Genomic DNA, 48,201 nt, shown 5'->3' with positions numbered 1-48,201 from the left:
ACTCTTCTTCCTCAGGACTGCTATCCATTTTTCAATGACCCCTCGCCCAACGCGTCTTCTAATTTACCACGTTTGTAACTCTTAGTCAAGTTACATTTTAATTAACTACACACCACTTGCTGTAACACACATTTAAAATTAGTCTCTCTATTAACGCAAATTCATTATAACACATATTTTTAAAAAATTGCCTTGACAAACAAAAATTATTTGTTAAAATCTCATCAAAAGGGGGAAGAAAATTGCAAGAAATTATCTTTAAGAATCACACTTCAATGTATAGTAAATCTTTCTTAAATGTAAATATGATGATAATGTGCGGCATGTGGAAAAACTGGCCGCCATTATCTTTTGCTCTATAGCTTTTAATTAGTAGGAATTAACTAATAGCAAAAAGGCGGTCAGTAAAAACTGGCCGCCTTTTTTATTTTAAATAAGGGGGTGTTATTTTGAAAGTTATTAAACTTGGTGGTTCCATATTTAAAGATAAAGATTCTTTTTTTAAAGTACTACCATTACTTGATCAAGACAACCTAGTAATAGTTGTCTCAGCACCATATGGGGTCACAGATTTACTTTTAAATAACCAAATTAACAAAGAACTCCTTGAAAATATTTATCAAAGGCTTTCCAGTTTAACTGGCTTTGAATCAGAAGAGTTAAAAGAAAGAGTGTATGAAATTTTGAATGAAACAGACTATGAAAAAATAATCTCTCACGGTGAAAGATGTAATTCCCTAGCACTTAAATTATTTTTAGAAAAGAAAGGTTTCAACGTCGAAGAAAAACTTCCAGAAGAAATAGAACTAAATCTAACAAAAAATGGTAAAAAATTAGAACTCAAAAGGAGTATAAAATCATATTTTAAAGAGAAAAAGATTTACATTGTCCCAGGTTTTTATGCTATACACAATGGAAAAATAAAAACTCTTGGACGAGGTGGAAGTGACTATACAGCAACAACTTTGGCAAATATATTAGACGCCGAAAATGTAACTCTATATAAAGATGTAAGTCAACTATTCACTTGTGATCCTAAACTTGTTAAAAATCCTTTCCCAATTACAAAAATTTCATATGAAATAGCAGAGCTTCTTGCATATTTTGGAGCAAAGATCATCCAATATAAGGCAATTGCTCCTGCAAAATCTAAAAATATCCCAATAATAATAAAGGGAATAGACAAAAGTGGGTCCACTATCATAGGAAATGAAACTAATGTTGGAGTTTTATCAATCAGTTTTTTAGAAGATCTCTTATTTGTAAATGGAAAGTTGAAAAAAATACCCAAAAATGCTAAGTACATGGACATATTTCAAAACAACGCAAACGTAATAATAGAAAAAGATAAGTTTGAAAGTATAAAAGATAACTTCTCATCAATAAGTATAAAAGAAAACTTGTCACTTATACTAGTAGGAGGAGATTTAGACATTGGAAAAAAACTTCTTATCTTAAATAGTCTCTATTTTCACAATTTTAACTTTTGGTTACTCAAAGACGGGAAAAATTTTTTAATTCTTCTGGTAGAAAATAAAAACCTTAAAAACATTCTAAATGTTATACACAATATCCTATTTGCAAGGGAGGGGGTTATATGAGAACTTTTGAAGAAATCAACGAAAAAATAAAAAAAGGAAAAGTGGTGGTTTTAACAGCAGAAGAAGCTGTAAACCTTTCTAAAGAAAAGGGGGTAAAGTACGTATACGAAAACGTTGACGTAGTAACCACTGGAACCTTTTCACCAATGTGTTCATCTGGTGTTTTCTTCAATTTTGGCCACACAACACCACCTATGAGAATGGAAGAAATAAAGTTAGATGGAGTCACTGTTCATGGAGGTCTTGCCGCTGTTGATGGATTTTTGGGAGCAACTCAGGAAGATGGAATTGGTGGTTCCTACGTTATTGAAAAACTTATTTCTGGTCAGGATGTATTTTTATCTGCCAACGCAAAAGGAACAGACTGTTATCCTAGGAAAAAAATTGAAGGTTACATAAATAAAGAGCTCATAAATGAATTCTATTTTTTTAATCCACGAAATGTATATCAAAATTATTCAGCTGCAACAAATGGTTCTAATAAAACTATTTATACATATATGGGAAAATTACTTCCAAATTATTCAAATGTTACTTATGCTACTTCAGGAGAATTAAGTCCACTTTTAAAAGATCCAAAGTTAAAAACTATAGGAATAGGCACTAGAATATTCTTTGGAGGAACTCAGGGATACATTGTCTGGCAAGGAACACAGTATAATCCAAGTACAGAAGACATCCCCAAAAACCCCTCTAGAACTCTAGCAGTTATTGGAAATGCAAAAGAAATGTCAAGAGAATATATTAGAGCAGCAAAGTTTAAAGGATATGGAGTTACTATATTTATAGGAATCGGTATTCCAATTCCTATACTGGACGAAGAGATGGCTTACTATGTAACTCGCTCAAACTCAGACCTTGTAACCACAGTAAGAGACTACTCAAAACATGATAAACCTATAATAAGAGAGGTAACTTATCAAGAATTAAAAAGTAATAAAATCAAGTTAAATGGTAAATACGTAAAAACTGCTCCTATTACCAGTATGAATGTATCAAGAAAAATAGCAAATGAATTAAAAAGACAAATTACAAATAGAGAATTTTTCCTTACAAAACCAGTTGCTTATCTTCCATCAAAATCTGATTACAAAAAATTAAACACAAAAAGTAATAAGCAAGAAAAACTCATAAAAAACGAATGTGTAAATTGCGGTTTGTGTACAGGATACTGTAATGCTTTATACATAGAAAATGACACAGTAAAGTTTGAAAGAACAAAATGTACAAATTGCGGAGTTTGTAGTGATGTTTGCCCCGTTGGAATAAAGCTTCCATGGGGGCTGATAAATTGAAAAGATTTTACAGAAGTTTCATGGGAAATAATCTTTTTTCGTTTGCCATAAAATACAAAGAAAGTGACCTCTGGATTGCATTAGACAAAGATGATACGGGACTTTCAGTTCTAGCTTACAACTATCTTGTTTCTTTGAGAAAAGAACTGGAAGGATACGCAACAAAAACTTTTCTTTCATCTTTAAAGCCAATTGCATTTGATGAGAATGCTCCAAAAGTAGCAAAAGATATGCTTAAAGCTTCAAAAAAGGCAAATGTTGGACCAATGGCGGCTGTTGCAGGTGCTTTCGCAAAACATATTGGACAATATATTAAAAAAATAGTAAACCCAAAAAAACTTTTAGTAGAAAATGGTGGAGATTTATATATTTATTCACATGAACCAACAACTATAATGATACTTTCAACTAATAATAATTTATACCTAGAATTACCCCCTGGAGAGTTTGGAGTTGCAACATCTTCGAGAAAAATTGGACATTCAAAAAATTTTGGCAAAACAGATACAACTACAGTTGTATGCAGTGATCCTGCCCTTGCCGATGCATATGCTACTGCAATATCTAATAAAATTAAAAATGTGCATGATGCAAAAAATTTACTTTCAAGAAATTTTGAAGAGATACAAGATATAATTGTTACAATAGATAATAATATAATCATAAAGGCTATACATAATATAAGGGGTTGAAAAAATGAAGATATCTCAAATTAAGGACTTTTTTATCTCAATTGAAGTAATACCACCACTTAGAGGGCATAGTGCAGATAATCTATACAAAGCAATAGACAAAATAATGCCGTACAATCCAGCATTTATAAGTGTAACCAAACATCCTCCAGAGCTTGAATACTATGAAATAGATGGACAAATTCTTAAACTTCCAAAAGTTAAAAGACCAGGAACAATGGGAATTGTTGCAGCATTAAAGATGAGATACAATGTAGATGTAGTTCCGCATCTTACCTGTATTGGAAACAGCAAATTTGAGCTTGAAGAATTATTAATCGATCTAGATTTTCTTGGAATCGATAATGTATTTGTTATTCGTGGAGATAAAAAGAAAAACGTAATAAAAAAAGAATGGCAGTATGATCATGCATATCAGCTTGTTCAACAAATTTCTGAGATGAACAATGGAAAATACTTGTATCAAACAGCCAAAAAAACAAACTTTTGCATTGGTGTAGCAGGCTATCCAGAAAAACACTATGAATCTCCAAATCTAAAAACCGATATAAAGTACTTAAAGAAGAAGATAGAAGCAGGAGCACAGTTTGTAATAACTCAGATGTTCTTTGACGTAGAAAAGTATTTCAACTTTGTCGAACTTTTAAGGAATGAAGGAATAACCGTAAAAGTTATACCTGGACTTAAGCCCATTCTAAGCTACAAAAGTGCATTAAAAATTCCTGGAACTTTTTATGTAGATATTCCTGAAGAATTGATGGAAAAATTAGATAGTGCAAGAACTCCAAAAGAAGAATTCTGGGTTGGAGTAAAATACACAATAAAATTAATTGAAAAACTAAAAAAAAATGTTCCAGGAATACACTTTTTTACAATGAGTAATACCGATGCAATTGTAGAAATATTAAAGCACGTATAGGAGGAATTAATGTGATTTATATCCCCGAAAAATTTGAATATATGCCTAAAAAGAAAATAGTCCTTGCAAGAGCATCTACAAGATATGAAAAACTGGATGAAGAATTAATCAAAAAGATAAATGATCTTTATCTTGAAGGTCTTTTTTTATCATCTCCAACTATCTGGTACAAAACATTTAACATAGAGAAGCTGCCAAAGAGTATAATTCCAGGAAAATTTAAAGGTGTTAAAAAAATGACACTTTTTGTCTCCACACTTGGAGAAGAAATAGATAAAAAAATAGAACATTACACAGAAAATGGAGAAGTATTTTCTGGAATGATTCTCGATGCGTGGGGTTCAGAAGCACTTGAAACCTTAAATGATAATTTTGATAAAAAGTTAAGGCAAAAATACAAAGATGGGACAATGAGATTTTCTCCAGGATATGAGGATGTAGACATTAGAGAAAATAGAACTATCATTAATTTATTAAAAGTAACCAAAATAAAGGTCTTAGAAAGTGGTATTATGATCCCAAGAAAAACGACAACATGTATGATAGGATGGTGGTAAAAGTTGAACAGAAAAGAATTTCTACAAATGCTTAATGAAAAAATTTACTTTCTCGATGGTGCATACGGTACAGAGTTTTTTAAAAAGGGATTTAAAGGTGTTATTGAAACTCTAAACATTACAGATAAAGAAATGGTCTTTGACCTTCAAAAAGCATATGTTGATGCAGGTGTGGATTTTCTACTTACTAACACATTCAGTGCAAATAGACTGAAACTAAAATCGTTAAAAGTTAGTTATGACATAAAAGATATAAACTATAACGCAGTTAAAATTGCAAAAAAAGCAGTCGGACAAAGAAATGTGTATGTTCTAGGAGATATTTCATCCACTGGATTTTTAATAGAACCATTGGGTGAACTCTCATTTAACGAAGCATATGACGTTTTCAAAGAACAAGGTGAAATATTATTAAACGCCGGAGTTGATGGCTTTATAATAGAAACAATGTCTGATTTAAAAGAGTTAAAAGCCGCAATTCTTGCACTCAGGGATCTTTCACAAGATATACCAATAATTGCTCAAATGACTTTTGAGGAAAATTCAAAAGCTGTTACAGGAACAAGTGTTGAAATTTTTGCAAGCTTACTAAACGACTTAGATATAGATGTTATTGGAATAAACTGTACATTAGAACCCGAAAAATTATTATCAGTTTTTAGAGAACTAGCTCAATACTCTAAAAAACCAATCAGTGTAGAACCAAACGCAGGAAAACCAAAACTTCAAAGGGATGGAAGTATTGTATACAAAACCTCTCCAGAAAAGTTTGCAATTTACATGGAAGATTTTGTAGAGATAGGTGCAAATATTGTTGGAGGGTGCTGTGGAACTTCTCCAGAGCACATAAGATTAATGGTTGAATTTTTAAAGAATAGAAAACCCAAAAAAAGAAAAATTATAGCGGAAGAATTTGTCTCAAGCAGAACTAAATTGCAAAAGATTTCCCCCTTCTTAATTATTGGTGAGAAAATCAATGCAGCAGGTAAAAAGAAATTTCAGGAAAAAATAAAGAACAAAGATTTTAGTAAAATTGTTGAACTTGCGTCTATGCAAGAGCAGGAAGGTGCTCATGTTTTAGATGTAAATCTTGGAATAGAAAAACTGCTTGACAAATCACATTTTAGCCTTGCTGTAAATACCCTTGACAAAATTGGAAGTCTACCTCTTTCCCTTGATATACAAGAGTTTGAATTTATGGAAGAAGCTTTAAAGGAATACGTTGGAAGACCAATAATAAATTCTTCTACAGCTAAAAAGGAAAAACTAGACAATGCAATATACCTACTTAAAAGATACGGTGGAATGCTTGTTCTTCTTACAATGAAAGATAAAATACCAGAAACAGCAAAAGAAAGATTTGAAATTGCAAAAGAAGCTGTAGAATACCTTGAAAAAAATGGGATAAAACGCAATCGCATCTTAGTCGACCCACTTGTTCTTCCAGTTGGCGCAAAAAAAGATCCAAATGTCACAGTTAAAACAATAGAATTGTTATCAAAAGAAGGTTTAATGACATCCATTGGGCTTTCAAATTTAAGTTTTGGAATGCCAAATAGAGAAGCTTTAAATGCTTCTTTTCTAACACTATGTATAGACAAAGGGCTCAATGCCGCTATATTAAATACAAGTGAAAAGTGTACAATGAACACTATTTTTGGAACACTCGTACTAAAGGGAAAAGAACTTGCAAAACAAGAAATTCTAAAAGAAGATCCTCTTGTTGAAATGATCCTTAAAAAGAAAGAAAAAGAATTAAAACAAGAAATCGAAAGATTACTTGAAGAATATTCTCCTCTTCAAATAAGTCAAAATATCCTTTCAAAAGCTATGGAACACATTGGAGAGCTATATTCAAAAGGTGTTATATACCTTCCACACCTTATACTTGCAGCTGAAACAGTAACTCCTGTCTTTGAATACTTAAACTCACTCCTTGAAAAGAGTGACAAGCAAAAAATAGGCACAATAATTGTTGCAACAGTTGAAGGCGACGTTCACGATATTGGTAAAAAAATCGTTGCAACATTGTTTAAAAGTTCGGGGTTCAACGTAATTGATCTTGGAAAAGATGTTCCAGCCTCAAAAATTCTTGAAGAGGTTAAAAAACACCAACCAGAAATACTAGGACTTTCTGCTATGATGACAACAACTATAGGAAGAATAAAAGAAGTAAAGGACTTACTCGAAAAGGAAGGTATAAAAATTCCAATAATCGCTGGCGGAGCATCATTAAATAAGGAAATTGCAGAGAATTTTGGAGTATACTATGCAAAAAATGCAAGTGAAGGTCTTAAACTTTCCAAAAAAATCTTAAAGAGGTGATAAAAATGATTTTTGAAATTGCAAAAAAGAGAAAAACTACAAGAATATTTTTGAAAGAAAAAGTAAATATCGAAGATATAAAATATGCAATAAACGTAGCAAAAGAAGCCCCATCAGGTATGAACACTCAACCTTGGCATTTCGTGATAGTCGATGATGAAAAACTAAAAGAAAAAATTAGAAAATCTGTGGAAGAAAAAGAAAAAATATTCTATGAAAAATCTAAAGGAAAACTAAAAGATTTTCTAAATGAATATAATATAACTTGGCAAAAAAGATTTCTAACGGAAGCTCCTTATTTAATTCTAGTTTACTCAGACAAAAGATTTCCATTTTCAAAAGAGTCTACTTGGATATCTGTCGGATATCTACTTCTAGCACTTGAAGAAAAAGGACTTTCAAGTCTTACCTATACACCGCCAAACCCACAGGATTTTAACTTTTCAACTTATAAACTGGAAGTTATTATACCAGTAGGATATGGAAATGATCCAAAACCAAAACTAAAAAGAAAAGACTTAAACGAAATAATCTCGTACAACAAAATTTAATATTATAAATCCCCCCGAAGAGTTTCAATGGGGGGATTTATTTTATATATAGTCTTTATTTTTCTTGTATGATATAATTTGCTTGTCGGGGGGTGAGCAAATGAAATTTGCAAAATATATACTATTAGTTATTATTTCTATCATTGCAATTGTCACTATTCAGCTCTTTGTCAGTGGATATATACAATGGTACCTGAATGGAAAGTATGAAATTACTTCTGCTACTATAGAGCAAATAATGGATAAAGACGGTATAGTTCATGTGCATGAAATAATTAATTACAAGATGAGAAAACCATTTAGAGGAGTATACAGATATGTTGAACAAAGTAGAGCTGTAAAAATAGAAAACGTAAAATTGTGGATTGAAAATGTCGATGGTGAAAGAGTTGAGTTTTTAAGGAAAAATAACAGAGAATTTGAAGCAAGAGTGTGGGTATCAAATACCCCAATATCACCGCAAGAGATTGAAAACATTGAACTTCACGTCACATATGATGCAAAGTACGTGCTTGAAAATGGAAGTGATATTTCACAAGTCTTTAGACAATTTTGGGGGGCAAAATGGGATGCTCCAGTCAACAACATAACCGCAAAATTTGTCTTCCCAGAAGATTTAACTGTAGAAAAAATATACACCCACCCAAAAATAAATTATTCAAGAAATGGTAATACATTCACCTTAAACATTAAAAAACTTCCACCTTATACATTTGCAGAAGCAAGATTTATATTTCCTCCAAAAAAGTTAAAGTACTCATACGAAAATTCCAGCCTTTATTTAAGTGAAATAGAAGAAATTGAAAAAACTTATTCTACAAAAGTTCTTCTAAGTAGAATATTACCACCTGTATTTATAATTATCTCAATAGTTCTTCTAACCCTTATATTCAACTTTTTTGGAAGAGAAAGACAAATTCCATACAATGGAATATATGAAAGAGAAATTCCATATAATGATTCTCCAGATATTGTTAACGCAATTGTTGTAAATCAATTAAGCAAAATTGATTCCGATGGAATTAGTGCAGTAATTATGGACCTTTATAAAAAGAAATATGTAGAACTCGATAAAGAAGGTAAATACATAAAGATCCTCGACAAAGATGGAAATGATTTAAGTGAAACCGAAAAATTTTTCTATCGGCTATTAAGAAAGTATTCTTACGATAATGTCTTTTCCTTTTCTCAGCTAAAAAAAACTTTATCAAAGGATAAAAAACTTGCAAAAGATTTTCTTGACGAATTTAACGCGTACAAGTCTCTTGTTGTAGATATTGCAAAATCAAGAAAGTATTTATCAGTTGTTGGTACTTATCTTTCCTATTTAGTTGGAATATTTTCTATAATTTCTTCAATTTTAATATTCTTTTCTTTTTCAAAAATAAACTTTGCATACCAGAGTGTCTTTTCAACTATACTTTTTGCCATCGGTGCAGGAGTCTTTATTTTACCAAAGGATGTATTTGGTAGTTGGTCAAAAGAAGGAAGAGAATACTACCTCAAATGGAAAAACTTTGAAAAATTTTTAACAGATTATTCTCTACTTTCACAGTATCCACCAGAATCTATAGTTCTATGGGAAGATTACCTTGTATATGCAACAGCCCTTTCTATAGCCGATAAGGTTGAAAAACACTTGAAAAAATTGATACCTAAAGACATCGACGTAAACGAAACAGTGTATTATTATCCATACAGAAGATTTGGAAGACAATTTTATGTTGTTTCTACAGTTGCACACTCCACAGTTTATGGAAATTCCTCAGGAAAAGGAGGATTTTCAGGCGGAGCTGGTGGTATTGGCGGTGGCTCCGGTGGTGGAGGCGGAGGCGCTTTTTAAAACAATAAGGAGGTGAGGTTTTTGATTTGGATTATTCTAGGTATTATATTATTAATTCTTTTCTGGGTTATTGGCACATACAACTCTCTAGTAAAACTTAAAAAGATGATAGAAAACGCTTGGAGTCAAATTGATGTTCAACTCAAAAGAAGGCATGATTTAATTCCAAATCTTGTTAATAGTGTAAAAGGGTATATGAAATTTGAACAGGAAACACTTGAAAAAGTTTTGCAAGCAAGGGCTTCTGCTATTTCAAGCAAAGATATTAGTAAAAAAATAGAAGCAGAAAATCAACTTACTGGCGCACTCTCAAAACTTCTAGCAGTGGTAGAAAATTATCCTGATCTAAAGGCCAACGAAAATGTTAGCTCTTTAATGGAAGAACTAAGAAAAACAGAAGACAAAATATCATACGCAAGGCAATTTTACAACGATATAGTGATGAAATACAATACAAAGATCTCAGTTTTTCCTTCAAACATAATTGCTTCCATGTTTAAATTTAAGGAAGCCCCATTCTTTAAAGTTGAAGAAACTGAAAAAGAAGTCCCAAACGTTGACTTATCTTTTTAACATATAATTTATATCATTTTTATCTTTTTTAGTCTCTTTAATGGTAAAATTTTTGAAAAAGTTTGGGGGGTGTTTTTTTTGAATACTGTTGTTGTCCTTGATTATGGATCCCAGTATACTCAGCTTATTGTAAGGCGTGTTAGAGAAAAAGGTTATTATGCTGAACTACTTCCTTGGGACGCTTCAAAAGAAGAAGTTCAAAACTTAAATCCTGTGGCAATAATTCTCTCCGGTGGTCCTGCAAGTGTTTTTGAAAAAGATGCACCGTTTGTTCCTGACTATATCCTAGAATTGAACATTCCTATCCTTGGAATATGTTACGGCCTTCAATCACTAGTCCACAAATTTGGGGGGATAGTAGAAAAATCTCCAAAAAGAGAGTTTGGGCATGCTGTATTAAAAGTAAAAGATGATCCTCTATTTGAAGGCTTACCTAAAGAATTTGACGTATGGATGAGTCATTCAGACAGAGTCGAAAAATTACCAGAAGGATTTTTTGTTATTGGAGAAAGCGAAAATTCACCTTATGCTGCAATACGAAACAAAGATGGAACCATATACGGTGTTCAATTTCATCCAGAAGTTACTCATACAAGTTTTGGAGACAAAATATTGGAAAATTTTGTCTCTAAAGTTGCAAGTATGGAAAAAAATTGGAAAATGTCAGACTTTATTGAGGAAAAGATAAATGAAATTCGCAAAGTAGTTGGCAATGATAAAGTAATTTTGGGACTTTCTGGCGGAGTTGATTCATCAGTTGTTGCACTGCTTCTTGACAAAGCAATTGGAAAAAACTCAATTCCAATATTTGTTGATACTGGTCTTCTAAGACTAAACGAAAGACAAGAAGTAGAAGAAAATTTTAGAAAATTGGGAATAGATATAGTCGTTGTTGATGCAAAAGAAAGGTTTTTAAATAACCTAAAAGGTGTTGAAGATCCCGAAGAAAAAAGAAAAATAATAGGTCATACCTTTATAGACGTGTTTTATGAAACTTCGATGAAACTTCTTGAAAAGTATGGAAACATAAAGTATCTTGCCCAGGGCACACTCTATCCGGACATTATTGAAAGTAAAGTTAGCGAACGAAAAGCCGCCGCGAAGATAAAAACACACCACAATGTAGGTGGACTTCCTGAAAAGTTACCTTTTAAAATTATAGAACCTTTTAGATATCTCTTTAAGGATGAGGTAAGAAAAATTGGAAAGATCCTTGGGCTTCCTGATGAAATGATAAATAGACATCCATTTCCTGGACCAGGACTTGCAGTAAGAATTATAGGAGAGGTAACAAATGAAGCTATAAAAATACTGCAACATGCAGATCATATCTTCATTGAAGAGCTAAAGAAAAATGATCTATATGACAAAGTATGGCAAGCATTTGCTGTATTTTTGCCTATTAGATCCGTTGGAGTTATGGGAGACTATAGAACATATGATAACGTCATTGCTTTAAGAGCTGTTAATAGCTATGATGGTATGACCGCAGATTGGTCAAAACTTCCACATGAATTTTTAAATAAAGTTGCAAAAAGAATAGTAAATGAGGTAGATGGTGTAAACAGGGTAGTATATGACATAACTTCTAAACCGCCTGCAACAATTGAATGGGAATAAATAAAGGCGACCTTAAAAGGTCGCCTTTATTTTACCTCAAAATGTTTAACCTCAATCCCACTTTTTTCTAAACGCTTTAAAAAGCTTGTAACTTGCTCAATCATAGAAATATTATGATTTTTTTCAAGTAATACCAAAAACGTATTATTATCTTTCTTTGATAGCACATCACCTTTTCTCAAAAATCTAGAAATATCAACACTGTTTTCAAGAGTAATATATATTGGGATGTAAATTGGATCTCTTAACTCAAAGTTTTTTTCTAATAAAAATTTTGCAAAATCATATGGAACAAATAAATTTTCTTTATTATCAAAAACTTTAGCATTCTTTATTAATTCAAGCATCTTTTCATGAGAACTTACATAGGTTAAATAAAGTAAATATTTGGATTTTTTTAAATAATCGCTTGTAAGAGAAATTAAATAATATATCACATCAAAAAATAATACTTCATACGTGTTTCTAAAATTTTCCACCCATACATTATACACTCCCTCAAGAAAGCTACCTTTGTAAATACTAATAGCTTTTTCTCCATATTCATAGTCTTTATTTTCTAGAAAATTTAAAGCATTTTTTTCAAAAGCTTTAGCATCACATTCTATCTTTTCTCCAAAAAACTTTATTTTTGAATCCTTACAAAATATTCTCCCCAACTTTTTTATTTTTTTATTTATTTTTGTAAGATAAACCGACAACCTCTTATTTGAGACATATTTGTCATCAAAATACCATATGTCTTCCAAAAGCCTTTCTCTTGACAAATATCCTTCATGACTTTTTATTGCAATATAACTAATTATTTCCTTTTCTTTATCAGAAAATTTAATACCCTCTAAACCTAAAATGGCAAATTCCCCAAGTGTTTTTATATACAATTTAAATCACCTCGCACATATATATTATATTATCATATCGTTAATAAATAATTAAATATTCTAATTTTATTGAAATTTTGATAACATTTATTTTTTAATTATAATCAAAAATCAACAAAAAAGAGCTAAAGGTGATGTTTTATAAAAAATTATTTTTATTAATAATTTTATTGCCAGTTAGTAAATTTTTTAAATTTCATCTTTTAGAATTTTCACGAGAGGTTATGGAACTAAACTATGTACATGTAAAATTGGTCTTTGAAAATCGAATGAATTTACAAAGAAAGGGGGGCAAAAGTGCTAAGAAAATTATTTTTTATACTTTCATTTTTACCATTTGTAATTGTTTTTTCGATAAATGGACCTCCTATCCACATAAGCAACCAAGCAATTTCTTTGTCAAAAGAAATAAAAGTAGATGTCTATCAATGGATTGATATTAGTCTTGAGTCAACTCCTATCACAATTACTGACAAAGACTATTCATCTTCATACATAACTGATAATGCTGAAGAAAATGGTTCTCCTTTTTTTGAAATGAGTTTTTTTTCAAATGCAAATGTAAACATTACCCTTGAGTTTTTGGATGAATATTTTAGAGAGTCATTTGGAAATATTATTGATGAATTTAATATCTCATTCATAATGAAAAATTGTGATGCTAATGATGAAAATAGCAACATACAAGTAAACAACTTTTCAAACAACGATTCAGGATTTTTCCGTATTTTTGTTACAGGAGATTATATTAAAGAAAACAATTATACTGTTATTTTTCCAAGTGCAAGCTCAGGCAAAGTTATTATGAAATTACTGAATTTAGATGCAGCTTGGACGGGAAAAACAAAAGCTGGAGTATATAAACTACCAATAAGGTTTACGTTTAATCCAACAGTTACTTTTTAAAAGAAAAAAGCTATAAAAACTTAGAGGAGGGGGATTTATTATGAGAAAACTTATGGTAATTTTATTGGTGGCATTGGCAAGTATGTTTATTTTTGCAGAAGCAGAATCTATTCACATAACTAATCATGAAGCCGTAATCAATAAAACTATAACTGTTAATGTTTATCAATGGATTGATCTTACCTATAAATGGTTATTAACAGATTATAACATTGAAGATTACCAAAATTATCCTGCCACAATTGACGTTCTTAAATTCACTGTTACCTCAAATAATGACGTAGAAATAACAGCTGATGTTAACATTCCAGAAGATTTACAAGCTATAGATGCCAATGTTTTATTTGATGGTGCAGAACCTGAAGGAAATACAATTCCAGCAAATGACTCAACTGAACACACTTTAAGTGTCCAAATTAATAGTGTTCCTCAAAATTTACCTGCAGGCACATATGAAATACAAATTGAATTAACTTTTTCTCCAACAGTTACATTCTAAAATGATTAAATAACTAATAGCTTTTTCTCAAAGCCAGGCCACAAGCCTGGCTTTATTTAAACTCATAGAAAGGGGCGAATTCATTTGAAACAGCTAAAATATTTAACTTTCATCTTTCTTTTGTTATTATTTTCAATAGCTTTGTCTCAGAACGCCCCAAAATCGGTTCATACAAACTCATTAAATGGACTAAAAATAGAGGAAAATATTAAAATTAGGGTTTTTCAATGGATTGATATAACTATAGAGTCCACACCCATAGTTATATCTCAAAAAAACTTTTCTAAATTCTATTGTAATTTTAAATTCTTAGAAATGAATTTTCATTCAAATGCAGATGTTAAAGTAGAAGTACAATTTTTATCAAACAGTTTTAACAACGAATTAGGTGAACTTTTAAATAACTTCATAATATTTTTCTCAAGAAACAATTCTTGCAAATCGTATTATTATATTACACTTGAAGACTTTGGAGTTTCAAATATAAATCCTTGTAAAATAATGCGGCTTCCAAAAGCAAAATCCGGAAAATTTGCTTTATCATTAAAATTTGTTAAGTCTGATTTTTTAGGTCAAACAAAGGCAGGAATTTATAAATTACCAATAAAGTTTACTTTTTCACCTACCGTTAAATGGTAAAGTCGGGACTTTATCCCGACTTTTTTTATTTTGTTTATTTGCAAAAAATGGTATACTTTAGTAGGGAGGATTGATAGCATTAGAATAATTAACAATCCAAGAATAAAAGATATAAGTATAGAATATTTTGGAAAAGATACTTCTGGCTTTGAATGTTTTTATTCCATAATACCAAGTGAATTTGAAATTATTTCAATAAAAAGACATAAATTTCAACATATATGTTATTTAAAAAAGAATAATCAAATCTTGAAACTTCAAGTGTTTTTTAACAAAAAACGTGAAGCTACAACAATAAAAATTTTATCCGCAACTAGCAAAGAAGTTGCAAATGAGTTTGTCGAAAATATCTTTTGTATAAAGGTTTATATAGACGGCAGCTATTCTTCAGAAACCAAAAAAATTGGATTTTCAATAATAATACTTTCACAAAAAATTGAAAAATTCTACAAAAGTATAGAAAATGAGAAACTTGCAAAACACAGAAACGTAAGTGGAGAAATCCTTGCTGTTTTATACGCTCTAGAAATTGCAAAGCAAAAAGGATTTAAATGCATAACCTTATATTACGACTATGAAGGTCTTGAAAAATGGATAACTGGCGAATGGAGGACAAAAACACCTCTTACAAAAGTTTACAAAGAAAAATTTTACAATTATGCAAAAGATATAAAGATAAAATTTAAAAAAGTAAAATCCCACACAGGTGTAAAATACAACGAACTTGCAGATGAACTTGCAAAGCATGCCGCAGAAACAAATAAATCTAATATAGATTTTGAGGTAGTTATATGAAAAAAAGTCTTGGTTATTAACGGCAGTGGAAGAAAGGGAAGAACCTTTGAACTTTTAAAAAATATTGCAGAAAAGCTTCCACATGATGTAGAGTATATACACTTAAAAGAGTATGATATTAAAGACTGTCTTGGATGTAAAGTGTGTATAAAAAAATTTTTGCGTTATTAAAGACCAGGCAGAAAAGCTAATGGAAAAACTCAAATCTGCTGAGAGTATTGTTTTTGGAACACCCGTATACATTGAAAATGTTTCTGGAATTTAAAAAGTTTCTTGATAGGACATGCAGATGGTATCACAGACCTCCGCTTTTAGAAAAACCTGCACTTTTAGTTGCAACTATCACGTAGGAAAAAAGTACTCCAATACCTTGAAAACGTTGTAACAACATGTGGAATGAGACCAAATGAAAAAATTGGAAAACGTATCTTTGAAAAAAAGAGAAGGAAGCAAAAAGCAAATAAAAAAAATGTATAAATGCTATGGAAAAGTCCCTGAAAAGATACATTGGATTAACTAAATTAATAAGATCCAGGTACAAAAAGCAATGGCAACAAACCTACTTGATATAGATAAAAATTACTGGATCGAAAAGGGATTAATTAAAAAAATTACCACTACAAATTCTTTACAGATCCTTTTTCATATTTATTTTCAATTTCATTTGGAAAATTCATTTCAAATAAAATTTCTAAAAATGCAAAAAAGGTCAAAGAACAAAAATCAGTAAAGTCAACCAATAATAGAGGAATTCCACGTGGGAATTCCTCTATTCAAGTTCTAATACAATATTTCTTTCTTTTTGAACTGTCCCTTTTACTCTAAAATCAACTGGATGCTTAAATATAGGACCATCGTATACAAAGGTATGAAATTCTCCATTTTCTCCACACGCATCTACCCCGATTTTTTCAAATTCATCTGCAAGATCAAAGGTTAAATCTTTTCCAAGGTACTTTTCAATACCTAAATCTTTTTTTACCGCAACAATCTTAGCCTTAAAACCAAGAGAAAGAAATTCACTTACCACATCTTTTCTTTTCTTTAACCATAGTGGTTCAAAAACTTCTACATCTTTTTTTGAACATACATTTTCCACCCAATCAAGATGTTCTTGGAGATCAATATCTCCAAATATACCAACTCCGCCTTTTACATACTCTTCAAGAAAGCCCAAAAAGTTATCTTCATATTCTTTCCAACTGCTACATTTTGTAATTAATCTAATACCAATACTTTGCGCTTGTTTTTCCAATAAATTTTTTGGAAGTCCATGAGCTCTTGAATGAATACAATCTTCTGAGAGCATTGTAAAAAGATAATCCACTTTTTTGTATTTTTCTAGACCATAGTAGAGTGCAAGCATTGAATCTTTTCCACCACTAAATGAACAAAATACCTTCATCCTATACCTCCAATCTTTTTGCATACGGAATTTTTAATCCGATTTCTTGCAAAATCTCTACCTGTGAAAATACATAATCCGGTGTTCCATGTAAAGCAACTGTTTTGTTGTCAATGACATAGATATAATCTGCCCACTCAAAGGCAAAATCACTATCGTGAGTAGAAATAATAACGCTTTTTCCTTCCTTTGGAAGCTCTGAAATAATTTCTTGGACCTTCAAAAATGATTTGTAATCAAGGTAAGCTTCTGGCTCATCTAGAAAGATATATTCTGGCTCCATTACAAGAATGTCTGCAATACTAACTAGTCTTTTTTGACCATAACTTAAAAATTGTGTTGGCCTGTACTTTAAATGTTCTATACCAAGTTTTGAAATTATCTCATCAACCTTTTTTTTCACTACTTGTTTTTCATATCCTATGTTAAAAAGACCAAAAGAAATATCCTGATAAACCTTTGCAGCTAATAACTGTGTATCTGGATTTTGAAAAACAATACCTACATGTTTTTTTAAAAGTCCAGGATTTTTAATTTCTAAATCATCAATAAATATTTTTCCTTTTTTTGGCTTTAAAATGCCTGAACATAAAAGCATCAAAGTTGTTTTACCACAACCATTCCTGCCAAGTATTGCTATTTTTAACCCCTTTTTAAACTCTAAGCTTATATCTTCAAGAATGTAATTCTTTGACTCATATGAAAAATACACATTTTCAAGCTTTAACATAAAAAACCTCCAGAGCAATAAGAATGATTTCAACCACAAAAGGAATTAAGATATACAGATTTAAGCTATATTCCTTTAGAATCTCTATAGTACCGTTATAATTCCTACTTGAAAGTCCCATATAGCTTTCCTCAGAATATTTAATAGACCTGGAAAAAGCTCCGTACATAAGGTATTTCATACTGTTAATTGTATTTCTAAAATTTGTATAACCAAACCTTGCTGCTTGTGCAGTAATCATCTGCTCAACAACTTTGATGAGTATATAAATTGCACGGTATATGAGAAATATTAGATCTTTTAACATTCTAAAATGAATAAAAGAAATAATATCAACAACTGGAGTTGTAAATATTAGAAAAAGTATACATGATGTTCCTGCAACACTTCTAACAAAAACTTTTAGACCTCTTTGAACTGTAAGTGCTGAAAAATCAAAAAAAAGAGTTAAACTTGAAAGAAAAATAAACAAAACAACTACAAGGAAAAACTTCAAAAAGTCTGTCATTTTAACTTTCGCAAAAAAAAGTAAGAAAAATATTGATACAATAACCAAAACATTTACAAAATTGCTAAACCAAAATGTCAGAAAAAGCATGGAAAAAGAAAATATAATTTTAGGTAACGGATGAATATTTGAAAACCTATTATCGTACGATATTTTTTCCGCTATCATTTTTTACCTGCCTTTTTCCTTTCAAAAATCCAAAATAGTATCCTATGATCAAAGCTCCAAGGGCAGCCTGCAATGAAAATAAAAGACTCTCTATCTCTCCACTTGGTGGTTCCCAAAGCGGTGAAAACCATGGTGAATAATTTGAATCAATTTGAGATATTGTCTCTTCTGCCATGCCATCTGCTCCAGCAAATTCAGCACCACTGTTAATAACCAAAGAAATAATTACTATAACTAAACTTGCCACTAACATGTATATGTGCTTTTTTTCCATTATTTTTCACCTCCAAGAGCAAGCTCCTCGTTGTATTTTAGGATCATATCTAAAACTACAACAGTCAAAAATCCTTCAATTATTGCAAGTGGAATCTGGGTTACAGCAAAAATTCCAAGAAATTTTGCAAATGAATACCACATACCATATGATTTATCTGGAAATGCTAATGCAAGTTGGAAAGAAGTTGTTACATAGGTAAACAAATCTCCCAAAAACGCCGCTAAAAATACTGCAAGTGTCCTTTTACCTGTTTTCATAAACAATTTATACACAAAATAACTTACAAGTGGACCAACAATTGCCATTGAAAATACATTTGCTCCAAGAGTTGTTATACCACCGTGAGCTAGAAGAAGAGCCTGGAAGAGTAGAACAATAGCACCAAGTACGGTCATAGTAGTGGGGCCAAATATTATCGCACCAAGCCCTACACCAGTTGGATGTGAACAACTTCCTGTAACAGACGGTATTTTCATTGCAGAAAGCACGAACGCAAAAGCAGCAACAAAAGCAAGTAACATCTTTTGCTTAGGATTTTCTTTTAATATCCTTCTAATAGCAAAAAGACCGTATACAAAAAATGGTATAGAAAGTATGTACCAGAAAGTGGCATGGGCTGGTGGCAAAAAACCTTCCATAATGTGCATGCTAAATCCAAACGATGGAACTACAAAAATAAGTAATAAAACCATCAAAAACCTCATACCTTTCCCTCCTTAAGTTTTTTTGAAAATTTTTCAAAGTAATGTACCGTTTTTTCTATATCTTCCTTTGTATGAGAAGCTGAAATAAATAAACTTTCAAAAGGTGATGGTGATAATAAAATACCGTTTTCGTACAAATACTTGAAAAGCTTTTTGTAAATTTCAACATCAGAATTCATTACTTTTTCATACGAATCAACCTCTTGTTTACTAAAAAAGAAAGAAAGCATACTTTTTATTCTATTAACCTTAACATCAAAATCACCTAATGCACTGACAATCCCTTCTTCAAAATACTTTCCTAATTCGTCTAATTTAGAATAAAAATCTGGATCTTTTTCAATTATTTTAATTGTCTTAATTCCAGCGGCAAGTGTTAGAGGATTTCCAGATAACGTACCTGCTTGATAAACTGGTCCTTGTGGAGATACTAACTCCATTATTTCTCTTCTTCCACCGTATGCTCCAACTGGAAGTCCTCCGCCTATAATCTTTCCAAGCGTTGTAATATCTGGAAGAACGTTATAATAACCCTGTGCCCCATTAATGGATACTCTAAAGCCAGTTATAACCTCGTCAAATATTAAGAGTGAACCATACTCTTTTGTTATCTCTCTAAGGCCTTCTAAAAATCCTTGCTTTGGAAGTACAACTCCCATATTCCCTGCAACAGGTTCAACAATAACGCATGCTATATTTTCTCCGTATTTATCAAATAACTCTTTTACACTTTCTATATCATTGTACCTTGCAACTAACGTATTTGAAACTATCTTCTCAGTAACACCTTTTGAGCTCGGCATTCCAAACGTCAATGCGCCAGATCCTGCTTTTACTAAAAGTCCATCTGAATGTCCGTGATAGCATCCCTCAAACTTTACTATGAGTTCTCGATTCGTATACGCCCTTGCAAGCCTTATAGCACTCATAACTGCTTCTGTTCCAGAATTCACCATTCGCACCATTTCAACCGATGGAATATGCTTTACAATTAATCTTGCCATTTCTACTTCAAGTTCATGACATAAACCATAACTGGTTCCAAGCTCTGCTTGTTTTTTTATTTCTTCAACAACTTCCTCGTGGGCATGTCCTAAAATAAGCGCACCCCAGGATTGTATATAATCGATGTACTCTTTGTTATTTATGTCTATTAATTTACTTTTTCTTGCACTCTTAACAAAAATTGGTTCCATTTCCACAGATTTAAACGCCCTTACTGGACTGTTTACACCACCTGACATATATTTTTTTGCCATCTCAAACATCCAACCCCTCCAAATATTTTTTTATCTTTTCTTTTAGATTTTTTGACCCTTTTGGAGAATTACCAAAGCTTGAAATTGCAACTACAAAGTCTTTGTAGTTGAAAAAAGCTGGCATTAAAAAATCACAATCCTCTTTACTAGTTGCATTATTTACAAGAACATTCTTATCTCTTGCATCTAGAAAAATCTGCCTATTTGTTTTCTCATCATTTGTAGCAGCAATAACTATGTCAAAACCATCTAAATCTGAAGATTCATATGCTTTCCTCACAAGCTTTACACCTTCCATTTCTTTTATCTCTCTACAAAAATCCTTTGAAATTACTGTTATTTCAACTCTTCCAAGAAAATATTTTATTTTTCTTGCTGCAACCTTTCCTCCACCTACAATCAAACATTTCTTACCTGTTATGTTTAAAATTACTGGCAAGTAATCCATTTTGCAACATCCTTTGCATGATAAGTTATGATTATATCCGCTCCCGCCCTCTTCATACTAGTTAAAATCTCCATCACTATATCTTTTTCATTTATCCAGCCCATCTTTGATGCAGCCTTTACCATCGAATATTCTCCACTCACATTGTATGCTGCAACTGGAAGATTAAACTTTTCTTTTGCAAGGTGTATTATATCTAGATAAGAAAGCGCAGGTTTTACCATTACTATATCTGCACCTTCTTCAATATCAAGCTCTATTTCCTTTAAAGCTTCTCTTTTATTTGCATAATCCATCTGGTAGGTTTTTCTATCTCCAAAAGCCGGTGCAGAGTGAGCCGCATCCCTAAATGGACCATAAAAAGAAGATGCGTACTTTACACTGTAGGACATTATGAGGGTATCGGTAAACTTATGTTCATCGAGCTTTTTTCTAATTTCGTAAACCCTTCCATCCATCATATCAGACGGTGCTACAATATCAGCTCCTGCTTTTGCATAACTCAGTGCAATATCAGCTAGTACAGTCAAACTTTCATCGTTTAAAATAACGCCGTCTTTTACAAGTCCGCAATGACCTTCTTTTGTATACCCACACATGCAAACATCTGCAATCAATACAATATCTTCAATTTCTCTTTTTATTTGCCTAAGTGCTTTTGGAATTATCCCAGAAAGTGCACACTCTAAACTCTTTTCCTCAGGCACTCCAAAGAGTATAAAACTTTTTATACCATATGATCTTGCTTCTTTTATCTCTTCAATTGCTGTATCAATAGAATATCTAAAAACACCTGGCATCGAATCTATTTCCTCTTTTAACTTGTAACCATCTTTAATGAATAGAGGATAAACTAGATCATCCACACAAACCTTATACTCTCTTACAAGACTACGTATAATCTCATTTTTTCTCAATCTTCTCGGCCTCTTTATCAAGCTCTATCCCCCTTTTTCAATATTTCCTTGCAAAGTTCTTCATAAGTGTATTTTTGTGGCATTATCTCAACTTTGTATCCATGATCTTCTATACATTTTTTAGTGACAGGCCCTATTGCACATATCTTTTCTTTATTAAGTTTTGCCATTTTAAGAAAGAATAAAAATGATGATGGACTTGTAAAAACAACATAATCCATTTCTTTTTTTAATATTTCATTTAAAACCTTCTTCATTCTATAGTTCTCAATTGTTTGATAAATTTCAATCTTTTCTATGTTCTCCTCATTTATATCCTTCCCCAAATTCGATGTTATATATGCTGCCTTTTTTCTTTTATCAATCATTTCAAATAATTTTTCAGAAAGTTCTTTTTCAGGGATAATGTCAGCAAATACACCAACTTTTTCAAATTCTTTTGCAGTCTTTTTACCAATTACCGCTATCTCTGCTTTTAAACTTCTTAAGTCAATTCTGAATTTCTTTAGCCATTTTAAAAACAACCGCACACCGTTTTTACTTGTAAACATCAATGTCTCATATTTATCCAAATTTTTTGCAAGGTATTCAAGTTTTTCCACATTTTCTTTAATATAAAAGGTTGGAACAAAATAAAGTTGTGCACCACTTTTTTCTAAAATTTCAAAATCCTTGCTATACTGAGTTGTAATTAATATTTTCTTTCCAAATAATTTCCCATCTTCAAACCAATTTTTTCTCTTTTTTACAACATTACCAACAACCAGAAGCGAAGGTGACTCAAATAACCTTTCGTCAAGATTCTTAATCGATGTCAAATAAGTTTTTTGTAGATTTGTCGTTCCATTGTTTATAACCGCACAAGGTGTGTCTGGTAAAAACTTTTCAAGAAGCTTTTCTTTTACAAAATCTATGTTTTTTGAAACCATTAAAAATACTATAGTACCACTATCTACGTAAATTTTTGTATCTTTACTATGTCCTGTATAAACATGAAAGTGTGAAGAAATACCTCTTTGTGTAACAGGTATTCCTGCATAAGCTGGCACTGCAATTGCTGAAGTTATACCTGGAATTATTTCTACTTTAATTCCTCTTTGCGTTAAATAGTCAAATTCTTCCCCGCCTCTTCCAAATACAAATGGATCTCCACCTTTTAACCTAACAACTATATTTGCCTTTCTTGCCTCGTTTTCTAAAATTTTGTTTATCTGCTCCTGAGTTTTGGAATGATTTCCTGCAACTTTACCAACATATATAAGCTTTGCATCATTTTTTGCAAAATTTAAAAGATTAGGATTTATCAGTTGATCATAAACTACGCAATCAGCCTCTTTTAAAACTTCTAATCCCTTTAAAGTTATTAACTTTAAATCTCCAGGTCCTGCACCAACAAGGTAAACTACTCCCATCTTATCTCCCCTAATACTTCATATGCCATATTTTTATCAACTACTAGTCTTTCTATTTTTTCATTTTTAAATATGTGAAAAATCAATTGATCCTCATTTTTTTCACAGTAAAAACCAAACGGGGTGTTACAATCAAAACCTGATACAGAAAGAACTTTTCTTTCTATTTTTGAAACATACTCTGTATCAGGATCTACAATTTCATCTTTTACCTCTTCAAATAAAGGTAAAAACTTAGATGTAAATTCAAGTGCTAAAATTCCCTGGCATGGTGCTGGAACAACTTGCTCTATTGAAAAATAATTAGTAATTTTTTTCTCAAGACCAAGTCTTTTTAATCCTGCTGCAGCAAGGACAATTCCATCAAGTTCACCAATTTTTTTTAGCCTTGTATCAACGTTCCCACGAATGGGTACTATTTCAATGTCTGGTCTTAACATACTTAATTGAAGCATACGTCTTTTACTTGAAGTTCCTATTTTTGCGCCACTTTCTAGCAAAAAGAAATCATTTTTTCCAACAAATACATCCCTTGCATCTTCTCTTTTTAATACTGAAGTTAGATACAGTCCATCTGGAATCTTGCTTGGCATATCCTTCATACTGTGAATTGCAATATCAATTTCACCACTTAAAAGGAGCTTTTCAATATCACTTACAAAAACTCCTTTTCCCCCTATTTTCTCAACTGGCTTTTTTACAATATCGCCCTTTGTTTTGATTGGTATAACTTCAAATGAAATATTCGATAACTTACTTTTTAACCTTTCAACAATCATATTAGTTTGTATTAAAGCTAGTCTACTTCCACGTGTTCCAATCTTTATTTTCATAATCTTTCACCCTTTAAGTATTGGATATGATAACTTGCCATTCTATTTGCACATCTTCTAAGACTTTCTTTTATCTTTTCAATATTTTCTTTATTTCCTAGTTTGTTAACAAGTCTTAAAAATTCTTCTTCCACGACAATGTCTCTCACCTTTATTACATCTTCTATCTTTTCTTTTAAATTTCGTGAATAATACCAATTTAAAAATCTTTCGATTCTTTGCTCCAAAATTTTTTGCATCATGTCTATCTTTTCTTTTCTTAATAACCTATACTTTTCAGAAATCTTTTGTAGATCATCAAGGGTGTATAGATCATGTAACTTTGAAAGTTCAGGATCTATATTTCTTGGCATTGAAAGATCAATAAGCAATATCTTTTTCCTTGAATTTACTTTTTCCTTTTCAACAACATAGTGTGGTGCATTAGTAGCACTAATTACAACATCACTCTTTGAAATAAATTCATACTTTTTTGAAAAATCAACCAAATGTACTCCCGGATATCTGTTTTTAATTTCTAAAGCCTTTGACTTTGTTCTGTTAGATATATACACATTTGCATTTCTATCAACAAGATACTTAACAACCTTTTGCCCCATTTGGCCTGTGCCTATCACAAAAATATCTTTTTCTGAAACTTTTCCCCTAAGTTCCTCAATCAACTTTACAGCAATATAACTTATTGAAAGTGGAATTCTTGAAACTCCTGTTCTTTCTCTAACCTCTTTTCCTACCGAAATTGCTTCATTAAATATTCGTTTCAACAATTTTCCTTCACAATAATTTTTGTACGTATTCTTTACTTGTGAAAGAATTTGATGTTCTCCAAGAACCATAGAATCAAGCCCTGATGAAACTTTAAATATATGTCTTACAACATCAAGCCCCGTTCTTTGTATCAAATATCCTTCTACATTTTCATCTAAATCAAAAGGTAGTTTTTTTAAATCTCCAATAAAATATATTTCCCTTCTATGGCACGTTTTAAGCACGGCAACTTCATCTACTTTACTTTTTAAAAGCTCAATAATTTCCTTTTCGTCAAAATCAAACTTTTCCAAAGTGTAAAGAGGAGCATTTCTTCCTATACCTATCATTTTTAGATCATTCAACATCCTTTATCACCCTCAATAGCTCATCTATACTACTTACCTTTTTCCCACTAACTTCTTTAGGTCTTTTAACAATAATCAAATGTATTCCTAGTTGTTTTGCAGCTCCTACCTTTTCAAAGAGATTACTCTCCTTTGTAACAACTACCTGGACCTTTGTTTCTTTAAACAAAATATAATTAAGCTCCTTAGAAAACGGTCCCTGCATGGCTATTATATTTTTGGGAAAAATATTTAAATCTTCACAAATCTTTATAGATTCAACCGTTGGAAGAACCCTAACAAAGACATTCTTTGAATCAATCAAATCCTTATACACCGCTAAATTCTTAATGCCTATGGTCAGGAAAATATTGTCAAAATCATAGCATTTTTCTTTTGCCTGATTATGATCTTCTACATATACTGCATTTTCATATGAAACTTTTTCTTCTTCCTCTAAGTACCTTATATAATTTACATTTAGTTCTTTTGAAACCTCAAAAGCCATTTTACTAATAATAGTTGCAAAAGGATGAGTTGCATCGACAATAACTTTGATATTGTTTTTCAAAATTAAACTCCTTAGACTTTCTCTATCAAGTTCTCCATATACAGCCTTTAAATTTTCATTTTCTTTTATTAATTTTTTTCCATATTCTGTTTTTGTAGAAACTAGCACTTTATATTCCTTTGACAGTATATCTGCGATTTTTCTTCCAACACTTGTCCCGGATAAAACAAGTATCATTTGTACCACCTTGGTGTAATTAATTTTCCAAAATTTTCGTACGTATATTTGTTTCCAACTATCATTGTTGTATTCATGTCTATAAAATCTATGTTTTCAAATATTTGAGAAAGCTCTATTATTCTCATACTAAAATCTGCCCTGTAGCAATTTTTTACTAATGCAACTTTTGTTTTGGATGGCTTGTTATCCACAATAACCTGAAATATCTCTTTACTTTTTTTCAATCTAACCCTGCTTATGGGGTTATATATAACCATCACAAAATCTGCCTTGCAAGCAAGCTCAACCCTTTTTTTTATCTCTGAAATATCCACGTTATAATCTGAAAAGCTCAAGACAACAAAATCATTGCTTAAAGGTGAACCCAAAATGCTAGCACAGGCATTTAAGGCAGAAATACCAGGAATAATTTCAACATCATCTGTTAAATTTAGAATTATACTCGAAAGGCTGTAAATACCAGGATCTCCCCCACAGACAAGACAGACATCTTTTCCTTCCTTTGATAACTCCACTGCTCTTTTACATCTTTCCTCTTCTTGTCCCATTTTGTATTTGTAAGTCTCTTTTGATTTTGTTAATTCTGCAATTTGCTCAACGTATTTTTCGTAGCCAATTACAACATCACAATTTTTTAGTACCTCTTTTGCCCTCAATGTTAAATATTGCAAATTCCCAGGTCCAATCCCTACAAGTTTTATCATCACATATCACCTATCCTGATAAATTGAAAGTACCATTCCATCTTTTTTTGAATAAAATAACTCTTTTCCCATATTACTTTCAAGGTACCCAACTGGTTTTGCAACAGCCCCTACACCAACTACTTTTTTTACAAACTCTGAGCCTTCAAACAAACTTTCAACTTTTTTAATATCCTCTACCGAATAAATCTTAAGCGGCACGCTTAAGTACTCAGAAAGCATCAATAGCGCCTTTTCTTTCTTTTTTAATTCAACAGTTGCAATTGCTCTAACGCTATTTTTTGACAAATTTGAAAATACAAGGGAGTTTTCAACAAATTGCAAAAGCTTTTTAAATTCTATATTCTTCTTGCAACCTATGCCTAATACTAGATTTTTTGGCCTTAATATTACATGTGGTTTTTTAGAAAAAACAACTTTGTTTGTAATATAAACCTGGGCTGTTGAATCATTATAGCTCTTACTTTCAATCTCTATGTCAAGTTCAGGATCTACTATGAAATCAACAGGTTCACTGTTTACTATAGCTGCACTAACTTTTGATAGATCTTCTCGCCTTTCTATTTCAAAACCATACCTTTTGGCTATCATATCAATTGACTCAATACCATTTACATCTGATGCAGTAGTTATAACAGGTAGAGCGTTTAAAATCTTTGAGAGCTTTTTTGCAAGTTCATTTGCCCCACCAACATGCCCTGAAAGAAGACTAATAACAAATGTCCCCTTTTCATCTATTACGACTACTGCTGGATCTTCAAATTTGTCTTTTAAGCAATCTGCTATAACCCTTACAACGATACCTGTTGCCATGATAAATACAAAAGCATCGTACATATTAAAAATTTTCTTTACAAACCTTTTCAAAGGAAAATTTAAAATTTTTGCTCCGTTAAATTTAAAATCTTCCTTTACATATACATCGCATTCAATAGAATTAAAAAGCTTCTTTGCAATAATTGAACCATTTTTAGTCATCGAAAGAACTGCTATCTTCATATTCAGCCTTTCTAAACATATGCGAAAATGTTTTATCATATAACTTCGATCTTGTCTTAATATCTTCCAAGAAATGTCCCACATATATCAACGCTGTACTTTCAATATCACCGGCTTTTTCAACAATATCCTCAAGTGTCCCACTTACAATCTTTTCATCTTTCCAGCTTGCCTTGTATACAATTGAAATTGGTGTATTATTTGGATAATTCCTCTTTAAAATATCAACAATCTTCTTCAGGTATTTTATACTCAAAAATAACACCATTGTTGCATTATGCTTTGAAAGTTCTTCTAGATCTTCTGGAACAAATGTTCTTTTACCGTATCTTGTAATAATCACAGTTTGAGTAATATCAGGAATTGTAAGTTCCCTCTTTAAACTTGCAGCCCCTGCAAACATTGAACTTACTCCAGGTATGATCTTGTATGGAATACCCTCTTTTTCCAAAAACTCTATCTGCTCATTTATTGCTCCAAACAGTGATGGATCACCTGTATGAAGCCTCGCTATATTCTCATCTCTATACTGCTTTATAATGGATAATATTTCTTCCAAAGTCATTTTCGAACTATCAAACACTTTAGCACTTTTATCTGCAAAGTTTAATATCTCCGGATTTACAAGAGATCCTGCATAAATAACTACCTGACAACTTTTTAATGCATTATATCCCTTTAAAGTTAAAAGCTCTGGATCACCTGGGCCTGCTCCAATAAAATAAACCATTTATTCTACCCCTCGCTTTGCAAGAATTATTGAAAGATATCCAACACTTTCCGGAATATTTTCTAAATAGATCTTTTCATTATCAAATCCAAGATTTTCAAAAACATATATTTTAAAATCTTTATTTTTTAAAATATCTACTATTTTTAGAAAATTTCTACTAGGCTTTATAACCACCACATTGTCAAAAACATTGGTTACTTTTTCTATTAACTCTAAATTGGTCCCTGGTACAACTGCAACTCCTTCATCCTTTAATGCTATAGGCAAATTAATTTTTGATGCAGCAAATGAAAAAGAAGTAATCGTTGGAAATACCTTTACCTTTATTCCATAGCTTTTTACAAAATCCATTACATAGACAAAAGTGCTATAAAAAAGTGGATCTCCAATCGACACAAATGACACGTTCTTATTTTCTAAAAGTAGCTTTAAAATTTTTGAAAGATCTATTTTTATGTCTTTCCTCATTGGAAAATCAATAAACTCTATATCTTTTTGAACATATTTCTTAACCAGCTCTGCGGCAATTGAACCACTTTCCGTTCTTGGGCAAAATATATAATCAGAACTTTTAAGTGCCTCAACTGCTGCCAAAGTAATGTTTTTTTCTGGAAAAATTCCAACTCCAAATAGTATAAAGGTTCACCTCCAAACAGTAATTATAAATATCGGGTTTCTTGCTATAAACATTCTTTTTTTATGTGAACTTAATTTTATTACTCCAACCTGTATTATTTCTCTCTTTTGCTCTTTGTAAAAATTATCAATTGTATACAATGTTTCAAGTGTTATAGAAGTTGCCACAATTATTCCACCATTTAAAATTCTTCTTTTTACAGCTGTTAATATTTCAAGAGTCTTATCTTCACTTCCACCTATAAATACCTTTGTTGGAGAGGGTAGAACTTCAAGAGCCTGTGGGGCTTCTCCAAAAATCACATCAATATTTTTTGCATTTGCTCTCCTTATATTTTCGTTTATTGTCTTTACCCTCTCTAAGTTTTTCTCAATAGCAAAAACTTTCTTGCACCTGAAAGACGCTTCAATAGAAATTGCACCACTTCCAGCACCTATATCCCACAATATATCTTTTTTATTCAAATTAAGCTTTGAGTACACAATTGCTCTTATTTCAGATTTAGTAATAGGTGTATTTTCATGTAAAAAAAATTCATCTTCAAAATACATAAGATCTACTCTCCTAAAAGAAGAACAAGGTTTATTCCAAATTCATATTCATACTCTGCAAGTTCTCTCAAAGTAAATTTATAAATCTTTTCATCTTCATACGAAAGATTTTCCCCTACAAAAATTACATAATCTGTACAACTTGCTTTTCTCAAGTCTTTTGCTATCTTTTGCGGTGTGTTTACCTTATCAGTAAAAATGAATATCTTTTTGTAGTTTAATATTTCCTCTAACTTTTCCCTTCTTCCATGAAAACTCACAACCTTTGCATCATCAAGAGATACTTTTAACTTAGATGCCATGTATTGAACACAACTAATTCCAGGAATAATTTCAATCTCCTCTTTTTTAAAGTATTTTAGTAATGTATTTGCTATTCCATATAAAAGTGGATCACCAGAGGCAAGAACTACTATACTATCTCCCAATTTATCAATATTCTTCAAATCAAAATTCTTACCATACGGTATTTTTTTTGCCTTTGTATCAAATTGTCCAAGTAATCTTTTACCGCCCACCAATACTTTTGCCTCTTTAATTTTTTCAAGGGCATAAGAAGTTAAAAGTTTTGGATTGCCAGGTCCAACTCCAACTACTGTTATCATTTAATAAAATCACTCCAGGTCTTTGCAAGATGCCCTTTTTTTAGTGAAAATATCTCAACTTCTACCTCAAGACAACCTTTTACGTATTGAATACATTTTTCTTTGATCCTTAATGCAAGATTTTCAAAAAAATCTTTTCCAACTTTTCCTTCTATCAAATCAAGTATTTCTTCAGTTGTATTTGCATTCATAACTTTTTCGAGAATGCCTCTATCAATTCCATACAATGAAAGATAAGCAGTAAAAATTTCATTTCTTGCATCAGCAATGCGGCTATAAGTGTTAAAAATTCCGCCCGCTATCTTTATCATTTTTCCAATCTGTCCCACAAGATATACTCTTTTGATTTTATTTCTACATGCAGATTCAAGAGCAAACCCAACATAATTTCCCATAGTAACAAGCGGCATCTTAGAAGAAAGATTTGTAAAATTTTTTCCATAATTTCCAAATACAAGACAAATTTCATTACTTTCGCTGCTTGCCATTGAAATTTCAAGATCTATCGTTTTCTTATACGCCTCATCTGATAATGGTTCTACTATTCCAGTAGTACCAAGTATTGAAATACCTCCAATTATTCCAAGTTTTGGATTAAGCGTTCTTTTAGCAATGTACTTTCCTTCTGGTGCAAAAATTGTAATTTTTACATTTTTTCCCCAAGGTAAAACCTTTTTTACTTCACTTTCTATCATCTTTCTTGGAACAGGATTTATTGCATAATCTCCTACTTGCAGTGGAAGACCTTTCTTTGTAACTATCCCTATCCCCTCTCCCCCGGTTATTAAAAACTCTTTCGATTTTTCTGCTTTTGCATAGATTATCATGTTGTGGGTAACGTCTGGATCATCACCTGCATCTTTTCTTACCCCACAAATAACTTCGCCTTCTTTTCTTTCTATGTAAAAAATATCAAGTTCTATCTCTTTTCCAATTGGAAGATCTATTTTTACGCTCTTTAAAACTTCATCGTAAAAGAGCATGTAAGTTGCTGCTTTTGCTGCTGCAGTTGCGCAAGAACCAGTCGTGTAGCCATACCTTAATTCCTTTTTCATCCTACTCCTCCAACAGTCTAAAAAGCGCATTAACAATTGCAACTGCTACTGTACTTCCGCCCTTTCTACCTTTTGTAGTAATAGATGGTACATCAAGCAAATTTAAAACTTCTTTCGATTCTTGAGCTCCAACAAAACCTACAGGAACACCTATAACTAGTTTTGGAAAAAATGAGGAATTTTCAATATATGAGCAAAGAGTAAATAATGCAGTTGGTGCGTTTCCAATTACAAAAATATCATTATTTTTCTCCTCAATTGCCTTTCTCATTGCAACAATAGAGCGTGTACAATTGGAAATTTTTGCTTGATTTATTACATCCACATCATCTATGTAGCATTTTACTTTTACGTTATACTTTTCCAAGAATTTTTTACTGATCCCAGCCTTAATCATCTTTGTATCAACTACTATGTTGGCACCGTTTTTCACAGTTTCTTTAAAAACTGATATAGGATCATTTTTAAATCTTAAGAGTTCTTCAAATTCAAAATCGGCAGTTGCATGGATCACTCTTGTTACAATATCCAAGTAACCTTGTTTATGTTCTTTTTTCAAATTTTTTCTTATAATTAAAAAACTCTTTTTCTCTATTTCAAGTGGATCAGTATATTTCACCTTTTTCAATCCTTTCAAAAAGAATACCTGAAACCCTTTTATCGTATAATATAGGTTTCAATATCTTGAACTTTATTGGATATTTTTCTAAAATTTCTGGGATATCTTTTTTTATATGTATTCCTTCAAATAAGAAAAGCGGAAGAACAACTATTTCTTCTACCTTTTCTTTCAAAAATTCCTTTACAGCATTTTCAATACTTGGCTCGTTAAATTCCATAAAACCTAATTTACAATTTTTATACTTTTTCCGTAAGTCTTCAAAATATCTGTATGCAATCTCTTTTGTTTCTTGAACTCTACTACCATGAGCGACTAATAATATACCTTTCATTTTACATCCTCCAAACTCTGGTCAATTCCTTTTGAAACATTTGCCGAATCAAAAGTGGCCATTTCTCTTATCATTTTTACAGCTGCCTCTATAATAGGCATTGAAAGAACTGCTCCTGTTCCCTCACCAAGTCTCATATCAAGATCGAGAATAGGACGCAGATTTAAAGAATCCAATATAACTTTATGGCCTTTTACATAAGATTTGTGTCCACTAAATACGTAATTGATAACATCTTTGTCAAGATAGTAGGAAATTAAAAATGCTGAAGTGGTAGGAAAACCATCAATTACGACAGGAACTTTAGAATGTGCAGCTTCAAGGATAAACCCAGCCATTTCACCTATGCAGTATCCTCCGACCTTTGAAAGAACATCTATTGGGTCATCGGGATCAGGCCTGTTAACTTCAATCGCTCTTAATATTGCTTCTCTTTTTCTTTTAATTCCTTCACTATCAAGTGGTGTTCCAATATCAATAATATCGTCGATGTTGTATCCAAACGCAACAGCAATCGTAGAAGCAGTTGTAGTATTTCCTATTCCCATATCCCCCACAGCAAGAAGATCTGCTCCTTCTTTTATTGCGTCTTTCGCTATTTTTTTACCAAATTCAATGCACTTTTCCGCTTCATCTCTGCTCATTGCAGGGCCTTTCGTAAAATCTTTTGTACCATAACCTACCTTCATTTTTATCAAGGAAGGATTATCTTGAAAATCATAATCAACTCCTGCATCAACTACATAAACCTTTGCACCAACATGTCTTGAAAAGACATTTATTGCGGCTCCACCGTTTAAAAAATTGAAAACCATTTGATAAGTAACATCCTTTGGATATGCAGAAACTCCATTTTCAACGACACCGTGATCTGATGCAAATACATATACTCTCTTGTCACTAAACAATTCTGGAATTTCTTTGTTCTGAATAAGTGCCATCTTTAGTGCAATGTCTTCTAGATATCCAAGACTTCTAACCGGTTTAGTTAAATTATTTAGCCTATCAATAACCTTTTGTTTTAAATCCACAAAATCCCCCCTTTTGAATATATCTAAACAAAAATTTCCACAAAAAGCCCCTAGCTTTTGTGGAATTGCTACACCTTAGGCAGGTCTCCCGGCTTCCGGATCAACCTACTCTCCACGCCTTCCCAGGAAATACTCCCAGTGGCATTCTGTGGATTTCGTCCCCGGTTACGGTTGCTGGGCAGCCCCGGACTTCCACCGGCGTTCCCTTTTAAACTGCTTGGTACCCAAGGTGTTAACATCATATTCAATTTTCTGTATGCATTATACCACCAATTTTCACCTTTATCAACTTAGACTTTTAGTTATAAACTTTGATTATCTGCAAATCTTGATTTAAAAGCACAAATTTTGCAGGATATCCTTCTTTTATTCTTCCGCCATCTATACCTACGCTCTTTAGAGCGTTATAAGAAGATACTTTTGATAAATCCTTTAATGAGCAATTAGTAACTTTTTTAAATTTTCTCAACCCATCACTAAATTTTAAAGTACTACCAGCAAGCGTACCATTTTCAAGCCTTGCTATACCATCCTTGACTTTAACCAATAACCCACCAAGATCATATATTCCATCCTTTAAACCTGTTGCAGAAATACTATCTGTTACAAGAATTATCCTATCAGGTCCAAGCAATTTATATACAAACCTTAAAAAATCTGGAGAAAGATGTATTAAATCCGGAATAACCTCAACAAACACATCATAAAGTAATGCTCCTCCAACCACTCCTATTTCTCTATGGTGAAGTTGTGGCAAAGCGTTTGGAAAATGTGTTATTCTATTTACTCCAGAATCATACGCTTTTTTGAAAATATCAAATGTTGCATTTGAATGTCCTATTGATGCTGTTACTTTATTTTCTTTTAGTATTTTTAAAAGTTCAAAAGAACCTTTAATTTCCGGTGCAACTGTCATAATTTTTACTTTTTCAAGATCTACAATTTTTCCATTAAAATCAGTGATATACTCTTTATTTTGAGCCCCAGCCCTTTCCTTATTTATAAAAGGTCCTTCAAGATGCAAAAAAAATAGTGAAGAATGTTCAGCTGGAGAAAATTTTTTAACAATCTCTTCTAACATTTTAAAATCAGCAGAAACTGTTGTTGGAAAAAGATAAGTAACGCCTTCTTTTTCAACAAGATCTGCCCATTGCTTAAATTCTTCTTTTGTACTCTGCATACAATCTATTCCCATGTATCCGTGTGTATGTGTATCAGCAAATCCGGGCATTAAAAGGTATTTGGGTGTACAATCATATTTTCTTATACTCAATATTTTATCTTCAAACTCAATACTTCCTGTATACTCCCCATCAATAGGATCCACAATAAGAACATCATCTATTATCATTTTTTCACCTTCAGATTATCACACTCTTTGAAAGTTTTTCAGGTTTATCAGGGTTTAAACCTTCAACTATAGCCCTTTTAAATGAAAGTATTTGAGAAAATATCATTTTTAAAGGTGTTTCAAGTCCATTATCATATCCTATATCAATATCACCATTTCTACCTAGAAGTATTACTTTTGTATATTTTTCGAGATCTTTCTTTAGCATATACTCATTTTCTGTATCTTTTGAATTTATAACCACAAGAGAATGCTCAGAAATTCTTGAAACAGGTCCATGTCTATACTCAAGTGGCTCATGGAATTCTACAAATTGCCTTGCCATTTCTTGCATCTTTAATGCACCTTCTTTTGAAATACCATATTCCTCATCAAATCCCAAAAAGATAAAGTGATTATATTTTTTTAAGTCAAGATTTTCTATAAATTTCTCAGATTCCTCTAGTATTTTACTTGCTTTTTCAACAATACTATACCTTTTTACTAAAAAATGCAAAATTGCAACAAAAGAACCTGTCATAACTATGCTTTCTTCGTGTAAGAAGTCAAACACAAACGTTTCATCACAAACCTTTTCAAGAGTTGTTTCTTTTTCGCATGTTATACCAATTGTATAAACTCCCTTTTTCTTGAAGATCTCCGCTGCTTTTACAGTTTCAGTTGATTCTCCAGTACGAGAAATAAATATACCTACATCAACATCTGGAACATAGTTAAAAGTAATAACCTTTCCACCGGTTAAAACTTTGGATTTGACCCCAAATTTTTCAAGAATTAAAGATGCAGTCAAAGAAAGGTTAAATGAAGAACCACAACCAACAAAAACATATTTTTTATCTCTTTTAAATTCTAAAGAGTAGTTTTCGATTCTTTTTAAAAGTTCTGGAATACGTTTGATTTCAGAATATGTATAGTTCATCCTTTTAAAGCCCCCTTTGTAATTCCCGAAATTATATGTTTTTGGAATGCCAGAAAGATTATTATAACCGGTAAACCTATTATAGACGATGCTGCCATCAGTCTTGGCCAATCTATCTGATTTAGTTTCTGATACAGGGCAAGTCCAACCTGTACCGTTCTCATTTCCCTTGAGTTTGTCATAACAAGTGGATAGAAAAGGTCATTCCACGTTGCAATAAATGTATTTATAGCCATTACCGCTATTGCTGGTTTTGAAAGCGGGAAAATTATTTTAAAAAGAATCTGGAATGTATTTGCACCATCAACATAAGCTGCCTGCTCCAATTCTATAGGAAGTTGTTCTATATACTGCTTTAACAAAAATATACTAAACGGTGTTACAAGCATGGGAACCGTTAGAGCAAAATATGTATCGATCCAACCTATATTTTTCATTATGATAAATATTGGAATAATCGTAACTTGAGGTGGTATCATCATCGTTGCAAGAACTATTGAAAAAAGAACATTTTTTCCAAAGAACTTTCTTCTTGCAAATGCATATGCAACCATAGTAGAAAATATGATATTTCCGATAACCACTATCGTAGAAACTATTAAACTGTTAAGAATATACCTTGAAAACATATCTTCTTTTAACACATTGATAAAGTTAAGCAATGTTGGAAATTTGTATTTTACCTTTACATCGTCAAGGTAATACTGGCCATCAAAATTAAAAATCAACTTTGATACATACTTTAGATTTATTCCCTTCAGGTCTTTATAATCAATAACATATTTTTTCCACCCGCCAGTTGCCTTAAAATTTTTTGAAACGCTCTTTGAAAAAGCATCCCTTATTTCAACTGAAAAATCTCCTTCACCTTTTACCCAGAATTCTATATACTTTGCAACACGTAAATCTAATTTATCAACAAGAAGCTCCACTGTACCACTTACCAGAATTGATCTAGTACTTTGTGGAGATTCATTTACAATTGAAATTTTTCCTTTTGATTTTACTTTACGTCTCAAATAGCTCATATATTTGATTTCAAAGTCATTTATATACCTTTCTTTAATAACCCTAGTAAGGTTACCACTTGGAATAACTGCCGTATAAAACATGGAAAACATAGGAAAAAGAGAGATTATAAGCAAAACAAACATTATTGTTAGCAAAATCGCCTTCTTCATATACTTTCACTCCTAAGCAATTTTCCTTGTACCAGTGTTACAAGGAAAATAATTAGCACAAGAACGTATGCAATAGCAGATGCATACCCCATTTCAAAGTTTCTAAAACCAACTATGTATAAGTAATGCACAATAGTTTGAGTTGAATTCATAGGTCCTCCACCTGTCATGGTAAAGATTTCTGAGAATATTTGAAATGACCTTATAGTGTTTAACGCAATTACAAAATATAAAGTTGGCTTTAAAAGTGGTAGTGTTATTTTAAAAAAGATCTTTGATTTACTTGCACCATCTATTGCTGCAGCTTCATATAATTGCTGCGGTATACTCTGAAGTCCTGCAAGAAAGAGTATGGTATAATAACCAATAGCTGCCCATACGTCCATTATCATTATGGACAAAAGTGCAGTTTTTGTATGTGCAAGCCAGCTAGTAGGAATGGGATTCATCCCAAAAAACTCCAACATTTTATTGAAAAATCCATCTGCACTGTAAAGATACATCCATGTGGTTGAAATAACCACCATAGAAACAACTGTTGGAAGAAAAAAGCCAGCTTTAAATAAATCCTTTAATGGTAGAAATTTACTGTTTATTAAAACGGCAAGCAATAGAGAAATCACCGTTGTAAAGGGAATAGTTCCAACAACAAAGATAACCGTATTTTTAAGTGCTATTAAAAACACTTCATCGTGAAACATACGGACATAATTTTTCAATCCAACAAAGTTAAAATTAGGACTCAATGCTGAGTAATTTGTAAAACTCATAAAGAATGAATAGGCAATAGGAAAAACCCCAAAAACTGCAAATAGTATCAAAAAAGGTAGCAGAAGCAAAAGCGTTTCAATATTGTACCGTGTTTTTCTCTTCAAAATAACCACCCCAAAAATCCCCTGCCTTTTGGGCAGGGGAAATTTTTATTCTTCTCCGTCTAAAATCTTTTGAATTTTCATGTTGTACTCAAAGAGCGTGGTATCAATATCTGCATCTTGAAGTATTATTTTTTCAATTGCTTCGGTTAATACTGCCTGAACTTTTGGCCATGCAGGAATAGATGGAACAGGTTTTGCATATTTGTTTTGTTCATAGAATACCTTGTGCATTGGATGGTCTTCAAACCATGGATCGTTTCCTGCATCAACGTGAGATGGGAATATTGCTGGCCAAATCATTGCAACTTCCATTGCAATATCTGGTCTTATAAGAAATTCTACAAGTTTTTGTGCTTCTTTTTTATGTTTAGAATGCTTCATTATTGCAAGAACTTCTGCTCCTGCAAATGATGCATGTGTACCATACCATGCTGCTGGCTTTGGTATAAATACAACGTTAAATGGTGTCTCTGGATAATTTGTTTCAAGATAGTCAATATCCCATGCACCGCTGACATATAATCCTATCTTTCCTTCACCAAATGCTTTTGCAAGGTCTGCTTGTTTTGTCTTTAAAGAAACCTTAGATAACGCCTTATAAAATTCTGCTGTTTCTTTTACCTTACAAGAAGTAAGAAGTGCCCTCTTTCCATCTTCCGTAATAATATCTCCACCTGTTCCCCAAACTGCTGGTAGGAACCATTGTTGCCATGGACTATAATTTTCTCCAGCTGGCATTCCAAAACCGTAGATATCGTCTGATAATTCATTTATCTTTTTTGCTGCTACATAAAGTTCTTCCCAAGTTTTTGGAGGATTGTCAGGATTAAGGCCTGCTTTTTCAAAAAGTTCTAAATTATAAAAGAGAGCTCTTGTTCCAAGAAGCCATGGAACTGCCCAATAGCTTCCTTGATAATATACTGTGTTCCATCCGACATAGTCTTTACCATAATTTTTGTAAAACCTATCCATACTCTCAAGTGCATTTCTTTCTGCAAAATTTGCAACCCAGGTGTTTCCTAACTCTACAACATCTAGATCTTCTCCTCCAGCTATTGCAGTTACTATCTTGTCAAATCCGTTAGCCCATGAAAGTTGTACATATTCTACTTCAATATCTGGATTTTCTGCCATGAATTTTTCAAGCACCTTTTTTGCATGTTCATCGTTCATCATAAATCCCCAGAATGTTAGTTTCGTCTTTGAAAAACTAAGTAGTGCAACTACAACCAATAAAACTACCAAAATACGCTTCATAGTAACCCCTCCCCTTTAAAAAGTTGTAAAACATGATATATTGAAATAAGCTTTGAAGAATACGGATTTACATATTCAACATCTTTTTTCAATACATCTCTTAAAAAGACATAAATAACACGCTTTGCATCAACATTTTCAACTTTGTCTAAAACAAAATATATAACTGTATCTTCATTATTAATTTCTGAGATGCTTGTATAAATTTTTGAATCCTTAAACTCTTCTCTTATTAAATTCCTCAGGTATTTAAGATCCTTCTGGGATGTGTCTGCAAGGCTGAGATTTTTTGCTTGGGGGATTAAAAATGATGGATTTACAACAGGAAAATCTAATTTAAAATCAATTGCTTGCTTTGCAATTTTGGATAAAAATCTTGTAGGATATGTTTCTGATACATATTTTTCTTTTATCTTCTTTATTTTTTTAACCTTTTCTTTTAAAAGTTCAATATCCAACTCTCCATTTTTAACCATGGAATTAAAGGTTTCTATCAGATAATAATGATTTTCGACATCTCCAATAAGGATTATGTCTCCATCTGCCTCAAAGAATCTTTTTATAACCTCTTTTGGTGAATAATTTTGGTAAAGAGCCTTCATTTCAAACGCATCAGAAATAATTAAACCTTTATATCCAAACTTTTCTCTTAATATACCTTTTAAAATCTTTTTTGAAAGAGTAGCAACTACCTCATCTAATTTTGGGTACATAACATGTGCAGTCATTATAAAATCAATATGTTTTGATAGTTCTTTAAAAACCATCATATCTTCATCACTTTCATCAAAATCTAAAACTACCGGAAGAGTAAAATGAGAATCTTCTCTTGCCTTTCCATGACCTGGAAAATGTTTTAAAGTAGGGGCGATATTTTCATCTAAAAGCGATCTAACAAACTCCAGCGCACGCATCTTTACAATTTCATGATCATCAGAATATGCTCTAAACCCTGTAACATGGCTCGAATTTTCATGTTTTACATCAACAACAGGTGCAAAGACCATATTAAAGCCGTGCAGCTTTAACATATGAGCAAGATAGTTTCCAAACTCGGATGCTCCCCCCACCTTTCCAATTGCCAAATTTCCAGGTGATGGGAATATATTTGGAACGGTCTCAAGTTGCCCTCCCTCATGATCACTTGAGATAAAAAAGCGATATCCCTTATCAAAGAGTGAATATACTCTTTCCATGTTAATCTGTAGCTTATACACATCATTCATATTCTCAGGATATAAAATTATGCCACATGGATTAATTTTTTCAAACAAATCTTTATCAAACTGATTTTGAAAACCTATAAAGAATAAATTACCAAAATCATTCATTTAAAATCACCTTCTTACAAAAATATTCAATGCCTTCTTCTTTTAAAAACATATTTTTTAACACATTTATAGCCGCACCCTCTGCATTCACAAATTCCTTTGCATCTTCAATAACTATTTTCATCTTTCTTTGTTCATACATATATACTTGCTCTACCACAAAATTTCTTAATTTTTCTATACCTGAAATTAAAGTAATATTTCCACCTATAACCACAACTTCTGGATCTAAAATACTAGAAATTTGACCTATCTTTTTTGAAATATCATCAAAAAATTCATTTAAAGAAACCGATTTTTTCAAAAATTCTTCATATGAAATCTTTTTACTGTATATACTTTTATTAAGTTTATACTCACCAGAAAAATTGCTGTGACCATAGTACGGTTTTCCATCAATAACAATTCCAACACCAAGACCAACCGGTTCATTTACATAATATGGAACAGACAATTGGAAATAAACTATATTTTTACTTTCAAGGCTATATCTTGTTGCACCACAAATAGAATCTTTCTCTACAAAAATTGGTATGTCTAATAAAAGAGTTTTTTCAAGATCAAAATTTTTTAAAGAAAGAGCTTCAGAAAAAACTACCGTATTATTTTCAATGATACCTGGAATAGAAATTCCAACACCAAGAATATCTTCGTTTTCTTTAATAATTTCTCTTAAAATGAAAGCTATATTTTTTTCATTAATCTTTTGCACAATCTTTTTTTTCTCTAAAGCATTAGAAAACAAATCAGTTTTTACATATTCGATACCATCTTGCTCAACAGAAATTCCCAATATATGTCCTAATTTTTCGTTAAATGAATAAACAATTGTTTTTCTTCCTCCCAAATTTGAAGGAGATAACTCATCTGTTTTAATCAAAATATTTTTTCCTCTAAGCTTTGAAATATTTCTCGATACGGTGGATTTTTCTAAACCTAAATCAAAAGAAATATTCTTTGCAGTAACAACTTTATTTTTCCAGCTATAACTTATTATTTTTTTCAAAGACTCTGTAATCATTCTACCTACCCCTTCATGTTAGTTGGTTGTTTCAATCAACTAACCTAATTATATAAAAAAGACCCCCATGTTTGTAAAGTCTTATTTTGGTCTAAAAACTTCTTTTTAAATCAATTAAAAAGAAATTTCTCTTATTTTCTTCCATATTCAAAGAAAAAAGCCCTCATTTAAGAGGGCTTATCTAAAAACTATTTTATATTACCACCACTTTTGAAGATCAAATGTTAATTTAAGATTATTTCCATCTTGTGTAATTTCAGGCATTCCACTTTTTTGAACATCTGCAAGTGCAATATCATTTTTTGTATATTCAATAGTTACTGTGTATACTCCACTTCCACTATCAGCTACAGATACTGTAAATCCATCAGGAATTGAGTTAAGATATTTTCCCTTTAAATCATTTTCCACATCTAATGTTGTTGGATCATTAGGATTGGTTGTATTAAACCAATTCTCCACTGCAGATTTTATAGCCCTAAAGTTCTGGGCTACTTGACTTGCTTTTGCCTTTTTTACCGCGTTTAACGCAAGTGGTGTTGCAACTGAAAGTAATGCGGCAATAACTGCCAAAACGATCAAAAGTTCAACTAGAGTAAAACCTTTTTTCATTTTCATATGTTCCCCTCCCTTTAAATTTAGTAAATAACTCTCTGAAAATATTTTACCAAAAAACTTTATTATCACCAAATTTAATAAAAGATTTATATTCTAATTCATTTTGTTTAAATTGTACATTTTTATTCACTTCTAAACCTTATATATACTAAATAACTAAAAATGGATGTCTATTATCTATTTATTATATTATCGACCAACAAATTAAAATTTTGATTGAAATTTATATTGATATCATATCATAAATCTTCTGAAAATTAAAATACACGTTGTCATAAAAAGATTTCTTTCATTTTTTGCATTTAATTGGTGTTTTTTGTGGTTTTTAAAGTATATTGTTAATGTTAGAATATTAGTGACCCATACAAAATACATAGGAGGGATATCTCATGTGGGAAAACATAAAAAAGACCGATCCTGAAATATATGATGTTATATTAAAAGAATGGGAAAGACAAGAATACGGACTCGAACTTATTGCTTCAGAAAATTTTGCATCACCTGCGGTAATTGAGGCTATGGGAAGTGTTTTAACTAATAAATATGCAGAAGGATATCCTGGAAGAAGATACTACGGTGGCTGTGAATGGGTAGATGTTGCTGAAAAGCTTGCAAGAGATAGAGCAAAAGAGTTGTTTAACGTAAAGTACGCAAATGTTCAACCACATTCAGGCTCACAAGCAAATATGGGAGCATATTTTGCTGTATCTGAACCTGGCGATACCATAATGGGAATGTCATTAAGCCATGGAGGTCACCTTACTCATGGTGCTTCTGTAAACTTTTCCGGAAGAATATATAACGTTGTTCCATACGGTGTAAATCCTGAAACAGAAGTAATCGACTATGATGAGGTTAGAAATCTTGCCTTAAAAAACAAACCAAAGATTATAATCGCTGGCGGAAGTGCATACTCGAGAATAATTGACTTTAAAAAATTTAGAGAAATCGCAGATGAAGTAGGAGCATATCTCATAGTAGATATGGCACACTTTGCAGGACTTGTCGCAGCAGGGATATATCCAAATCCTGCAGATTACGCTCACATAGTAACAAGCACCACCCACAAAACATTAAGAGGACCAAGGGGTGGTATGATTTTAACCAATGATAAAGAATTGTACAAAGCAATTAATAAATCAATATTCCCTGGAATTCAGGGTGGGCCATTGATGCATATAATTGCTGCAAAAGCTGTATGTTTCAAAGAAGCTTTAACAGATGAATTTAAAGAATATCAAAAACAAGTCGTAAAGAACGCAAAAACCCTTGCAGAAGAACTTGAAAAAAGAGGTTTAAGAATTGTATCTGGAGGAACAGATACCCACTTAATGCTCGTTGATCTTAACCCACTAAATGTTACTGGAAAAGCTGCGGAAATTGCACTTGGAAAATGCCACATTACAGTAAACAAAAACACCATTCCAAATGAAACAAGATCACCATTTGTCGCAAGTGGTATAAGACTTGGAACACCTGCACTTACAACAAGAGGAATGAAGGAATCAGAAATGGAAGAAATAGCAGAACTTATTGTAGATGTACTAAAACATGTAAAAGACGAAGAAGGAAATGTAGATGAAGAAATCATTGAAAAAACACAGAAGAAAGTAAAAGATCTCTGCACCAGATTCCCACTTTACGAAGGAAAAATCAAGTTATAATGAATAAATGCGTCCCAGCTGGGACGCATCTTCATTTTTTACCTTTTAAAAAGTCTTTATCTGGATAATACTCAGATTTTTCTGTTTCAAGACAAATTCTAAATTTAACTTTTCCAACTTTTTCATTTCTTGTATAAATAGTAAATGCCTTGTCCATAATTCCTTCTACAAAATATTCTCCTCCTCTTAATTTCAAAGCAGCCGGAATAAGAAAATCATCTAATTCAAGTTCTAGATCATCACTTACAAATATCATGTTATCAAGCATCCCTGCTGTTATTGCAAACATCTTTTTTTGATTTGTTGTAAGATTCGTTTCTGTTTTTCTAAGAAGCAAACAATCTGGATCATTCCACCAAAGTTTTTTGTTCATAAAATACCTTGTTATTGTATTGCGAAGCGCGCTATACGCATTTGGCCCCAAGTTATCTGGGATTTTTGAATCATAATAAGGTGCTGTATCAGGACCAATTCTCATTCCATCAACATAACCAATTGACGGAAGAAGAGGGGCTCCACACCCAAGGATGAAATTGTCATTTACCGTTTTCCTTATTTTCTCCATTCCAAGCCTATATGTACGAATGGGAGATACTTTTTGATATCTCTTTCCAGGAATTGCACCTGCAAATAAGAAATCTATTTTAAAATATTCAAATCCCGAATCTTTTAGGCCTTTAAAAAGAGTTTCAATAAAATCTAAAACTTCTGGATTACTTAGATCAAGTGCGTAGATATTTTTCCCCCAATTTTGATATGCTACCTCTGGATTTCCATCATCATCTTTTACAAGCCAATCTTTGTGCTCTTTAAAAATGCTGGAAGTTTCAGATACACTAAATGGAGCAAGCCATATTCCAGGAACAAATCCAAATTTCTTTATAGTCTCTGCCATTTCTCTTAATGATGGAAAATTTTCTTTTGGCTGCCAATCTCCTATGTCTTTTTGCCAAGAGTCATCTATTTGAAAAACTTCAAATGGATAATTTTTAGCAAGTTTAAGATTTTTCAAAACATCATTCCAAGTAAGTTTTTCAAAATAATAATACCAACTTGACCAACCTACAGGATTCCATTTCTTAAATTGTGGTTTGTTATAATCTCTAAGTAGTTCTCCATACTCTCTCAAAAGCATATCAATATTTCCACTCAAAACAACTAGTGGTTCTGTTTCAATATAACCTTCAAATTCTTCTTCAAAATAATCGATATATCCTTCTATTTTTCCATCCTTTATCAAAAAATAAGGATGTCCGATTTTTGAAGACAAAAAACCGTATAATTTATCTTTCGTAGCTATAAAATAGTCACTAACAATATAATCTAGTAATAATTCAGGATTTGGGTTCGGTGAAAACCTCGCTTTTTCAAGAAATTCTTTTGAAATATTAAGCTTAAAATCTTTCGGTATAACCTTTGTTGGTCCCCAACTTTGCCAGTTATTGATCAAAATATAATTATCACTTAATACTTCTTCAAATACCTTAACTTTTCCAAGTTTTCCTTTGATTTTCTTTGACATCACTTTTCCATTTTTAAGTTCTTTAATTACTTGCATACAATCCCTCCAAATATAATTTAATTATATTCTACCATTTTTGGCTGTTGAATTGTAACACAATGTATCATATCACCATAACAGGCTTTCTATAAAAAAAAGAGAGGATAATACTTTTTGTATTTCCTCTCGAATTTTTCGACATCCTCTCTGAGATATCCGTAAAATGGAAAAAATTTCATGTTTTAAGTGCTTTTTGCCTCAAGTTTCTCAACGAATTTAAGAAAATTCTACGATGCTATCACATAAATTTTCCAAGAAATCTTGGGAGTGCAAAAAAATCAGAATTATAGACTCACTAGACTTACTTTTTATCATTTCTTTTAATGTTCTAATCTTTGCTCCATCCAAATAAGTTGTTGGTTCATCTAAAAGATACAGATCTTTATCACCTTTTGCAAATGTTCTTACTATCGCTATCCTCTGTCGTTCTCCCCCGGAAAGGTTGCGACCGCCTTCTTCCACTTCTTTTTCAAGTGCGAGATAATCAAGAAATTCCAGCAGTTTATCATCAAGAGATTTCTCTTCTCCAAGAAGTATGTTTTCTTTAACCGTTCCCTTGAATAAAATCGAATGTTGAGGAAGATAACCAATTCTGCTATAATACGAATTTATCTCGATTTTATTCAGCGGCACGTCGTTGACAAAAACATAGTTCTTTTCTATACCTAAAAGCCCCAGAATGATCTTTATTACCGTGCTCTTTCCTATTAAATTTTGTTATAGAAAATTTTTGCTTCAAAAACACCCTAAACATCTCCATACCCTGGATGTATTCCTTCAACCTACTTACAAACTCTGTCTACGATTCAAGAGCTTTGTATGTTAAGATTCTGATCTTAGGATTCACATAGCAAGCCAAGATTAAAAAATCACCAAAGGAAGGATTGATACAACAATGGTCAAGAAATTAAAAAAGCCTAACAGTTGTGGACAAATAAAAAAGTTAATAATTTACTTTTCAAACAGCATGGCTCCAGTATTCCACCAGAGCCATGTTCTTTTAATCTTACTTGATATCTTTCTTCGTTGCAGAATTTTATGTATTCTTCTATTAACTTTTTGTATTCTTCTTTTGTTTTTTCTTTGTTTATTTTTACCATTTCTTCTTTAAAATGACTAAAGAAGCTTTCTGCTGGTCCATTGTCTTGCGATGTACCCTTTCTTGATACACTTTGTATTATTCCTTTTTCTTTTAACAATCTTGCTGTATACATGTGTGTGAATTGAAATCCTTTATTTAATACTTCCTTCTTTATACCTTCCACTATCTAGCAGTTTCTTTATTGTATTTGTCACTAACTCCATATTATTACTCTCACCTACTGTATATTCTATTATCTCGTTATTATACAAATCTTGAATTATCATTAAATACAAATTTCCATCTTTTGCATTTATTTGTGTTATATCACTTACAAACTTTTCATTTACTCTTTCACATTTGAAGTTCCTTCTAAGTTTGTTTTCTTCTATACATTGTGCTTCCATCATTGCTTTTCGTATGTAATTCTTTTTCCTTATTCTTGCAAATAATCTCATCTCTTTCATTAATCTATATACCTTCTTGTGATTTATCTTTCTTCCATTTCTTTTCAAAACAACTGTGATTCTTCTGTATCCATATATTCCATTGTATTTAAAGTATAACTCTCTAATCGCCTCTTTGATTTCTTTACCTCTATCCTTACTCTTTAATACACGGTAATATGTACTCTTTGAAATACCAGCTATCTTACACAAAAATTCAATATGAAAATCTTTTGCTAGTTTATTTATTATCTCAAGTTTTTTTTTACTTCTCTTTCTTCAAGTATCTTTTCTATCAAAAGTTTTAAGTAAGCATACTCAGATTTTAATCTCTCCACAATCGAACTCTACTTTCAGGGATATCTAAGAGAAAATCAATAATCTTCTTAGGAATTTTTTCATCCATGTAAAGTCTAATGACTTCCTGTTTTATATCCAAAGCATACAATGCTTTTGACCTTTCTTAGCCAAAGAAAAACACCCCCTTGTTGGTTATATTGTATCACTTCGGAGGTGTTTTCACTTCTTTTTTATCTTGTCTCATTTACTGGAGTCAGTGCACACCGGACTTAGCCCTGGAAGTTAAACAAATAAAAAAGAATTATTTAGTTATTTTCAAACTATTTGTTCTTTTTTCACTTATGCCTCATATACCATTATTCCTATTTATTCATGGCAAGTTTGTAAGTTTTAAAATAAAATAGCAGCGTTTTTATCTTTTTACACTTAAAGGAAAATTTTTCTAACACTTTCTTTACTACAACATATTTTATAGTGATATCTACAAGATTTGGAATTTCTGAATTAGTTAAATTGCATAAAACTATTATACAGTAATCAGACCAATATCTATTCCAAATCCCACAAATAGCTGATTAAAAAGAATTTATATTTTTATTTTCTAATTTTTATCTTATATATCATTAATTTAATTTAACAAGTTTTCGCTAAAAAATCCTCAAAAAATTTAGGCTATTTTCTAAGCTTTTATAGTTTTTCATATGTGTTTCTAACAATAAAATGAAGTATCACACTTATGCAAAAAAGTTAGCATGACCATCTTTTTTATTATAAATTTATTTTGACGTTTATATTTTTATAGTTTATAATTTATATGAATTTTTATTTAACTATTTCGAAAACAAAAATTACTCAACAAAATATCTAATCTTGTCTTTGTTAAATCTAAAAGAATGTATCTAAGAAAGTATCCTGATCATATCTTTGTTTTGATTTTATCTCTTATGTATTTAACTAATATTCAATCTATGAGAAGACTATATGCTTATCTTTTAGATGGAAGAATAAAAATAAGTAATCTACCTTCAAGGCAAACAATACACTATAGATTGAAAAGATTATCAAAAAAGAAAGTAAGTAAGAAATTAAAAAGACTTTTTAGCACACTGCTAGTTATCGACAGTAG

52 protein-coding genes, 1 pseudogene and 1 riboswitch are annotated in these 48,201 nt (G+C 31.6%); of the genes and pseudogenes, 18 read left to right on the top strand and 35 right to left on the bottom strand.

The genetic code is table 11. The annotated features are described in order from the left end of the window. Positions 1 to 449: 449 nt before the first annotated feature. The 10 genes from HNP65_RS09450 (at position 450) to guaA (ending at position 11,976) form a co-directional block, all read left to right on the top strand. Positions 450 to 1,601 carry an amino acid kinase family protein gene (locus tag HNP65_RS09450; protein WP_184620002.1) on the top strand — a complete coding sequence of 384 codons (1,152 nt, stop codon included), beginning with the start codon at positions 450 to 452 and terminating at the stop codon, positions 1,599 to 1,601. Continuing rightward, positions 1,598 to 2,896: a homocysteine biosynthesis protein gene (locus tag HNP65_RS09445; RefSeq protein ID WP_184620001.1), complete on the top strand. Its 1,299-nt coding sequence runs from the start codon at positions 1,598 to 1,600 to the stop codon at positions 2,894 to 2,896. The genes HNP65_RS09450 and HNP65_RS09445 overlap by 4 nt, the downstream gene beginning before the upstream one ends. Next, on the top strand, positions 2,893 to 3,588 hold the full coding sequence (locus tag HNP65_RS09440; protein ID WP_184620000.1) for a UPF0280 family protein: 696 nt from the start codon (positions 2,893 to 2,895) through the stop codon (positions 3,586 to 3,588). Before HNP65_RS09445 ends, HNP65_RS09440 begins: the two co-directional genes overlap by 4 nt. 4 nt (positions 3,589 to 3,592) lie before the next feature. Next, entirely contained in the window at positions 3,593 to 4,507 is a 915-nt protein-coding gene (locus HNP65_RS09435) for a methylenetetrahydrofolate reductase (RefSeq protein ID WP_184619999.1), read from the top strand. A gap of 11 nt (positions 4,508 to 4,518) precedes the next feature. Then, the gene (locus tag HNP65_RS09430; RefSeq protein ID WP_184619998.1) at positions 4,519 to 5,064 is read left to right on the top strand and encodes a methionine synthase; all 546 of its coding nucleotides are present in this window, start codon (positions 4,519 to 4,521) and stop codon (positions 5,062 to 5,064) included. A 3-nt stretch (positions 5,065 to 5,067) separates the two neighbouring features. Beyond that, a complete protein-coding gene (locus tag HNP65_RS09425) occupies positions 5,068 to 7,389 on the top strand; it encodes a homocysteine S-methyltransferase family protein (RefSeq protein ID WP_184619997.1) in 2,322 nt (773 codons plus the stop codon). A gap of 5 nt (positions 7,390 to 7,394) precedes the next feature. After that, entirely contained in the window at positions 7,395 to 7,940 is a 546-nt protein-coding gene (locus HNP65_RS09420) for a nitroreductase family protein (RefSeq protein WP_184619996.1), read from the top strand. Between the two features lie 100 nt (positions 7,941 to 8,040). Beyond that, positions 8,041 to 9,783: a DUF2207 domain-containing protein gene (locus HNP65_RS09415; protein ID WP_184619995.1), complete on the top strand. Its 1,743-nt coding sequence runs from the start codon at positions 8,041 to 8,043 to the stop codon at positions 9,781 to 9,783. 21 nt (positions 9,784 to 9,804) lie between these two features. After that, the gene (locus HNP65_RS09410; RefSeq protein ID WP_184619994.1) at positions 9,805 to 10,356 is read left to right on the top strand and encodes a LemA family protein; all 552 of its coding nucleotides are present in this window, start codon (positions 9,805 to 9,807) and stop codon (positions 10,354 to 10,356) included. Positions 10,357 to 10,434: 78 nt separating this feature from the next. Further along, the gene (guaA, locus tag HNP65_RS09405) at positions 10,435 to 11,976 is read left to right on the top strand and encodes a glutamine-hydrolyzing GMP synthase (protein ID WP_184619993.1); all 1,542 of its coding nucleotides are present in this window, start codon (positions 10,435 to 10,437) and stop codon (positions 11,974 to 11,976) included. 26 nt (positions 11,977 to 12,002) lie between these two features. On the opposite strand, the gene HNP65_RS09910 is transcribed toward guaA, so the two are convergent. Further along, on the bottom strand, positions 12,003 to 12,857 hold the full coding sequence (locus HNP65_RS09910; RefSeq protein ID WP_246348259.1) for a hypothetical protein: 855 nt from the start codon (positions 12,855 to 12,857) through the stop codon (positions 12,003 to 12,005). 297 nt (positions 12,858 to 13,154) lie between these two features. On the opposite strand from HNP65_RS09910, the gene HNP65_RS09395 reads away from it, so the two are divergent. From HNP65_RS09395 to HNP65_RS10005, 6 genes are all read left to right on the top strand, one after another. Beyond that, a complete protein-coding gene (locus HNP65_RS09395) occupies positions 13,155 to 13,763 on the top strand; it encodes a hypothetical protein (protein ID WP_184619992.1) in 609 nt (202 codons plus the stop codon). Positions 13,764 to 13,803: 40 nt separating this feature from the next. Then, positions 13,804 to 14,262 carry a hypothetical protein gene (locus HNP65_RS09390; RefSeq protein ID WP_184619991.1) on the top strand — a complete coding sequence of 153 codons (459 nt, stop codon included), beginning with the start codon at positions 13,804 to 13,806 and terminating at the stop codon, positions 14,260 to 14,262. An 84-nt stretch (positions 14,263 to 14,346) separates the two neighbouring features. Further along, entirely contained in the window at positions 14,347 to 14,901 is a 555-nt protein-coding gene (locus HNP65_RS09385; RefSeq protein ID WP_184619990.1) for a hypothetical protein, read from the top strand. 30 nt (positions 14,902 to 14,931) lie between these two features. Beyond that, positions 14,932 to 15,696, top strand: a complete 765-nt coding sequence (locus HNP65_RS09380; RefSeq protein WP_246348258.1) for an RNase H family protein — start codon at positions 14,932 to 14,934, stop codon at positions 15,694 to 15,696. 9 nt (positions 15,697 to 15,705) lie between these two features. Next, positions 15,706 to 15,867 (top strand): flavodoxin family protein, encoded by a 162-nt coding sequence (locus tag HNP65_RS09935; RefSeq protein WP_184619989.1) that lies wholly within the window; start codon positions 15,706 to 15,708, stop codon positions 15,865 to 15,867. A gap of 19 nt (positions 15,868 to 15,886) precedes the next feature. Further along, on the top strand, positions 15,887 to 15,961 hold the full coding sequence (locus HNP65_RS10005) for a hypothetical protein (protein ID WP_184620004.1): 75 nt from the start codon (positions 15,887 to 15,889) through the stop codon (positions 15,959 to 15,961). A 504-nt stretch (positions 15,962 to 16,465) separates the two neighbouring features. Here the strand turns inward: HNP65_RS10005 and HNP65_RS09365 are convergent. The 30 genes from HNP65_RS09365 to HNP65_RS09220 form a co-directional block, all read right to left on the bottom strand. Continuing rightward, positions 16,466 to 17,101, bottom strand: coding sequence for a Dph6-related ATP pyrophosphatase (locus HNP65_RS09365; protein ID WP_184619988.1), 636 nt, complete (start codon positions 17,099 to 17,101; stop codon positions 16,466 to 16,468). Between the two features lies 1 nt (position 17,102). After that, on the bottom strand, positions 17,103 to 17,831 hold the full coding sequence (locus HNP65_RS09360) for an energy-coupling factor ABC transporter ATP-binding protein (protein ID WP_184619987.1): 729 nt from the start codon (positions 17,829 to 17,831) through the stop codon (positions 17,103 to 17,105). Next, positions 17,818 to 18,507, bottom strand: coding sequence for a CbiQ family ECF transporter T component (locus HNP65_RS09355; protein WP_184619986.1), 690 nt, complete (start codon positions 18,505 to 18,507; stop codon positions 17,818 to 17,820). Before HNP65_RS09355 ends, HNP65_RS09360 begins: the two co-directional genes overlap by 14 nt. Next, positions 18,479 to 18,781, bottom strand: a complete 303-nt coding sequence (locus HNP65_RS09350) for an energy-coupling factor ABC transporter substrate-binding protein (RefSeq protein WP_184619985.1) — start codon at positions 18,779 to 18,781, stop codon at positions 18,479 to 18,481. The genes HNP65_RS09355 and HNP65_RS09350 overlap by 29 nt, the downstream gene beginning before the upstream one ends. Next, positions 18,781 to 19,488: an energy-coupling factor ABC transporter permease gene (locus tag HNP65_RS09345; RefSeq protein WP_184619984.1), complete on the bottom strand. Its 708-nt coding sequence runs from the start codon at positions 19,486 to 19,488 to the stop codon at positions 18,781 to 18,783. The genes HNP65_RS09350 and HNP65_RS09345 overlap by 1 nt, the downstream gene beginning before the upstream one ends. Continuing rightward, positions 19,485 to 20,756 carry a glutamate-1-semialdehyde 2,1-aminomutase gene (hemL, locus tag HNP65_RS09340; protein ID WP_184619983.1) on the bottom strand — a complete coding sequence of 424 codons (1,272 nt, stop codon included), beginning with the start codon at positions 20,754 to 20,756 and terminating at the stop codon, positions 19,485 to 19,487. Before hemL ends, HNP65_RS09345 begins: the two co-directional genes overlap by 4 nt. Then, entirely contained in the window at positions 20,749 to 21,195 is a 447-nt protein-coding gene (locus HNP65_RS09335) for a precorrin-2 dehydrogenase/sirohydrochlorin ferrochelatase family protein (RefSeq protein WP_184619982.1), read from the bottom strand. The genes hemL and HNP65_RS09335 overlap by 8 nt, the downstream gene beginning before the upstream one ends. Next, complete coding sequence (gene hemB / locus HNP65_RS09330; RefSeq protein ID WP_184619981.1) at positions 21,177 to 22,133, bottom strand: porphobilinogen synthase; 957 nt, start codon at positions 22,131 to 22,133, stop codon at positions 21,177 to 21,179. The genes HNP65_RS09335 and hemB overlap by 19 nt, the downstream gene beginning before the upstream one ends. Continuing rightward, on the bottom strand, positions 22,130 to 23,524 hold the full coding sequence (gene cobA, locus HNP65_RS09325; RefSeq protein ID WP_184619980.1) for a uroporphyrinogen-III C-methyltransferase: 1,395 nt from the start codon (positions 23,522 to 23,524) through the stop codon (positions 22,130 to 22,132). Before cobA ends, hemB begins: the two co-directional genes overlap by 4 nt. Further along, positions 23,515 to 24,357: a hydroxymethylbilane synthase gene (gene hemC / locus HNP65_RS09320; RefSeq protein WP_184619979.1), complete on the bottom strand. Its 843-nt coding sequence runs from the start codon at positions 24,355 to 24,357 to the stop codon at positions 23,515 to 23,517. The genes cobA and hemC overlap by 10 nt, the downstream gene beginning before the upstream one ends. Beyond that, the gene (gene hemA / locus HNP65_RS09315; protein WP_184619978.1) at positions 24,354 to 25,472 is read right to left on the bottom strand and encodes a glutamyl-tRNA reductase; all 1,119 of its coding nucleotides are present in this window, start codon (positions 25,470 to 25,472) and stop codon (positions 24,354 to 24,356) included. The genes hemC and hemA overlap by 4 nt, the downstream gene beginning before the upstream one ends. Further along, positions 25,462 to 26,199, bottom strand: coding sequence for a precorrin-6A reductase (gene cobK / locus HNP65_RS09310; RefSeq protein WP_184619977.1), 738 nt, complete (start codon positions 26,197 to 26,199; stop codon positions 25,462 to 25,464). Before cobK ends, hemA begins: the two co-directional genes overlap by 11 nt. Further along, complete coding sequence (cobJ, locus tag HNP65_RS09305) at positions 26,196 to 26,906, bottom strand: precorrin-3B C(17)-methyltransferase (protein ID WP_184619976.1); 711 nt, start codon at positions 26,904 to 26,906, stop codon at positions 26,196 to 26,198. Before cobJ ends, cobK begins: the two co-directional genes overlap by 4 nt. A gap of 6 nt (positions 26,907 to 26,912) precedes the next feature. Next, positions 26,913 to 27,905, bottom strand: a complete 993-nt coding sequence (gene cbiG, locus HNP65_RS09300) for a cobalt-precorrin 5A hydrolase (protein ID WP_184619975.1) — start codon at positions 27,903 to 27,905, stop codon at positions 26,913 to 26,915. Continuing rightward, the gene (gene cobM / locus HNP65_RS09295) at positions 27,877 to 28,635 is read right to left on the bottom strand and encodes a precorrin-4 C(11)-methyltransferase (RefSeq protein WP_184619974.1); all 759 of its coding nucleotides are present in this window, start codon (positions 28,633 to 28,635) and stop codon (positions 27,877 to 27,879) included. Before cobM ends, cbiG begins: the two co-directional genes overlap by 29 nt. After that, a complete protein-coding gene (locus HNP65_RS09290; RefSeq protein WP_184620003.1) occupies positions 28,636 to 29,274 on the bottom strand; it encodes an SAM-dependent methyltransferase in 639 nt (212 codons plus the stop codon). It abuts the gene before it with no gap. A 6-nt stretch (positions 29,275 to 29,280) separates the two neighbouring features. Continuing rightward, a complete protein-coding gene (gene cbiT, locus HNP65_RS09285; RefSeq protein WP_184619973.1) occupies positions 29,281 to 29,826 on the bottom strand; it encodes a precorrin-6Y C5,15-methyltransferase (decarboxylating) subunit CbiT in 546 nt (181 codons plus the stop codon). Positions 29,827 to 29,831: 5 nt separating this feature from the next. Then, entirely contained in the window at positions 29,832 to 30,431 is a 600-nt protein-coding gene (gene cbiE, locus HNP65_RS09280; RefSeq protein ID WP_184619972.1) for a precorrin-6y C5,15-methyltransferase (decarboxylating) subunit CbiE, read from the bottom strand. Beyond that, on the bottom strand, positions 30,428 to 31,486 hold the full coding sequence (cbiD, locus tag HNP65_RS09275; protein ID WP_184619971.1) for a cobalt-precorrin-5B (C(1))-methyltransferase CbiD: 1,059 nt from the start codon (positions 31,484 to 31,486) through the stop codon (positions 30,428 to 30,430). The genes cbiE and cbiD overlap by 4 nt, the downstream gene beginning before the upstream one ends. 1 nt (position 31,487) lies before the next feature. Beyond that, the gene (locus HNP65_RS09270) at positions 31,488 to 32,105 is read right to left on the bottom strand and encodes a precorrin-8X methylmutase (protein ID WP_184619970.1); all 618 of its coding nucleotides are present in this window, start codon (positions 32,103 to 32,105) and stop codon (positions 31,488 to 31,490) included. Then, positions 32,092 to 32,439 (bottom strand): sirohydrochlorin chelatase, encoded by a 348-nt coding sequence (locus HNP65_RS09265; RefSeq protein WP_184619969.1) that lies wholly within the window; start codon positions 32,437 to 32,439, stop codon positions 32,092 to 32,094. The genes HNP65_RS09270 and HNP65_RS09265 overlap by 14 nt, the downstream gene beginning before the upstream one ends. Then, positions 32,436 to 33,470 (bottom strand): nicotinate-nucleotide--dimethylbenzimidazole phosphoribosyltransferase, encoded by a 1,035-nt coding sequence (gene cobT / locus HNP65_RS09260; RefSeq protein WP_184619968.1) that lies wholly within the window; start codon positions 33,468 to 33,470, stop codon positions 32,436 to 32,438. Before cobT ends, HNP65_RS09265 begins: the two co-directional genes overlap by 4 nt. Positions 33,471 to 33,531: 61 nt before the next feature. Beyond that, a riboswitch (cobalamin riboswitch) is annotated at positions 33,532 to 33,713 on the bottom strand. Between the two features lie 55 nt (positions 33,714 to 33,768). After that, entirely contained in the window at positions 33,769 to 34,821 is a 1,053-nt protein-coding gene (gene nagA / locus HNP65_RS09255; RefSeq protein ID WP_184619967.1) for an N-acetylglucosamine-6-phosphate deacetylase, read from the bottom strand. 10 nt (positions 34,822 to 34,831) lie between these two features. Beyond that, positions 34,832 to 35,740 carry an SIS domain-containing protein gene (locus HNP65_RS09250; RefSeq protein WP_184619966.1) on the bottom strand — a complete coding sequence of 303 codons (909 nt, stop codon included), beginning with the start codon at positions 35,738 to 35,740 and terminating at the stop codon, positions 34,832 to 34,834. Continuing rightward, a complete protein-coding gene (locus HNP65_RS09245) occupies positions 35,737 to 36,921 on the bottom strand; it encodes a carbohydrate ABC transporter permease (RefSeq protein WP_184619965.1) in 1,185 nt (394 codons plus the stop codon). Before HNP65_RS09245 ends, HNP65_RS09250 begins: the two co-directional genes overlap by 4 nt. Further along, positions 36,918 to 37,805 carry an ABC transporter permease subunit gene (locus HNP65_RS09240; protein WP_184619964.1) on the bottom strand — a complete coding sequence of 296 codons (888 nt, stop codon included), beginning with the start codon at positions 37,803 to 37,805 and terminating at the stop codon, positions 36,918 to 36,920. Before HNP65_RS09240 ends, HNP65_RS09245 begins: the two co-directional genes overlap by 4 nt. A gap of 36 nt (positions 37,806 to 37,841) precedes the next feature. Further along, entirely contained in the window at positions 37,842 to 39,053 is a 1,212-nt protein-coding gene (locus tag HNP65_RS09235; protein WP_184619963.1) for an extracellular solute-binding protein, read from the bottom strand. Next, on the bottom strand, positions 39,050 to 40,384 hold the full coding sequence (locus HNP65_RS09230; protein WP_184619962.1) for a glycoside hydrolase family 3 protein: 1,335 nt from the start codon (positions 40,382 to 40,384) through the stop codon (positions 39,050 to 39,052). Before HNP65_RS09230 ends, HNP65_RS09235 begins: the two co-directional genes overlap by 4 nt. Further along, positions 40,377 to 41,405, bottom strand: a complete 1,029-nt coding sequence (locus HNP65_RS09225) for an ROK family transcriptional regulator (protein ID WP_184619961.1) — start codon at positions 41,403 to 41,405, stop codon at positions 40,377 to 40,379. Before HNP65_RS09225 ends, HNP65_RS09230 begins: the two co-directional genes overlap by 8 nt. 198 nt (positions 41,406 to 41,603) lie before the next feature. Beyond that, complete coding sequence (locus tag HNP65_RS09220; RefSeq protein ID WP_184619960.1) at positions 41,604 to 42,023, bottom strand: type IV pilin protein; 420 nt, start codon at positions 42,021 to 42,023, stop codon at positions 41,604 to 41,606. 389 nt (positions 42,024 to 42,412) lie between these two features. Between HNP65_RS09220 and glyA the strand changes: the two genes are divergently transcribed. Beyond that, complete coding sequence (glyA, locus tag HNP65_RS09215) at positions 42,413 to 43,687, top strand: serine hydroxymethyltransferase (RefSeq protein ID WP_184619959.1); 1,275 nt, start codon at positions 42,413 to 42,415, stop codon at positions 43,685 to 43,687. 31 nt (positions 43,688 to 43,718) lie between these two features. Here the strand turns inward: glyA and HNP65_RS09210 are convergent, their stop codons facing one another. The 4 genes from HNP65_RS09210 to HNP65_RS09895 all read right to left on the bottom strand — a co-directional run bounded on the left by HNP65_RS09210 (position 43,719) and on the right by HNP65_RS09895 (position 46,988). Further along, positions 43,719 to 45,245, bottom strand: a complete 1,527-nt coding sequence (locus HNP65_RS09210) for a glycoside hydrolase family 36 protein (protein WP_184619958.1) — start codon at positions 45,243 to 45,245, stop codon at positions 43,719 to 43,721. 219 nt (positions 45,246 to 45,464) lie between these two features. Further along, positions 45,465 to 45,956 (bottom strand): ATP-binding cassette domain-containing protein, encoded by a 492-nt coding sequence (locus tag HNP65_RS09205; protein ID WP_343043478.1) that lies wholly within the window; start codon positions 45,954 to 45,956, stop codon positions 45,465 to 45,467. 209 nt (positions 45,957 to 46,165) lie between these two features. Beyond that, positions 46,166 to 46,462: an IS3 family transposase gene (locus HNP65_RS09900; protein ID WP_246348257.1), complete on the bottom strand. Its 297-nt coding sequence runs from the start codon at positions 46,460 to 46,462 to the stop codon at positions 46,166 to 46,168. A 19-nt stretch (positions 46,463 to 46,481) separates the two neighbouring features. Beyond that, positions 46,482 to 46,988, bottom strand: coding sequence for an IS3 family transposase (locus HNP65_RS09895; protein ID WP_246348256.1), 507 nt, complete (start codon positions 46,986 to 46,988; stop codon positions 46,482 to 46,484). 980 nt (positions 46,989 to 47,968) lie between these two features. Between HNP65_RS09895 and HNP65_RS09705 the strand changes: the two are divergent. Next, positions 47,969 to 48,201, top strand: a pseudogene (locus tag HNP65_RS09705) (transposase); the annotation flags it as partial.

The sequence above is a fragment of the Thermosipho japonicus genome (assembly GCF_014201655.1).
GTDB classification, from domain to species: Bacteria; Thermotogota; Thermotogae; order Thermotogales; family Fervidobacteriaceae; genus Thermosipho; species Thermosipho japonicus.
This window is presented reverse-complemented; position numbering and strand designations above follow the sequence as displayed.

Excerpts from the sequence above, each read along its gene's own strand:
- HNP65_RS09445 (WP_184620001.1), top strand. The coding sequence starts at position 1,598 with ATGAGAACTTTTGAAGAAATCAACGAAAAAATAAAAAAAGGAAAAGTG.
- HNP65_RS09435 (WP_184619999.1), top strand. The coding sequence starts at position 3,593 with ATGAAGATATCTCAAATTAAGGACTTTTTTATCTCAATTGAAGTAATA.
- HNP65_RS09420 (WP_184619996.1), top strand. The coding sequence starts at position 7,395 with ATGATTTTTGAAATTGCAAAAAAGAGAAAAACTACAAGAATATTTTTG.
- HNP65_RS09415 (WP_184619995.1), top strand. The coding sequence starts at position 8,041 with ATGAAATTTGCAAAATATATACTATTAGTTATTATTTCTATCATTGCA.
- HNP65_RS09390 (WP_184619991.1), top strand. The coding sequence starts at position 13,804 with ATGAGAAAACTTATGGTAATTTTATTGGTGGCATTGGCAAGTATGTTT.
- HNP65_RS09365 (WP_184619988.1), bottom strand. The coding sequence starts at position 17,101 with ATGAAGGTATTTTGTTCATTTAGTGGTGGAAAAGATTCAATGCTTGCA.
- HNP65_RS09360 (WP_184619987.1), bottom strand. The coding sequence starts at position 17,831 with ATGTTAAAGCTTGAAAATGTGTATTTTTCATATGAGTCAAAGAATTAC.
- HNP65_RS09355 (WP_184619986.1), bottom strand. The coding sequence starts at position 18,507 with ATGATAGCGGAAAAAATATCGTACGATAATAGGTTTTCAAATATTCAT.
- HNP65_RS09350 (WP_184619985.1), bottom strand. The coding sequence starts at position 18,781 with ATGGAAAAAAAGCACATATACATGTTAGTGGCAAGTTTAGTTATAGTA.
- HNP65_RS09345 (WP_184619984.1), bottom strand. The coding sequence starts at position 19,488 with ATGAGGTTTTTGATGGTTTTATTACTTATTTTTGTAGTTCCATCGTTT.
- hemL (WP_184619983.1), bottom strand. The coding sequence starts at position 20,756 with ATGTTTGAGATGGCAAAAAAATATATGTCAGGTGGTGTAAACAGTCCA.
- HNP65_RS09335 (WP_184619982.1), bottom strand. The coding sequence starts at position 21,195 with ATGGATTACTTGCCAGTAATTTTAAACATAACAGGTAAGAAATGTTTG.
- cobA (WP_184619980.1), bottom strand. The coding sequence starts at position 23,524 with ATGGGAGTAGTTTACCTTGTTGGTGCAGGACCTGGAGATTTAAAGTTA.
- hemC (WP_184619979.1), bottom strand. The coding sequence starts at position 24,357 with ATGAAAATAAAGATTGGAACACGTGGAAGTAGACTAGCTTTAATACAA.
- hemA (WP_184619978.1), bottom strand. The coding sequence starts at position 25,472 with ATGTTGAATGATCTAAAAATGATAGGTATAGGAAGAAATGCTCCTCTT.
- cobK (WP_184619977.1), bottom strand. The coding sequence starts at position 26,199 with ATGATACTTGTTTTATCCGGGACAAGTGTTGGAAGAAAAATCGCAGAT.
- cobJ (WP_184619976.1), bottom strand. The coding sequence starts at position 26,906 with ATGATAAAACTTGTAGGGATTGGACCTGGGAATTTGCAATATTTAACA.
- cbiG (WP_184619975.1), bottom strand. The coding sequence starts at position 27,905 with ATGAAGATAGCAGTTCTTTCGATGACTAAAAATGGTTCAATTATTGCA.
- cobM (WP_184619974.1), bottom strand. The coding sequence starts at position 28,635 with ATGGTTTATTTTATTGGAGCAGGCCCAGGTGATCCAGAGCTTTTAACT.
- cbiT (WP_184619973.1), bottom strand. The coding sequence starts at position 29,826 with ATGTATTTTGAAGATGAATTTTTTTTACATGAAAATACACCTATTACT.
- cbiE (WP_184619972.1), bottom strand. The coding sequence starts at position 30,431 with ATGATAACAGTAGTTGGAGTTGGACCTGGCAATCCAAAACTTTTAACT.
- cbiD (WP_184619971.1), bottom strand. The coding sequence starts at position 31,486 with ATGAAAAAGGAATTAAGGTATGGCTACACGACTGGTTCTTGCGCAACT.
- HNP65_RS09265 (WP_184619969.1), bottom strand. The coding sequence starts at position 32,439 with ATGAAAGGTATATTATTAGTCGCTCATGGTAGTAGAGTTCAAGAAACA.
- nagA (WP_184619967.1), bottom strand. The coding sequence starts at position 34,821 with ATGATAATAGATGATGTTCTTATTGTGGATCCTATTGATGGGGAGTAT.
- HNP65_RS09250 (WP_184619966.1), bottom strand. The coding sequence starts at position 35,740 with ATGAACTATACATATTCTGAAATCAAACGTATTCCAGAACTTTTAAAA.
- HNP65_RS09245 (WP_184619965.1), bottom strand. The coding sequence starts at position 36,921 with ATGAAGAAGGCGATTTTGCTAACAATAATGTTTGTTTTGCTTATAATC.
- HNP65_RS09235 (WP_184619963.1), bottom strand. The coding sequence starts at position 39,053 with ATGAAGCGTATTTTGGTAGTTTTATTGGTTGTAGTTGCACTACTTAGT.
- HNP65_RS09230 (WP_184619962.1), bottom strand. The coding sequence starts at position 40,384 with ATGAATGATTTTGGTAATTTATTCTTTATAGGTTTTCAAAATCAGTTT.
- HNP65_RS09225 (WP_184619961.1), bottom strand. The coding sequence starts at position 41,405 with ATGATTACAGAGTCTTTGAAAAAAATAATAAGTTATAGCTGGAAAAAT.
- HNP65_RS09220 (WP_184619960.1), bottom strand. The coding sequence starts at position 42,023 with ATGAAAATGAAAAAAGGTTTTACTCTAGTTGAACTTTTGATCGTTTTG.
- glyA (WP_184619959.1), top strand. The coding sequence starts at position 42,413 with ATGTGGGAAAACATAAAAAAGACCGATCCTGAAATATATGATGTTATA.
- HNP65_RS09210 (WP_184619958.1), bottom strand. The coding sequence starts at position 45,245 with ATGCAAGTAATTAAAGAACTTAAAAATGGAAAAGTGATGTCAAAGAAA.
- HNP65_RS09900 (WP_246348257.1), bottom strand. The coding sequence starts at position 46,462 with ATGTATACAGCAAGATTGTTAAAAGAAAAAGGAATAATACAAAGTGTA.